Source organism: Tepidibacter formicigenes DSM 15518 (genome assembly GCF_900142235.1).
Lineage (GTDB): Bacteria > Bacillota > Clostridia > Peptostreptococcales > Peptostreptococcaceae > Tepidibacter > Tepidibacter formicigenes.
Genome location: NZ_FRAE01000004.1, coordinates 57,672 through 104,598, shown reverse-complemented (window position 1 = coordinate 104,598; position 46,927 = coordinate 57,672). Strand labels below are relative to the sequence as shown.

44 protein-coding genes and 2 riboswitches (1 of these 46 running past the window's edge) are annotated in these 46,927 nt (G+C 28.2%); of the genes, 4 read left to right on the top strand and 40 right to left on the bottom strand.

The features are described from left to right. Positions 1-290: 290 nt before the first annotated feature. Together BUA77_RS13640 and BUA77_RS13635 are read left to right on the top strand one after the other, a co-directional pair. Positions 291-455, top strand: coding sequence for a hypothetical protein (locus BUA77_RS13640; RefSeq protein ID WP_159428924.1), 165 nt, complete (start codon positions 291-293; stop codon positions 453-455). 2 nt (positions 456-457) lie between these two features. Beyond that, entirely contained in the window at positions 458-622 is a 165-nt protein-coding gene (locus tag BUA77_RS13635) for a hypothetical protein (protein ID WP_159428923.1), read from the top strand. A 182-nt stretch (positions 623-804) separates the two neighbouring features. On the opposite strand, the gene BUA77_RS00550 is transcribed toward BUA77_RS13635, so the two are convergent. Then, entirely contained in the window at positions 805-1,107 is a 303-nt protein-coding gene (locus BUA77_RS00550; RefSeq protein ID WP_072886459.1) for a hypothetical protein, read from the bottom strand. Positions 1,108-1,324: 217 nt separating this feature from the next. Between BUA77_RS00550 and BUA77_RS00545 the strand changes: the two genes are divergently transcribed. After that, positions 1,325-2,485 (top strand): DEAD/DEAH box helicase, encoded by a 1,161-nt coding sequence (locus tag BUA77_RS00545; protein ID WP_084605356.1) that lies wholly within the window; start codon positions 1,325-1,327, stop codon positions 2,483-2,485. Positions 2,486-2,540: 55 nt separating this feature from the next. Here the strand turns inward: BUA77_RS00545 and BUA77_RS00540 are convergent, their stop codons facing one another. Together BUA77_RS00540 and BUA77_RS00535 are read right to left on the bottom strand one after the other, a co-directional pair. Further along, the gene (locus tag BUA77_RS00540) at positions 2,541-3,680 is read right to left on the bottom strand and encodes an aldo/keto reductase (RefSeq protein WP_072886458.1); all 1,140 of its coding nucleotides are present in this window, start codon (positions 3,678-3,680) and stop codon (positions 2,541-2,543) included. A gap of 38 nt (positions 3,681-3,718) precedes the next feature. Next, positions 3,719-4,177 carry a hypothetical protein gene (locus BUA77_RS00535; protein WP_072886457.1) on the bottom strand — a complete coding sequence of 153 codons (459 nt, stop codon included), beginning with the start codon at positions 4,175-4,177 and terminating at the stop codon, positions 3,719-3,721. Positions 4,178-4,381: 204 nt separating this feature from the next. On the opposite strand from BUA77_RS00535, the gene BUA77_RS00530 reads away from it, so the two are divergent. Next, a complete protein-coding gene (locus tag BUA77_RS00530; RefSeq protein ID WP_072886456.1) occupies positions 4,382-4,996 on the top strand; it encodes a MerR family transcriptional regulator in 615 nt (204 codons plus the stop codon). A 350-nt stretch (positions 4,997-5,346) separates the two neighbouring features. On the opposite strand, the gene BUA77_RS00525 is transcribed toward BUA77_RS00530, so the two are convergent. The 37 genes from BUA77_RS00525 to BUA77_RS00345 all read right to left on the bottom strand — a co-directional run. Beyond that, positions 5,347-6,060 carry a gamma-glutamyl-gamma-aminobutyrate hydrolase family protein gene (locus BUA77_RS00525; protein WP_072886455.1) on the bottom strand — a complete coding sequence of 238 codons (714 nt, stop codon included), beginning with the start codon at positions 6,058-6,060 and terminating at the stop codon, positions 5,347-5,349. A gap of 371 nt (positions 6,061-6,431) precedes the next feature. Continuing rightward, positions 6,432-6,644 (bottom strand): heavy-metal-associated domain-containing protein, encoded by a 213-nt coding sequence (locus BUA77_RS00520; protein ID WP_072886454.1) that lies wholly within the window; start codon positions 6,642-6,644, stop codon positions 6,432-6,434. A 42-nt stretch (positions 6,645-6,686) separates the two neighbouring features. Next, entirely contained in the window at positions 6,687-9,158 is a 2,472-nt protein-coding gene (locus tag BUA77_RS00515; protein WP_084605352.1) for a heavy metal translocating P-type ATPase, read from the bottom strand. An 8-nt stretch (positions 9,159-9,166) separates the two neighbouring features. After that, entirely contained in the window at positions 9,167-9,445 is a 279-nt protein-coding gene (locus BUA77_RS00510) for a metal-sensing transcriptional repressor (RefSeq protein WP_330389930.1), read from the bottom strand. 168 nt (positions 9,446-9,613) lie between these two features. After that, on the bottom strand, positions 9,614-10,222 hold the full coding sequence (locus BUA77_RS00505; protein WP_072886452.1) for an NUDIX hydrolase: 609 nt from the start codon (positions 10,220-10,222) through the stop codon (positions 9,614-9,616). A 151-nt stretch (positions 10,223-10,373) separates the two neighbouring features. Next, positions 10,374-11,768, bottom strand: a complete 1,395-nt coding sequence (locus BUA77_RS00500; RefSeq protein ID WP_072886451.1) for an MATE family efflux transporter — start codon at positions 11,766-11,768, stop codon at positions 10,374-10,376. 15 nt (positions 11,769-11,783) lie between these two features. Then, complete coding sequence (locus BUA77_RS00495) at positions 11,784-12,245, bottom strand: MarR family winged helix-turn-helix transcriptional regulator (RefSeq protein ID WP_072886450.1); 462 nt, start codon at positions 12,243-12,245, stop codon at positions 11,784-11,786. Between the two features lie 122 nt (positions 12,246-12,367). Next, a complete protein-coding gene (locus tag BUA77_RS00490) occupies positions 12,368-12,538 on the bottom strand; it encodes an aspartyl-phosphate phosphatase Spo0E family protein (protein ID WP_084605350.1) in 171 nt (56 codons plus the stop codon). A 161-nt stretch (positions 12,539-12,699) separates the two neighbouring features. After that, complete coding sequence (locus BUA77_RS00485) at positions 12,700-13,782, bottom strand: phosphodiester glycosidase family protein (RefSeq protein WP_072886449.1); 1,083 nt, start codon at positions 13,780-13,782, stop codon at positions 12,700-12,702. Between the two features lie 260 nt (positions 13,783-14,042). Then, a complete protein-coding gene (locus BUA77_RS00480; RefSeq protein ID WP_072886448.1) occupies positions 14,043-15,437 on the bottom strand; it encodes an alanine/glycine:cation symporter family protein in 1,395 nt (464 codons plus the stop codon). 106 nt (positions 15,438-15,543) lie between these two features. Then, positions 15,544-15,668: riboswitch (glycine riboswitch) on the bottom strand. A gap of 2 nt (positions 15,669-15,670) precedes the next feature. Further along, positions 15,671-15,744: riboswitch (glycine riboswitch) on the bottom strand. 489 nt (positions 15,745-16,233) lie between these two features. Then, positions 16,234-17,769, bottom strand: a complete 1,536-nt coding sequence (rny, locus tag BUA77_RS00475; protein WP_072886447.1) for a ribonuclease Y — start codon at positions 17,767-17,769, stop codon at positions 16,234-16,236. A gap of 265 nt (positions 17,770-18,034) precedes the next feature. Beyond that, positions 18,035-19,054, bottom strand: coding sequence for a recombinase RecA (gene recA, locus BUA77_RS00470; protein WP_072886446.1), 1,020 nt, complete (start codon positions 19,052-19,054; stop codon positions 18,035-18,037). A 166-nt stretch (positions 19,055-19,220) separates the two neighbouring features. After that, positions 19,221-19,739, bottom strand: a complete 519-nt coding sequence (gene pgsA, locus BUA77_RS00465; protein ID WP_072886445.1) for a CDP-diacylglycerol--glycerol-3-phosphate 3-phosphatidyltransferase — start codon at positions 19,737-19,739, stop codon at positions 19,221-19,223. Continuing rightward, on the bottom strand, positions 19,726-21,063 hold the full coding sequence (rimO, locus tag BUA77_RS00460; protein ID WP_072886444.1) for a 30S ribosomal protein S12 methylthiotransferase RimO: 1,338 nt from the start codon (positions 21,061-21,063) through the stop codon (positions 19,726-19,728). The genes pgsA and rimO overlap by 14 nt, the downstream gene beginning before the upstream one ends. Next, positions 21,060-22,118, bottom strand: coding sequence for a tRNA 2-selenouridine(34) synthase MnmH (gene mnmH, locus BUA77_RS00455; protein ID WP_072886443.1), 1,059 nt, complete (start codon positions 22,116-22,118; stop codon positions 21,060-21,062). Before mnmH ends, rimO begins: the two co-directional genes overlap by 4 nt. Position 22,119: 1 nt before the next feature. Further along, positions 22,120-24,423: a DNA translocase FtsK gene (locus tag BUA77_RS00450; RefSeq protein WP_072886442.1), complete on the bottom strand. Its 2,304-nt coding sequence runs from the start codon at positions 24,421-24,423 to the stop codon at positions 22,120-22,122. Between the two features lie 135 nt (positions 24,424-24,558). After that, complete coding sequence (locus BUA77_RS00445) at positions 24,559-25,296, bottom strand: ClpP family protease (RefSeq protein WP_072886441.1); 738 nt, start codon at positions 25,294-25,296, stop codon at positions 24,559-24,561. 94 nt (positions 25,297-25,390) lie between these two features. Further along, positions 25,391-26,608, bottom strand: a complete 1,218-nt coding sequence (gene dapG / locus BUA77_RS00440) for an aspartate kinase (protein ID WP_072886440.1) — start codon at positions 26,606-26,608, stop codon at positions 25,391-25,393. A 17-nt stretch (positions 26,609-26,625) separates the two neighbouring features. Beyond that, positions 26,626-26,871, bottom strand: coding sequence for a YlmC/YmxH family sporulation protein (locus tag BUA77_RS00435; protein WP_072886439.1), 246 nt, complete (start codon positions 26,869-26,871; stop codon positions 26,626-26,628). Between the two features lie 10 nt (positions 26,872-26,881). After that, positions 26,882-28,123, bottom strand: coding sequence for a M16 family metallopeptidase (locus tag BUA77_RS00430; RefSeq protein ID WP_072886438.1), 1,242 nt, complete (start codon positions 28,121-28,123; stop codon positions 26,882-26,884). 59 nt (positions 28,124-28,182) lie between these two features. After that, entirely contained in the window at positions 28,183-28,896 is a 714-nt protein-coding gene (locus BUA77_RS00425; RefSeq protein WP_072886437.1) for a polysaccharide deacetylase family protein, read from the bottom strand. A gap of 90 nt (positions 28,897-28,986) precedes the next feature. Then, positions 28,987-31,098: a polyribonucleotide nucleotidyltransferase gene (gene pnp / locus BUA77_RS00420; RefSeq protein WP_072886436.1), complete on the bottom strand. Its 2,112-nt coding sequence runs from the start codon at positions 31,096-31,098 to the stop codon at positions 28,987-28,989. A 144-nt stretch (positions 31,099-31,242) separates the two neighbouring features. Beyond that, positions 31,243-31,509 (bottom strand): 30S ribosomal protein S15, encoded by a 267-nt coding sequence (gene rpsO, locus BUA77_RS00415; RefSeq protein WP_072886435.1) that lies wholly within the window; start codon positions 31,507-31,509, stop codon positions 31,243-31,245. A 103-nt stretch (positions 31,510-31,612) separates the two neighbouring features. Then, a complete protein-coding gene (locus BUA77_RS00410) occupies positions 31,613-32,539 on the bottom strand; it encodes a bifunctional riboflavin kinase/FAD synthetase (protein ID WP_072886434.1) in 927 nt (308 codons plus the stop codon). Between the two features lie 17 nt (positions 32,540-32,556). Beyond that, a complete protein-coding gene (truB, locus tag BUA77_RS00405) occupies positions 32,557-33,459 on the bottom strand; it encodes a tRNA pseudouridine(55) synthase TruB (RefSeq protein WP_072886433.1) in 903 nt (300 codons plus the stop codon). Between the two features lie 12 nt (positions 33,460-33,471). After that, positions 33,472-34,422, bottom strand: coding sequence for a DHH family phosphoesterase (locus BUA77_RS00400; RefSeq protein ID WP_330389928.1), 951 nt, complete (start codon positions 34,420-34,422; stop codon positions 33,472-33,474). Beyond that, a complete protein-coding gene (rbfA, locus tag BUA77_RS00395) occupies positions 34,415-34,780 on the bottom strand; it encodes a 30S ribosome-binding factor RbfA (RefSeq protein ID WP_072886431.1) in 366 nt (121 codons plus the stop codon). Before rbfA ends, BUA77_RS00400 begins: the two co-directional genes overlap by 8 nt. Before the next feature lie 23 nt (positions 34,781-34,803). Continuing rightward, positions 34,804-36,771 (bottom strand): translation initiation factor IF-2, encoded by a 1,968-nt coding sequence (gene infB, locus BUA77_RS00390; RefSeq protein ID WP_072886430.1) that lies wholly within the window; start codon positions 36,769-36,771, stop codon positions 34,804-34,806. Beyond that, a complete protein-coding gene (locus BUA77_RS00385; RefSeq protein ID WP_072886429.1) occupies positions 36,749-37,078 on the bottom strand; it encodes a L7Ae/L30e/S12e/Gadd45 family ribosomal protein in 330 nt (109 codons plus the stop codon). Before BUA77_RS00385 ends, infB begins: the two co-directional genes overlap by 23 nt. Further along, entirely contained in the window at positions 37,068-37,340 is a 273-nt protein-coding gene (gene rnpM, locus BUA77_RS00380; RefSeq protein WP_072886428.1) for an RNase P modulator RnpM, read from the bottom strand. Before rnpM ends, BUA77_RS00385 begins: the two co-directional genes overlap by 11 nt. Positions 37,341-37,366: 26 nt before the next feature. Continuing rightward, the gene (gene nusA / locus BUA77_RS00375) at positions 37,367-38,401 is read right to left on the bottom strand and encodes a transcription termination factor NusA (protein ID WP_072886427.1); all 1,035 of its coding nucleotides are present in this window, start codon (positions 38,399-38,401) and stop codon (positions 37,367-37,369) included. A gap of 15 nt (positions 38,402-38,416) precedes the next feature. Further along, a complete protein-coding gene (locus tag BUA77_RS00370; RefSeq protein WP_072886426.1) occupies positions 38,417-38,875 on the bottom strand; it encodes a ribosome maturation factor RimP in 459 nt (152 codons plus the stop codon). 137 nt (positions 38,876-39,012) lie between these two features. After that, on the bottom strand, positions 39,013-43,302 hold the full coding sequence (locus BUA77_RS00365; protein WP_072886425.1) for a PolC-type DNA polymerase III: 4,290 nt from the start codon (positions 43,300-43,302) through the stop codon (positions 39,013-39,015). 56 nt (positions 43,303-43,358) lie between these two features. Next, on the bottom strand, positions 43,359-44,405 hold the full coding sequence (gene ispG / locus BUA77_RS00360) for a flavodoxin-dependent (E)-4-hydroxy-3-methylbut-2-enyl-diphosphate synthase (RefSeq protein ID WP_072886424.1): 1,047 nt from the start codon (positions 44,403-44,405) through the stop codon (positions 43,359-43,361). Positions 44,406-44,416: 11 nt separating this feature from the next. Beyond that, entirely contained in the window at positions 44,417-45,412 is a 996-nt protein-coding gene (rseP, locus tag BUA77_RS00355) for an RIP metalloprotease RseP (RefSeq protein WP_072886423.1), read from the bottom strand. A gap of 12 nt (positions 45,413-45,424) precedes the next feature. Further along, a complete protein-coding gene (locus BUA77_RS00350; RefSeq protein ID WP_072886422.1) occupies positions 45,425-46,576 on the bottom strand; it encodes a 1-deoxy-D-xylulose-5-phosphate reductoisomerase in 1,152 nt (383 codons plus the stop codon). Between the two features lie 54 nt (positions 46,577-46,630). After that, positions 46,631-46,927: the 3' portion of a phosphatidate cytidylyltransferase gene (locus BUA77_RS00345; protein WP_072886421.1), read on the bottom strand. It continues 480 nt past the right edge of the window; only the last 297 of its 777 coding nucleotides appear in the window; its start codon lies off the right edge, out of view; it ends in the stop codon at positions 46,631-46,633.

Genomic DNA, 46,927 nt, shown 5'->3' with positions numbered 1-46,927 from the left:
TTGACCCCGCAAAGGAGCATAGCTGATACCACATCATGGATAGACTGAACGAAGGAATTTAGGGACATTGATCCTGTGAGACATGGGAGGGTACGTCGCCATGAAATTAGTGGATTAATTCCAGTAATATTTTGGTAAAAACACTGATTTTCTGGGGTTATACATTTCTATATCCATAAAATTGAATATGTTGAAGTTATATCCAAAAAATATATCTATCAATTTATGAAATTGTAAGAAATAGAGAGTATTTAAGAGAAAATAAAAGTATATAGAGGGAGGATATATTTATGATTAAGAATAAAAAAACTCGCAAAATACTTGATTCTCAAGGAATAAAGAATTTTCATCAAATGGATTTAGAAATAGGTAATGAAGTAACTTTTCCAAATGACTTAAAGCGCCATACAATTGGCTCCACTAAACCATTTGAAAAAAAAGGTGAGAGTAAATAACTATGAAAGTAGGAAGTATAGATGGTAATGTTATTATAGATTCATATAATGCTATAGTTGGAGAAATAGACATTAATATTATACGAGATAGTTTTGGAAATATAGTAGTTGGAGTAGAAAGCTACTTTATTACTTTTATTATAAAGTTTTATAATAAATTAGGGTAAATGAACTACCCTAATTTATCTGCAATTTTTTTATAAGCACTCTAACATATTCAGCTTTATACTCTTTATTATTAATCCAATAATCTGGACTGCTTATAATATTTTCTTTAAATAACTTATCGTTTACTCAATTTTTTATCTAAATCCTGTATAATATAAATAGTTTCAAATTTTTAAACTATTTATATTAATAATACAATTATAAAGACTATAAAATTAATTATATATGTTAGCTTTATGATTTTATAATTCTTTACATCTTTATTAATTATATATCCACTTAATATATATGCTATTAATACACTCAAAGCCCTTAAGATTTCATCACTTAAATTCAAGTATCTTTTTAATATATTTACATCAAAATAATAAATAGAATATATACTTAGATATAAGGTTACTGAAAGCTTAGATATTATTTTTTGAAAATAATATTGCTTTTTACTATTTCTTCTACTGTTTTTAGTTCTGCTTTTTTTAGTCATTATTTCTACCTCATCTTATTTTTATAGCAATATACATAATACCATATTTGTCGAAAAAAGCAAAAAGCTGCTCCGTATTTTATTGCCTTATTCATTTCTAGTTTTACTCTAGTATCTTATTATAGTATTAAATCAAAAGAATACTTGAAAAGATTTAAGATATGTTATAAAGTTTTTAGGGTAAAATAAATTATAAAATAGAAAAGGAGAATTAACTGTGGGAATAACATTTAAAGATTATAATCTGAAAGAATTTATAATAAACAATCTTGCAAATGCAAATATTACAAAACCTTCAGAAGTTCAAGATAAAACTATCCCTTTGATTTTAGATGGAAAAGATGTGATAGGAAAGGCAAGAACTGGTACAGGAAAGACTCTAGCCTACTTACTTCCTATGATTGAAAAAATTGATCCTAAAAAAAGAGACTTACAAATGCTTGTATTAGCCCCTAGTAGAGAACTAGGACTTCAAATTCAGCGTGAAGCAGAAGGAATTTTGTTAAATACAGATATTCGAATTCAGGCAATTGTTGAAGGTATGGATTTAAATAAGCAATTAGATAAACTAAAGCAAAAGCCTCATTTAGTCATTGCTACTCCTGGAAGGTTATTGCATATTATTGGACTAAAAAAAATTAAAATGCATAAGATAAAAATAGTTGCTTTAGATGAGGTAGATCAAATTCTTGATCAGGGACTTGGAGAAAAAGTACAGGCTATTATAAAAACTACACTTAAAGAAAGACAATTGTTAAGTTTTTCTGCAACGATTTCAAAAGAAGCTGAGAAAATTTTAAACAAACTTATGAAGGCTCCTACTTTTGTAAATCTAGATAATACAAAGCCTATTCCATCAGGAATTGAACATCAATATATTATTAGTAAATCACCTAAAAAAACAGATACATTGGTAGAACTTTTAAAAACTATAAAGCCTAAAAAATCATTAGTATTTATCAATAAAAATGAGAATGTAGATAGATTTGTAAAAAGCTTACATAAATTAGGATTTTCTGTTGGAGGAATTCAAACAAGAAGTAAAAATCAAGATCGCCAGCATTTGCTTGCTTCTTTTAAGAAGGGGAAATTAAAAATTTTAGTAACAACAGATTTATTTACAAGAGGTATGGATTTTCAAGATGTTACCCATATTTTCAATATGGATCTACCTTTAAACAAAACTGATTATTTACATCGTGCAGGTCGTACTGGAAGAATGAATAAAAAAGGGGTTACAATTAATATTATAAGAGATAGAGAAAAGTTTATTATGTATAAAATGATGAAATATCTGAATATATCTGTAAAACCAATTACAATTATCAACAAAAAAATTGTTCCTGTTGAAAAGATTATTCAAAAAAAAAGAAGATAAGAATCAAAATAGCCAAAACTCTAAGGTTTTGGCTATTTTAATTTTTATCTTTAAATTATTTTTCAAATATCTTTACAACTTCTTTAAGCATTTTTCTTATTTCAATATTTTGAGGGCAAGCCTCTTCACATTTGCCGCACTCTATACAGTTTGATGCTCCTTTATTTTTACCTTTTACAAAGTTATTATAATGAAATTTTGCACTAGGTATATCATTGTACATTGATGCATTATTTAATTGCATGAAATTCTGTGGAATATCTACTTCAGCTGGACATGGCATGCAATATCTACAATTTGTACAGTTAACTACCATTCTCTTTTGATATATATTTTTTACTTCTTCTATTAAACTTATTTCCTTATCAGTTAACGAATTTGGATATGCACCTTTAGCACTTTCTATGTTTTCTTTAATATGTTCCATATCATTCATACCACTTAATACTGTAGTTATTTCTGTATGATTCCATAAAAATCTGAATCCCCACTGTGCTGGACTTCTTTTTATATTAGATTTATCCCATACAGCTTGAATATCCTCTGGAACTTTTTTTGCTAAGCTTCCCCCTCTTAAAGGCTCCATTATTACAATTCCAAGTCCTTTATCTGCTGCGTATTTTAAGCCTTCTTTACCTGCTTGATAGTTTTCATCCATGAAATTATATTGAATTTGACAAAAGCTCCAATCATAAGAATCTACAATTTCCTTAAATAATGGAAGTTCATCATGAAAAGAAAATCCTGCATACTTTATTCTTCCATCTTCTATTGCTGAATTTAAGAAATCAAAAATTTTATGTTTTTTTAAATTTTCCCAAAAGTTTTTGTTTAATGCATGTACTAAATAAAAATCTATATAATCTACCTGAAGCTTTTCAAGCTGTTCATTTAAATATTTATCCATATCTTCTCTACTATTTATAAGCCAAGATGGAAGTTTTGTTGCCAAATAAACTTTCTCTCTATAGCCATCCTTTAAAGCTTTTCCTGTAACTATTTCACTCATTCCTCCATGATATGGATATGCAGTATCAATATAATTAATACCATTATCAATTGAGTATCTTATTTGCTTAATCGCCTCTTCTTCATTAATTTGATTATCCTTTCCATCAATTACAGGAAATCTCATACAACCAAACCCTAATATAGATACTTCTTCATTAGTTTTACCAAATTTTCTGTATAACAATTTTATCTCTCCTTTATTATACATTTTAAATTAAGTAGCTACACACAAACTTCTGTTGAATGCAAAAGTTTGTCAAATATTTTTATAAAAAATTCTAAAAATAATTTTGTATTTTTATCACAAAGTTTCTTAATGTTTTGTTTTTGTGAAATTGTTCTTAACAACCCTAGCACCTGTTCTTTATTAGCCACCTCCATAAGGTTTTCTAATATTAATAACAATCCCTTAAATATATCTGGATCTTGAGAAATTCTATTATCTAATACGATAATTTTAAGAAAGTTCCAAAAATGCTTATTATTTTCTTTAGGGTAGTACTTAAGTATAACTTCTAAATCATCAGGATAATATGAGATTTTTTTACAAACCTTTATAAAAAATAATAAGTTTTTATCAAAATTTATTAAAGCCTGCTCTCTATTAAATTTATTTTCATAATCATTTTTTTCTGGAGTTATATTTCCAAAAAATTCTTTATATTCTTCTATAGAAATCAAATGTATTCCCCCTTTCAGTCTTTAGTTATATTCTATAATCTCATTTATAATATATTATAGAGACGATATACCAATTCCTTCATTAGAACATCTAAAAATTAAAAAAGGATTATATTTATTCTTATAGAATTTATATACATTATATTTAATTAAATATTTAACACCATTACAATAATGCTATATATTCAACTAAGGAGGCTTAAAATGGACATATATAATATAACACAAGTATCAGAAATTTTGGATATTAAAGAAACTACTCTTAAAAGATGGGAAAAGGATTTTGATTTTCTTAAAATACCTAGAGACCTTGTCGGTCACAGGTATTATGCAAATGAACATATAGAAATACTTAAAAATATAAAAGAGCTTAAAGATGAAGGTGCTAATACTAATATAATAAATAAAGTATTAAGTAAGACATTAAAAGTACAAGAAGAAAAAGATAAAAATATAGATGTTGAAAAAAATTATAGAATTACTGAAAAAAATTTAAATGATATAATATTAAAACAGGTAGAAACCCTTATAAATGAGCATACTAAAGAATTGAAAGAAGCTGCAAATGCCATGGCTGAAACTTTTAAAACTATTATTATCCAAAGAGAAGAACAGCTAAGGCAAGATTTTGAAATAGCACTAAAGCAACAACTAGACTATAAAATCAAAAAACTTGAAGATAAGTTTGAAAAACAGTTTGAAAATCAATTTATTAAAATTAAAGAACAAATACAATTCCAAAATCAAAATATAATTGATTATATAGCTGTAACAAAAGAAAAAGATAAAAAGAAAGGATTTTTTTCTAAATTATTATGATTTTATGCCATATTTTTCTTCATACTCTTTTGAAGCTTCATTCTAACAAACATTATATCTCTTTCATCAATTCTCTTCATATTAATCATCCTTCTTATAATTTATTCAATTTTTTATATCACAATCAATTGATTCATAAAATAACAATATTTTTATATATTTTAGTGTATATTCTATATAAAAATTGCCAATAATTTTGATAAGACAATTTAATATAGTTCATCCAAAATTTAATTCCTAAGGGAGTTCTTCTCCCTTCCCTTACAATTTCATATAATTATTAAAACTCCCATCAATTAGCACCGTTGATGGGAGTTTTAAATTCTAATCTCCTATAACATAATATAAGCTTAACTTTTACATTCTTTAACTAAAGCCTTAAATAACTTTAAAAAAGCTGGATACTTAATCGTCAAATCTTCTGGGTGCCATTGAACACCTACTGCAAAATCTTTGTTTATATGTTCTACTGCTTCAATAACTCCATCTACTGACCAAGCAGCTTCCTTTAAACTATTTCCAAGCTTTTTAATAGACTGATGATGAAAAGAATTTACTCTTATTTTTTCTTCATTAAATATATCAAAAATCTTACTTTCCTTGTCTATTTGTACCTCGTGGTAAAGGCTGTTCACTGGTGTATCCTTGGGATAATGTCCCAAAGAATTTTCTATTTGTGAATTTATATCTTGATATAATGTACCTTCTAGTGCAACATTCATTACTTGTAGCCCTCTACAAATTCCTAATACTGGCATGTTTAATTTAAGAGCTTTTAAAAAGAGCTTTATCTCAAATTTATCTCTCTCCTCGCATATCAATTGAATCTTATCATTAGGATTTTCTCCATATAATAAGGGCCATACATCTTCTCCACCAGTAAGTATCAAACCATCTACTAAATTTAAATAACTATTTACTGTATTTTCATCTTCAACTAATGGAATTAAAATAGGAATTCCTCCAGCTAAATAAACAGACTTTATATAATTATGACTCACTGAGTCATATAGTTTTCTAGGTTTATTTTCCCAAAATGTTGTTATCCCAATAATGGGTTTCATATTAATTCTCCTTTCTTTCGCCACTATATATATCATGGCATGGATCACATTTTAGCCATGGCTTTTCACATAATTATTTAGTAAATTTTCTAAATAAGTTAATTCATCTTCATCTCTTTTGCTCTACAATTTTATAAATTACTCTTAAAGGTGTATTACTTCCTAAAATCTTCCCAACATAATGCTACAAGCTTATAGTAAATTATATTGAATACATTTTTTAAATATAACCTGATAGTTACCTCTATCAATTAATTTAAATTAAAAAACAGCCACAATTTCGTGGCTGTACACTCTGAATTATTATAAAAAAATTTTTTGTTTTTAAGAACTATAATTGACTTTTTACCTAAAATGGGTAAATCCTAAAACTATTCTTCTATATTTTTAACATCATACCCAGCATCATAAATTATTTCTTTTATAGTATCATTAGATACTTCTTTATCAATAGTAATCTTTGCATACTTATTTTCTAAATTAACCTCAACTTCTTTAACTCCATCAATTTCTTTAAGTGCTTCTTTCACGTGTTTAACACAATTGCCACATGACATTCCTTCAATAAATATTTTCTTTTCCATAATTTATTTCTCCTTTCATTTTATTATACTTCAAACTATAAGTTATCTTATAGGCTTAAAATTTCTAAGTCTTAAAGCATTGGTAAGCACTGAAACAGAACTTAGACTCATAGCTCCTGCTGCAATCATCGGATTTAAAAGTGGTCCTTTAAATATATAAAGTATTCCCATGGCAACAGGTATTCCAACTATATTGTATGCAAATGCCCAGAATAAATTCTGCTTTATATTTTTAACAGTACTTTTACTTAATTGAATTGCTGTTGGTACATCTAGTAAGTCACTTTTCATAAGAACAACATCTGCTGATTCCATAGCAACATCAGTACCTGATCCTATAGCTATTCCTATATCTGCCTGAGCAAGTGCCGGAGCATCGTTTATTCCATCTCCAACCATAGCTACCCTCTTGCCTTTTTCCTGAAGTTTCTTAACTTCATTTGCTTTATCTTCTGGAAGAACCTCTGCAAGTACTACATCAATACCTACTTGTTTAGCTATTGCATTAGCTGTTCTTTTATTATCACCTGTTATCATTGCAACTTCAATTCCCATTTCATGTAATTTTTCAATAGCTTTTTTACTATTTTCTTTAACTGTATCAGCAACAGCTATTATTCCAGCTATACTATTATTTATAGATACAAACATTGGAGTTTTTCCTTCACCAGCTAACTTATTCGAAATATCTTCAAGATTTTTTAAATCCACATGTCTATCATTCATTAATTTTTTATTTCCAAGTAAAACTTCTTTTTCTTCTATTTTCACTTCTATTCCATGACCTGGAATAGCATTAAAATATTCAAGATTTGTAAGTGTCAAGCCTTTCTCCTCAGCTTTTCTTACAATTGCATCACCAAGAGGATGTTCTGACCCTTTTTCTGCAGAAGCTGCAATTTGTAAAATATAATTTTCTTTAATATTATTAGTAGTAATAATATCTGTTACTTTCGGCTTACCTTCTGTTATAGTACCTGTTTTATCAAAAACTATAGTCTCTATCTTATGAGAAGTCTCTAATGCTTCACCTGATTTTATTAAAACTCCATATTCAGCTCCTTTACCTGTACCAACCATTATTGCTGTTGGAGTTGCAAGCCCTAATGCACAAGGACACGCTATAACAAGTACTGATATAAATATTGTCAGTGAAAATGCAGCTGATTCACCTGAAACAAACCATAAAATTGAAGAAATCACTGCAAGCGATATAACTATTGGTACAAAATATCCTGAAATAACATCTGCAAGCTTTGCTATAGGTGCTTTAGATCCTTGAGCATCTTCAACAAGCTTAATTATTTGAGCCAAAGCTGTATCTTTCCCTACTTTAGTTGCTCTGTATTTTATAGTTCCATTTCTGTTTATACTTGCACCAACTACTTTACTTCCCTGAACCTTTTCAACTGGTATACTCTCTCCTGTTAACATTGATTCGTCAACAGAAGTTATACCTTCTATAACCTCTCCATCAACTGGAATCTTTTCTCCTGGTTTAACTATTAAAATATCTCCAACTTCAACTTCATCAATAGAAATTACTTCTTCTTTTCCATCTTTAACTATTATTGCAGTTTTAGGTTGAAGACCCATAAGTTTTTTAATAGCATCAGATGTTTTTCCTTTTGAAACAGCTTCTAAATATTTACCTAAAGTTATAAATGTAAGAATTCCACCTGCTGATTCAAAATATAACTGATGGACATAATGTAAATTTCCTTTAAAGATTTGATATACTGCAAATACTCCATATAAATATGCAGCTGTACTTCCTATTGCTATTAGTGAATCCATATTAGGACTCCCTTTAAATAATGATTTAAATCCTATACTAAAGAACTTATTTCCTGCAACCAGTACTGGTGTTATTAATATAAGCTGAGCTAGGGCAAAATTAAGTGGATTAATATCTGGATTCAAAAATCCAGGAAGAATTAGCCCTATCATAGGTCCCATGGATATAGTCATAGCTGGTAGAATAAATATTAAAGATATAATAAATCTTTTCCAAATAGTTTTTATTTCCCTTTCCTTTCTTTCTTTATCTTCATCTATCCTTACTTCCTCTTCTACCGTTTTAAATCCAGCTTTTTCTATTGCTCTTTTGATCTCTCCTAATCTAACTTTAGATGAATCAAAAGTAATAGTTAATTTTTCACTAGCAAGGTTTACACTTGATTCAGTTACTCCATCTAATTTTTTAGTAGCTCTTTCTACTGCTCTTGCACATGCAGCGCATGTCATCCCCTCTATTTTAAAAATTTTTGTCTTTCCTTCGTTTCTTATTCCATAACCTGCTTTTTCTACTGCCTCTATAATTTTACTAGTATCTACTGTAGATGGATTATACACAATATTTAATTTTTCTGTAGATGCATTTACACTTGCTTCATACACTCCATCTAATTTATTTACCGCCTTCTCAACAGTTTTAGCACATGCAGCTCATGTCATTCCATCTACAGTAAATGTTTTATTTGTTCTTTCTATCTTAAGATTTTTCTCATTCATATTTTCACCTACTTTCCAGTAATTTTTTCTAGTACCTTCATAACTTCTTCTATTTTTTCTTCTCCTTTATCATTTTTAAACGCTTCTTTAACACAGCTGTTTAAATGTTGTTTTAAAATAATCATGTTTGCTTTTTTAAGTAGTGATTGTGCAGCTATTATTTGGTTTGATATATCAACACAATATCTACCTTCTTCTATCATCTTAATAATACCTTCTATCTGTCCTTTTGATGTTTTTAATGCCTGTATTGCTTTTTTATGCTGATTATTCAATATAGTAACCACCTTTCATATCACCCCCTCCCCCTACAGGGGGGTAATATTATTTAATCATATTTAATAAACACCGTCAATATCATTTTGAATTTTATTTTTTGATTTACAAAAAGAACTTACCTCTAATTAGAGATAAGTTCTAAATTTCTTAGATAAAAATTCAAATATTTGTTATTTTTATACGAACATATTTTCTCCTAAATTTACAAAGTTTTGTAACATAATAAAAGCCTTTATATCTATCTTAGCATTACTTTGTAAAATTCTTTTAGCTTCATCTTGTGATACTAAAACAGGTTCAATATCTTCATCATCTTCTAAATATTCATCTGTAACATTACCTTCACAAGTACAATACACAAAAGCTACAGATTCATCTGTCATTCCAGGTGAAAGATATACCTGATTTTTACTATTTACTTCATTTATTTCTAAAAGATCAAGTCCTGTTTCTTCTTTTAACTCTCTTTTTAATGTAGTTTTCATATCTTCATTAGGATCCACAAGTCCTGCTGGTAACTCATATATATAATCGTTAATTGGCATTCTAAATTGCTTTATTAGAACTAGCTTCTTACTTTCTTTATGTAATGAGGCAATTACAACTGCATCAATTTTTTCCTTTTCATTATTAAAATATATGTCATTTAATGTTTTATAGTCTTTTCTTGAGACAATCATCCAATGCCTTTCTTCGTCATTCTTATTTTTATATGTAGCATCATAAAGACTTATGAATTTAGTTTCTACTAATGGTGTTAATTTTTCCATTTTGTTTTTTGTCATTTTAAGACTCCCTTTCTTAGAAAATATTTAAAAATATATCAATATAATTTGATAGCTTTTTTATCTATAGCTTATTATTTCTCATTCCTTATTTTCAAACTTTTATTGATAAAAACAACTTTATCTTATGTTGTTTTTATCAATAATTTTATTAAACTTTAGCTAATTCATCAACATTTATATTATCAATTTCTTCACTGTCAACTTTTTGTTTGCTCATTATTTTCCATTCTTTAATTAAGAATATTAATGTTAACAAAGATGATAACCCATCTGATATTGGATATGCTATCCATACTCCATTTAAACCGAAAAACTTAGGTAAAATTAGAAGCAGTGGAATTAGTATTAAAACTTGTCTTGAAAGACTTAGAAGCATGGAAATTTTAGCTTTACCAATTGCTTGAAAGAAATTTGATGTTACTATTTGAAATCCTATTATAGGAACCATACATAAAAATATTTTTAAGCCATGGCTTCCTATTTTTAATATGTTTTCATCTTTACTAAATATAGATACCATAAACTTTGGGAAAAATTCTATAGATATAAATCCTAATATACATAATGTGGAAGCAGCGCTTATAGCTAATATTAAAGACTTCTTAACTCTATCAATTTTTAAAGCCCCGTAATTATATCCTATTATAGGTTGTGCTCCTTGAGTTATTCCAAAAACAGGCATTAAGAATATCATGGCAATACTTATTAATATGCTCATTGCTCCTATTGCATAATCTCCACCATTAGCTTTTAAAGTATTGTTTGCTAAAACATTAACTACACTAGAAGCTAACTGTATTGCAAAGGGAGACATACCTATTGCAAATATAGACTTTACTATATTAAAATCTAGTTTTAAATTATTAATTCTAAGCTTAAGAGAGCTTTTTTTGCTTAGTATGAAATACCTTAATACCCATATTGTATTAAAGCTTTGACCTATAACAGTAGCTAAAGCTGCACCTTTTATTCCCATATTCAATCTCATTATAAATACATAATCTAATATTATGTTTGTTATTGCTCCAATTAAATTTGTAATCATAGCTGTTTTAGGACTTCCATCTGAACGAATTGCATTATTAAGACCAAATCCTAGTGCATTTAAAATAGCACCGGCAAGTATTATTGTAATATATTCTTTTGCATAAGTATAAGTAATATCACTAGCTCCAAAGGCTTTAAGAAGTGGATCTAAAAAAGTGAGTCCTACTATTGTTACAGAAATTGAAATTAAACTTAGTAAAACAAAAGTATTTCCAAGTATTTTTTCTGCTTCACTATGTTTTCCTTCACCAAGTCTAATAGATATAAGAGCTGCCCCACCTATACCTGCAAGCATACCAAATGCCATAATTATAGTCATAAAAGGAAGAGTAAGACCTACTCCTGATATAGCAATAGCTCCAACACCTTTACCTATAAATATTCTATCTACTATATTATATAGTACATTTATTAACATACCTATGATTGCAGGAAATGAAAATTGTATAAGTAACTTACCAACATCTTCAGTTCCCAATCTTTTTTGCTTTTCCATTAAAATACCTCCTATTTATATTTCATTATGCTTTGAACAACAGTTATTTTTGTATTCACTTATATTAATAATAGCTCTATTTAAAAATTCATTGAATAAATTCATTTCCTCTTGAGTAAATCCTCTAGAAATAATCTCATTAAAATCATAAAATGCTTTATCAATTATTCTTTTTATTTCTTCAGATTTAGTTGTTAAATAAACTTTATATGCTCTTTTATCTTTTTCATCAACTTTTCTTATTAAATATCCTTCAGCTTCCAGTTTTTTTATTGCTCTTGCAATAGTTCCTTTATCAAATTCAAGCTTTTTACTTAATTCTTCTTGACTTACACCATCTTTTTTATATAATGAACGTAATATCAAATGTTGTGCCGGACTCATTTCACAACTTCCAAGTTTATATTTCACATATGATTTACTTTTTCTACTCAAAACAGATATTTGTTTAACTATAGATTTATCTTTTTCATTCATTATATATCACCTCTATTTTAGTTGTACTTGCAACTTTTTTACAATAGATAGTATATCTCATTTTAGTTGCCTTTGCAACTATATATTCATAAAAAATCCACAGCTAACTGCCATGGATATATTTAATCCTGAATATTATTTTTAAGTTTTGTATATTCTACAATACAAATGTCTAACTCCTGGCTAACCTTTAATACTTCTTCAGTTACTAATATATTATCTTGATAATTTAATAGAGAATTTAACCTCTCTCTAAGTGTATTAATTTTACTTTCTAATGCTACAAATTCCATAACTCACCCCAGAATACCCTTTAATATGCCACTAATTCAATATTATACCATAATTACTAACTTTTTTATTATATAATGTGGAAATAGTACTTTTTGCCTATAAAATTTCCTGTATTATCTTATAGGTATATTTTTCCACACGACCTTTTCTTATGTACAACTTATTTTATTATTTCTTCAGTAAATATAATAGCATTATTTATATTTCTTCCTGGAGAAGTTATATATTTTCCTTCATAATAAAGGCCTGATGAAGCGCCACCATCCATACACATAGCACCTTTAAGATTTAATTCCTTACATATTTGAGCCATTTCCTTTAAATTAGCATTAGACACAGTTCCCATTACAAGTTTATTGTCAAATGTATATCCTATAAAGCTCCTTTGAGCTCTATTTGTATTTATTTTACTTTCCCAAAAACCTTCTAAGGCCCCATCAGCAGTTATATTTCCATTTATTATAAGGCTTGGTCCAGCTCCAAGTGCAAGCTTAACATCCTTCCAATTTATATTACTTTCTATATTTTGATCTATATTTTTTGATTCAAATTTAAAATCATAAGATACTTTATCTCCAACTTTAAATCTCGATACTAAATATGAAACATCTTGATTAAAAACTATTATAAAGCCATTTTGAGAAACCCATAAATTATCTTTATTTTCTGCTATATATTTAACTGTTCCATTTTCAACTATAACTGCTTTTCCTCCTATTGAAGAAATAGCATCTTTATATTCCTCTGTATATATTACTATTGCATCTTTTTCTTCCCTTGGATGATTAATGCCCCAAGCATAATAAGATTTTTTATCATTTATATATCCATCTATTTTTATATTTAAATTATCTATTATTATTTTGTTGTCACTTGTAAATCCTATTACAGATCCATAATTACCAATATGTACTACCTTTCCATTTTCTATTATTGTTCCATAAGGAAGATTAGTACCATCATAAGCACTAAAGTAAGTTCCGTTTATAGCACCTATAACCTTATTATTATCAGTTTTCTTTTTATTAGCCATATCCTTTAATGATTGTGCTGCTGCTATTTTGTCATAAGCTCTTCCTATATTGGGTCTTATATTTTGATTATTTACATCAATTACTACAATTTTAGCAGTTTTATTTACACTTTTAAAATTTTTCGTATAGCTTATGTGTGTAGATACTGCAAAAACTTGGCTAAAACCCATTAAAAAAATGATAACTATTGCTAAAAATATTTTTTTCACTACTTCTCACCCCTTTAATTTTTTATTATAATTACCTATATTCTGTGGTTGCTATACCAAACTTACATAATCAAATAATTCATATTTGTAGTCTTCATATATTTCGTCATTTTTTCACTGTCTCTTTACATATTATTAGAGAGTATATTTTTCCAAAATATTATAAATTTACAAAAAATAATAAGACCATACTATATTTTTCTAGTATGGTCATAAATTTCATTAGTGGAGACGAGGAGGACGAACCTCTGTCGAGACCATTACATCCCTACAGTTTGCTTATTTTTATCTTCTTTTTTAATATCTTCAAAATACTTCTTAGTTTCTGAAGCTATTACTCCACTTAAACCTATTATAGCTATAAGGTTCGGTATTGCCATGAGACCATTAACTATATCAGCTATTGTCCATATCAAATTAAGCTTTAAGAAAGGTCCTATAGCAACAAGAGCTATAAATATATATTTATATATATTTATTCCTTTAACTCCAAACAGATATTCTGTACATCTTTCTCCATAGTAATTCCATCCAAGTATTGTAGTAAATGCAAAGAATATAAGTCCTACTGTAACTATTAACTCTCCTACCATAGGTATTCCTGGAAGTCCTGCTCTAAAAGCAGCAGTTGTAGCTGCAGCCCCCTCTACATTAGGGTTGTTCCACATACCTGTAAGCACTAAAGTTATACCTGTCATTGAACATACTAGTATAGTGTCAAAGAAAGTACCTGTCATTTGAACAAGCCCTTGTCTTACACAAGACTTTGTCTTTGCAGCTGCAGCAGCTATAGGAGCAGAACCAAGTCCTGATTCATTAGAAAATACCCCTCTTGATACCCCACTTTTTAAAGCAAGTGCAACTGTTGATCCTGCAAATCCACCAGCAGCAGCTGTTGGAGTGAATGCACTTTTTAGTATTAAAGCCACTGTAGCTGGAAGCTGACTTGCATTCATTATAAGTATTACCACAGTACCAAGTATATATGATACAGCCATGAAAGGAACTATAAATTCTGAAACCTTAGATATACTCTTTATTCCCCCAAGAGTAACCATGGCTACACATATTGTAAGTATTACACCAGTTACTACGACTGGAACTTTAAATGCTATGTTTACTGCAGATGTTATAGAGTTAACCTGAGCAAATGTCCCTATGCCAAAGAATGCAACACCAATTCCAAATATTGCAAAACATTTTGCAAGAAACTTATTCTTAAGTCCTCTTTCTATATAATACATAGGTCCACCTGACATTTGTCCATTCTCATCTACAACTCTATATTTAACTGCAAGAAGTGCCTCAGCATATTTTGTAGCCATTCCAAAGAATGCTGCCATCCACATCCAGAAAAGAGCTCCAGGTCCTCCAAGTCTTATTGCTGTAGCAACTCCAACTATGTTACCTGTACCTATTGTAGCTGAAAGAGCTGTACAAACAGAAGCAAAAGCAGATATATCACCTTCAGCCTGCATATCTTTTGTTTCAGGGTCCTCAGAAAAAAGATATTTAAGAGCTAACGGAAGCTTAAATACCTGAAGAAATCCAAGTCTAAAGGATAAGTAAATACCTGTACCAACAAGAAGTATGAGAAGGGGTGGTCCCCATACAAAAGTATTAATAGACTGTGCAATTTGATTAATTTTTTCCATAACATTTACCTCCTGCTTTTATTATTTTTGGAATTAAAAAAGCAGGGAAAAATCTGATATACTAAGAAAATACAATAAATGATATCGTTTTCCTGTATCTCAAATTCCCCTGTCCTTTTACCTGAGAGTTTCACCCATGTTATATGCAGTATACAAAATTTTAAATAAAACTTTGTTTCAAAGCTTACAACAGAGCTTGCTCCTTCGGTGCTCGTAGAGTCTCTCCAGAGGTTTGTCCAGCAACGGTCTTATTACCTGAAAGTTTTACTTCTTCGGTGCTCTTTTAGAGCTCTCCCGATGCTTTCATCCAAAACTTCTTTTTGTTATATTTTACAAATTAATTATAGAACTTAATATACTAATTGTCAATAATATAACAATATTTTTTTCAGAAAAGCTTCTTTTTTCAGAAAAACATCAATATAATTAACATTTTATGAAACCCATTCAAATAAATCAATATACTCATTTTTCTACTGTGTATATTATTTTTTGTTAGTTATAAAAATTTTTTTCACCTTGGATTTTCTTATAATTGTTTGATTCTATAAATTTTGTCGATATATCTCGTATTTATTATTATTAAATTTTATAATTAAATCTTAGTTATTGATAAAATTTTATCATATGGTATTAAAATGTCCATTTTGTTATAAAAGCTTTTTTCATTTCAAGAATAGAATACTTATAAGTCAAGATTTGTTAAAGTTAAAAGCCGTTTAAAACCTATTCGGTTTTAAACGGCCAATAATTAATTTTGTGGTTCTCTTTACCAAAACCATTTGACAAAGAACCTTTATTTTGCGTATTCTATTGCTCTAGTTTCTCTTATTATATTTACTTTTATTTGTCCTGGATATTCTAATTCATCTTCTATTTTTTTAGTCATTTCCCTAGCAAGTAGATGCATTCCTTCATCACTTACATTTTCAGGTTTTACTATAATCCTAATTTCTCTACCAGCTTGAATAGCGTATGATTTATCTACACCATCATACGAGTTAGCTATTTCTTCTAACTTTTCTAATCTTTTAATATATGCTTCTAAAGTTTCTCTTCTTGCTCCTGGCCTTGCAGCAGATATAGCATCAGCTGCAGTAACTAATACAGCTTCAACAGTTTGAGGCTCATAGTCTCCATGATGAGTTGACATAGCATGAATTACATCTTTCGATTCCTTATATCTTCTTAATAAGTCCATACCAATCTCAACATGAGTACCTTCCATCTCATGATCAACAGCTTTTCCTATGTCATGAAGAAGGCCTGCTCTTTTAGCAAGTCTTACATCAGCACCAATTTCAGCAGCCATTATTCCTGCTAAATTAGATACTTCTATAGAATGTTTAAGAACATTTTGTCCATAACTTGTCCTATACTTAAGCCTTCCTAGTAATCTTATTAATTCAGGATGAAGTCCATGAACTCCTGTTTCAAAAGTAGCTTGTTCTCCTTGCTCCTTTATAGCATTTTCAACTTCTTTTTGACCTTTTTCTACCATTTCTTCAATTCTTGCAGGATGTATTCTTCCATCTGATATTAATTTTTCTAAAGCAATTCTTGCTACTTCTCTTCTTATAGGATCAAATCCAGATAATATTACAGCTTCTGGAGTATCGTCTATTATTAAGTCTATCCCCGTTAAAGTCTCAAGTGTTCTTATATTTCTACCTTCTCTTCCTATTATTCTACCTTTCATTTCATCATTAGGAAGATTTACTACTGTAACAGTAGTTTCAGCAACATGATCTGCAGAGCATTTTTGTATTGCATAACCTATTATTTCTCTTGCTTTTTTTTCTGCTTCTTCTTTTGCAGCAATTTCTATTTCTTTTATCATCATAGACATTTCATGTCTTATTTCTTTTTCTGTATTTGAAAGAATAATTTCTCTGGCTTGATTAGAAGTTATTCCAGAAATACTTTCTAATTTTTCAATTTGTTTTGCTTTTATTTCTTCTATTTCTAGTTCCTTTTCTGATATTGACTTTAGCTTATCATTTAAATTAGATTCTTTTATCTCTAATGAATGAAGTTTTTTGTCAATATTTTCTTCTTTGTGTACTAATCTTTTTTCATATCTTTGAAGTTCATTTCTTCTTTCTTTATTTTCTTTTTCTGCTTCACTTCTTAATTTATGAACCTCTTCTTTTGCTTCTATTAGTTTTTCTTTCTTTATCGTTTCAGCATCTTGTTCAGCCTTATCAATTATTTTTTTAGACATTTCTTCCGCAGATCCAATCTTACTCTCTGCTATATTTTTTCTTATCATATATCCTACTAAGACACCGACACCAGTTCCTACAACGACTAGTAGTATTATAATCTCCACCTCCCTTTTCTAAAGTTAACCTTTAATTATATTTATAATCCACTGCAAATTAATTTTTAAATTATTGTTTAAACATAACTTACACCATGGATTTAAAATAAATATACTGCAAAAACTAAACAAAGTCTTCCCTTGAAAACTTATATATAAGATAGATTTTGTTGAAATGAATAGAAAATTAAGTATAATTTTCTATTCATTATGAAAAAGCCTCTTGTTTTTTCATTTTATAATTTTTTCATTAAAGTGTCAAGTTTTACAAGTTTTATTCAGCTGTACTATCTGTTGTTTCTGTTTTTATTAAACCATAATGTTCTCTAACCTTAGCTTCTATTTCATTCACTAGCTCATCATTTTCTGATAAAAACTTTTTAGCATTTTCTCTTCCTTGTCCAAGTTTTGTGTCATTATAACTGTACCAAGCTCCTGATTTTTTTACTATATCAATCCCCACTGCCATATCTAAAAGATCTCCTATTTTAGATATTCCTTCTCCATACATTATATCAAATTCACATTGTTTAAATGGAGGAGCTACTTTATTTTTAACTACCTTTACTCTCGTTCTACTTCCAAGTATACTATCTCCTTGTTTTATTATGTCACATTTTCTAACATCAAGTCTTACTGAAGAATAGAATTTAAGCGCTCTACCACCAGTTGTTGTTTCAGGATTTCCAAACATAACTCCTACTTTTTCACGAAGCTGATTTATAAATATAGCAATTGTATTTGATTTTTTTATAGAACCTGTTAATTTTCTTAAAGCTTGAGACATAAGTCTAGCTTGAAGCCCTACATGAGAATCTCCCATTTCACCTTCTATCTCTGCTTTTGGAACTAATGCTGCAACAGAATCTATAACTATTATATCTACTGCACCACTTCTAATTAATGCCTCTGTTATTTCAAGAGCTTGTTCTCCTGTATCAGGTTGAGATACTATTAAATTGTCTACATCTACTCCTAAAGCTTTAGCATAAACAGGATCAAGTGCATGTTCTGCATCAATAAAAGCAGCTATTCCACCTTGCTTTTGAGCTTCTGCTACAGTATGAAGTGCAACAGTAGTTTTACCTGAAGATTCTGGTCCATATATTTCTACGATTCTTCCTTTTGGAAGACCTCCTATTCCTATAGCTATATCAAGTCCTATTGAACCAGTTGATATAGCCTCTATATTCATTTTAGAAGCTTCTCCTAATCTCATTATAGATCCTTTTCCAAAGTCTTTTTGTATTTGAGATAAAGCCATATCGAGTGCTTTTTTCTTATTTTCATCCATTTTTTATAACCACCTTTCTTTTGAAGAACAAACGTTCTAAAAAGATTATATATTATATTTTCTTTATAGTCAATTATCTATTATATTATTCAGCATGATTTATATTTTTATAATTACATATTAAAAGCCCTAATACAAATGTATCAGAGCTTTTTGACTATGTTTTCTAATCCATATCTTTGAATAAATTTCTGTTTAAATATATATAATCATATCCTGAATAAATAGTAAGTAATACTGCAATCCACATAATTATACTTGAATATGGTATATTTAAAAGAATCATGATTATAGCAAATATTTGAGATATAGTTTTAGCTTTTCCCCACTTGCTAGCTGCTATTACTATTCCACTTGATGCTGCTATTGCTCTTAATATACTTACAGCAAACTCTCTAGATATTATTACTATAACCATCCAAGAAGGTATTAAATTAAGCTCTACCATTGTTATTAAGGCAGAAGCTACTAAAAGCTTATCTGCTAAAGGATCCATAAATTTACCAAAATTACTTACTAAATTATACTTTCTAGCAATGTATCCATCTAAGAAGTCTGTTGCAGATGCTAAAGAAAATACAGCAGCAGAAATAAGTAGTGAATTTTTTATGTCAGATAGTATTATTATTACGAATACAGGAACCAATACAATTCTAAGCATTGTTAACTTATTAGCAAGATTCATCTAATATCACTCCCATTAAATCATATTCTAGGGCATTATTTATTTTTACATCAACAAAGCTTCCAATCTCTAGTTCTTTATCTGTATTTACATAAACAAGACCATCTATTTCATAAGCATCTTGATATGTTCTTCCTATGTAAACATTATCTTCTAATTTTTCCTCTACTAAAACTTCATATACATTACCTATTTTAAATCTATTTTTTTTAAGAGATATTTTTTGCTGAATTAGCATTAATTCTTCTCTTCTTTCTTCTTTTATATTATCTGATATTTGATATTCTAATTTTGCAGCCGCAGTCCCTTCTTCTTTTGAATATGCAAATACTCCTAATCTATCAAATTTTACTTCTTTTACAAATTCTTTTAATTCATCAAACTCCTCTTCTGTTTCACTTGGAAATCCTACTATTATAGAAGTTCTAAGTACAGCATCAGGTATGTTTTTTCTTATTAAATCTATTTTTTGTTTTATATCATCTTTTGTTGTTCTTCTATTCATTAACTTTAATATTCTATCACTACAGTGCTGTATTGGTATATCAAAATAACTGCATATTTTTTTATTTTCACTTATTACTCTTATAATTTCTTCACTTAATGCTTCTGGATAAGAATACATTACCCTAATCCATTTTAATTCTTCTATTTCAGAAAGTTCTCTTAATAGATAAGAAAGTTTTTCTTCTCCATATAAATCAATTCCATATCTTGTTGTATCTTGAGCTATTACAACTAATTCCTTCACTCCTTGATTTGCAAGACTTTTAGCTTCTTTTAATAAATCTTCTATTTTTCTACTTCTATATTTTCCTCTTAATTTAGGTATTATACAATATGTACAGTGATTATTACATCCTTCAGCAATTTTTAAGTATGCCATATAGCTTGGCGTACTTAAGTATCTTGGAAGTGTTTCATCATACACAAAATCAAGTTCATCAAGTTCAACTATATTTTTTTCTTCAGTTAATCTTTTTATTATATCTGCTATTTTAGAATAGCTTCCTGTTCCAACAATAGCGTCAATTTCAGGAATCTCATCTTTAAGCTCATTACTGTATCTTTGAGCTAGACATCCAGTCATTATAAGAATTTTAAAATTTCCTTTTTCTTTATATTGTGCAAACTCTAATATAGCATTTATAGATTCTTCCTTTGCAGATTCTATAAATCCACATGTATTTACTATTATTACATCTGCTTGTTCAAAGTTGCTTGTAAGTCTATGTCCGTTATTTTTTAGTATTCCAAGCATTACCTCCGCATCAACTAAATTTTTGGAACATCCAAGTGATTCTAACGCTATTTTTAAACTCATTTATTTAACTCCCTTCTTTCTAGTCTTTCGTAAATTGTAATTAATTTTGCCATGGCTTTTTCAAATTTATCACAGCTTATAATATGATTATAAGCAAATTTATCAATAGAATATTTGTACAAAGGATCATAATAGTTAACAATAAGTTCTTTTGCTATTATAGCATACTCTTTTGAATTTAATTTTTCAATTAAATAATCAATTTTTTCATTTCCTAATCTTTTTCTTAACTTTTCTAAAGCATCTAAAATTACAGTATCTTCCTTATAATTTAAACTTATATATTGTTCAACTAACCTTTTAACTCTAGAATTTATGCTACTTTCAAGTAAAATATGATATCCTTTTTCTATCATTGTATTATATATGGAGTTTGGAATAAGAACTGATCCTATTCTTTTGCTTTCACTTTCTATAAATATATATTTAGATTTTGAATTGTTTATGTAATTAAATATTAAAGATTCAAATAATTTTTGACTAGGAGGATTGTCTTTAAAACAAATATGACCAAATACAGAACCACAATTTTTGGCTATATTTTCCAAATCTAAACCTTTTACTCCTTTTTTATTTAGGTATTTTAAAGCATCTGTCTTTCCAACTCCAGTTAATCCATGAAGAACAATAAATTTATAATTTTCATCTATATTCTCTAAAAAATCTATAACATAATTTCTATAGCTTTTATATCCTCCTCTAAGCTGATACATATTTATCCCTAAATTACAAAAGAAATTTACAACTGATCCGCTTCTCATTCCTCCTCTTGAACAGTACACAACTATGTTTTTATAGCTTTTAGACAAACTATTAAATTCTAAATACAAATCTTTTATTTTTTTAGATGTAAACTCTAATCCCTTTTCTACAGCAGATTCTTTTCCATCTTTTTTATATATAGTTCCAACTACTTTTCTTTCCTTATCATCTAAAATAGGAATATTTATAGATTTAATAATCCTATCCTCTTTATACTCTAAAGGAGATCTTACATCAACAAATACTGCATTTTCAAGTTTTAAAGCCTCTTCTAAATTTATACCCCTATTCAAACTACTCACCTACCGTACTTTCATATTCTTCCTTTGTTATTAAAACTTTTCTAGGTTTACTCCCCTCACTAGGTCCTATTAATCCTCTTTCTTCCATTTGATCAATAAGTCTTGCTGCTCTATTATAACCTATTCTAAATTTTCTTTGAAGCATTGAAGCAGAAGCTTGACCTGCATTTACAACTAATCCTATAGCTTCACTTAATAAATCATCTTCATCTGATGAATCAAAGGTAACTCCTTTATTTATATTTTCTATTATATCTTCAGTATAGTTTACCTCTTCTACTTGACTTTTAACAAAATTAACAACACTTTCTACTTCTTTATCGGAAATAAAAGCACCTTGAAGTCTCACAGGCTTTGGAGAGCCAACAGGATAAAATAGCATATCCCCTTTACCAAGGAGCTTTTCTGCTCCCCCCATATCAAGAATAGTTCTAGAATCAGCTTGAGATGATACTGAAAAAGCAATTCTTGAAGGAATATTGGCTTTAATAACACCTGTTATAACATCAACAGAAGGCCTTTGAGTTGCAACTATAAGATGCATTCCAGCCGCTCTTGCCATTTGAGCTAATCTACATATAGCATCTTCTACTTCATTAGGACTTACCATCATTAAATCCGCAAGCTCATCTATTATAATTACAACTTTAGGAAGTTTTTCCTCTACTTTTTCATTATAACCAGTTATATCTCTTACAGAGTTTTCTGCAAATAGTTTATATCTTCTATTCATTTCAGTTACTGCCCAATTTAAAGCATAAGCAGCTTTTTTGGGATCAGTAACTACTGGTATTAAAAGATGAGGAATTCCATTATAATTTGTAAGTTCAACAACCTTAGGATCTATCATTAAAAATTTAACTTCATCAGGTTTTGCTTTATATAATATACTATTTATTAAAGTATTTACACAAACACTTTTACCAGAACCTGTAGCACCTGCTATAAGTAAGTGAGGCATTTTAGCTATATCTGTAATTATAGGCCTACCTGATATATCTTTACCAAGTCCAAATGAAAGCTTAGAATTATTACTCGAAAATTCATCTGATTCTATAACTTCTCTTAAAGTAACAAGTTGAACTTCGTCATTTGGAACTTCTATCCCAATAGCAGATTTACCAGGAATCGGAGCTTCAATTCTTATGCTCTTTGCTGCTAAACTTAAAGCTATATCATCTACAAGACCTACTATTTTACTAACTTTAACCCCTGCCTTTGGTTGAATTTCATACCTTGTTATAGTAGGACCTTTAGTAACTTGATTTATTTGAGCTTCTACACCAAAATCTTTCAATGTTTTCTCTAGAAGCTTTGCATTTTTAAGTATTTGTTTTTTATCTTTTGGGTCTACTATATTATTTGCCTTAAACAATAAATCCGTACTAGGTTTTTTATAATCTAAAAACTTTTCACTTTCAGAATTTGTGATTATTTTTATTTCTTGATTATCTTTATTTAATTCCTTTTTAGATTCTATTTCTTTTTCATCATTTTTATCATTAAATTTTGTTTCTTTTTTGTCAGTAGAATAATTATTTTCAATAATTTCAGTATTATCTTGAAGATTTTTGTTAAAATCCACTATCTTTATTGATTGTTCTACCTCAGTTTCAGCTGCAATTTCATTATTTATATTTACAATCTTTTTATTTTTTCTTTTTTTAGTTGGTTTTTCTTCAATTGTTACAAAATTTACAACAAAACTTTTGAATACTACAAAATTATCTACTAACAAGCTTTTTATTTTATTTATAGTCTCTTCTATAGATATATTAAAACTGAATAAAACGATAATTATTAAGCAAAAAATACTTACAATATAAGACCCTTTTACTCCAAATAATTTTATAAAATAATAAGCTATTATAGTACTAAACATACCACTTCCACTGCCTTCAATTGATATAGAGAAAATAACCTTTAAATTTTCTGGTAGGAAAGGACTATCTATAGGTATAAAATCTTTTTTCATAAGTCCATAAATTAACATTGCAATAAATATAAAAGGATAATAAAGCTTATAACTTTTAATTTTTTTTAACTCATCATTATTAATTAAATGTATAATTCCTAAAAATATTATTATGTATGGAATAATTATAGATAGTTTTGAAAAAAAACCTAAAAACATAACCTTAATAAAATATCCTATTTTACCCATTGAATCAGTTTTTAAACTATAAGAAAGAAATAATCCTAAAAATATTAAACTTAAAGAATTAAATTCTTGTTTAAACTTACTATCTAGTTTAATTTGATTTTTCTTTTCTTTTTTATTTCTTCTTTTGCTCAAAAAAACCACCTCTTTAAATAATAAAAATATTACCAAAACTATCTTTGATTATTTACATAAACATAGTATATTATTACATTAATAAAAGTGTTAATGTCAAAGACATTAACACTTTTATTTTTTAATTATAACATATTATTTATTTTTCTGGGAATTTTCCTCTAATTTTTCTTCTTCTTTCTCTTTGGATTTTTCTTTAGAAATTAATTGTTTAAGATGGTTTAAAGCCTCTTTTAATCCTCCTACTTCATTTATTATACCATAATCTACAGCTTCTTTTCCAATAAGAACACTTCCTACATCATTGACAAGTTCATCTCTTGAATTCATAAGCTCATATAATGTTTCCCTATCAATTTTAGAAGTTCTAGTTATAAAATTAATTATTCTTTCCTGCATTTTTCTAAAATATTCGAAAGTCTCACTTACTCCAATTACAAGTCCACTCATTCTTATTGGATGAATTGTCATAGTTGCAGTAGGAGCAATAAATGAATAATCTCCTGATGTTGCCAAAGGAACACCAATGCTATGACTTCCTCCTAAAACTAATGTAACAGTATGTTTTGATAAGCTATTTATAAGTTCAGATATTGCAAGTCCTGCTTCTACATCTCCTCCTACTGTATTTAATATTATTAATACTCCTTTTATATTTGGATTCTCTTCTATTGCATATAATTGGGGAATTATATGTTCATATTTAGTTGCTTTTTTCTGAGGTGCTGATACCATATGTCCTTCTATTTCTCCTATTATAGTTATACATTGAATTTCTTTATTTTCAAAAGGCAAATTTGGAGTTCCTAACTGCTTAATGTCTTCAACCATATTTTTATTTTTTGTTTTATCTTCAATTTTCTTTTTATCCATGACTTCCTCCTATTTTAATTTTTTAATTCATAAATTTATTTTGCCCAATCATATATAATTTAAGACAAAAAAATAAGCTACAATTTTAAGTAGCTTATTCTTCAAATAAATTAAATTCTTCATGAAGAGCATTAACAGCATATTTTAAATCTTTTTCATTAATTAAGCAAGATATAGTCATATGTGAATCTGATGTTTGAAGTATTTTTATATCTTTTTTTGATAAAGCTCTCACTATTTTTACCATGACTCCAGGTATTCCTGTTATTCTAGAGCCTATTAAAGTAACTTTTGAACAGTTTTCTATTAAATTATATTCTAACTTATAAGAATCAAGTATATTTTTAAGTATTTTAAGTTTATTTGAATCTATTGTAAATGCCTTTTCTTTTACAAAAAAGTTAATCATATCTATACTTATACCATTTTTTTTCATTTCATTTAAAATATCAGTAAATATATCTTCTTTACAATTTTTAATCATAACTTGAATTATATCATTTTTGTGTGCTATAGCTGTCATTAATTTTTTCTCATTAACCCTATAAGAATCTATGTCAGTAAGAGTATAGGAGCATATATTTGTTCCTTCTTTTGGATTTAATGTGTTTTTTATCTTTAAAACAATATTACTATTTTTTGCTATTTCTACTGCTCTAGGATGAATTACCTTTGCTCCTTTTTCAGCCATTTGAAATACTTCATCATAATTTATATTTTTAATTATCTTAGCATTAGGCTCTATTTTAGGATCAGCTGTCATTATTCCATCTACATCTGTATATATTTCTACTGTTTTTGCCTTTATCCCTTTTCCTATTATAACAGCAGATGTATCACTTCCTCCTCTTCCTAAGGTTGTAACTTCTCCTTTTTTTGTTATACCTTGAAATCCAGTGACAATCACAACCTTGCCACTGGAAAGCTCATCATGTATTCTAATAGGACTTATATCTATAACTGTAGAATCACCATACTTTCCATCAGTTATTATACCCGCTTGAGCTCCTGTAAGTAATACAGAGTCTATACCTATATTTTTTAAAGTATTAACAAGAAGTGTTCCTGATATTATTTCTCCACAAGACATTATAAGATCAAGTTCCCTTAATGATGGCTCTTCATTTATTTCCTTACATAATTGTATTAATGTATCTGTTGCATATGGTGCCCCTTTTCTACCCATTGCTGAAACCACAACAACTAAATCATATCCCTTTTCTTTATATTCTTTTATTATTTCAGATACTTTAATCATTTTTTCATAGGATTCTACTGATGTCCCTCCAAATTTCTGAACTAATATATTCATATTTATGCCCTCCACAGTTAGATATTTCCTTCATATTCAATTATTATCATATCATTACCTATTTTTTTTACATTTTTCCAAGGAACCTCTAATACTTTGTTGTCTCTTTTAAAAGAAAAAAAACTCCTATCTTTAGGAATAACAAGAGAAATTATTTTACCCGTAGATTCATCTACAATTAAATCAGATTCTGCTATAATCCCCAATCTTTCCCCTGTAGTTAAATTAACAATTTCTTTTCCAGCAATAGAAGATAATTTCATGTTAATCCCCCTATATCTTTATATTTTCAACATCCTTTCCAACTATACAAACAGCACTAGTGTTTATATTAAAAGTTTTATCTATAACATTTTTAACATCATTAATGGTTATACTATTTATATTATTTATTATATCTTTTGGAGTATTTAATTTTTTAAGTAAAAGCTGCGATTTTCCTATAGCCATCATCCTACTACCAATACCTTCAAGTCCCAATATATAATTTCCTTTTAATTGTTCTTTAGATTTTTCTATTTCATCAGCTGTCAAATAATTATCTTTTAAAAGTTTAATTTCATCAAGAATTGAACTATAAACATTATTTAAATTCTTTTCACTTGTACTTGCAAATATATTTAAAACCCCTGATTTTTTATGAAGAGTAGGATAAGAGTATATAGAGTATACACTACCTTTTTCTTCTCTAATATTTTGAAAAAGCCTTGAGCTCATGCTTCCCCCAAATATATTATTAACTACTGATAGTGCATATACTTCATTACTTTCAAGTTCTATACTTTTTAGTCCCATACACAAATTTATTTGCTCTATATCTTTATTTTTTTTAACAACTCCACTATTAAATTCACATTTATTTATATCTATGCTATTAAAATTATTATTATTCCATCCCTTAAGTTTTTCATTTAAAAGGCTAACTATATCTTCAAATTTAAAATTACCACAAATAGATATTACACAATTTTTAGGTACATAATAATTATCAAAAAACTCTATCACAGATTCTCTATTTATATTATCTAAAGAATTTCTTGTTCCTAATATATTCATTCCTAACCCTTCATTTTTATAAATCAACTCAAATAGTAAATCATGAGCTAAATCTTCAGGTGAGTCATCATACATTTTAATTTCTTCAAGTACTACTGATTTTTCTTTAATTATATCCTCCTCTAAAAATAAAGGATTTAAAATCATATCACATATTACATCAATTCCTGTATAAATATGTTCATCTAACATCTTAACATAAAAACAAGTGGATTCTTTACTTGTAAATGCATTAATTTGTCCACCTAAATTATCTATATCTTGGGCTATTTTTTTTGCAGATCTGTTTTTAGTCCCTTTAAAAAGCATATGTTCTATAAAGTGAGACATTCCATTTATATTTTTATCTTCATATCTTGTACCTACATTTATCCATAATCCAAAACTTACTGAATTAACATATGGTATTTCTTCCCCTACTATAACTAATCCATTATCTAAAATATGTTTTTTATACAACTTTTTTCCTCCCTATTAGTTTAAACTTTACACATCTAATTATAATTTACATTATGATTTTATTCAACTTTAAAAATATTACTAAGTTTTCCTACTTCATAGCCATTTTCTCTTACTATATTTATTATAGCTTTTAAAGACTCAACACTTCCTTTAGTTGGATGTATTAAAATAATACTTCCATCTTCTATTTTCTTTGATTTAACTCTCTTTATTATTTCATTAGGATTCTCTTTATATTTCCAATCTATTGTATCTATACTCCATTTTATAGGTATATAATTAAGATCTTGAGCTGCTTTTACAGTATCTTTGTTATAATATCCTGATGGAGGTTCAAAAAATACTGTTTTTTCTTTAATAATAGTTTCTATTATTTTCTTTGATTTTTTTATTTCTCTGTAATTTAAGTTATAATTTAACTTACTGTAATCAATATGCTTATATCCATGATTTCCTATTTCATGTCCTTCTTTTTTAATTTTCAAAAGAATTTCAGGATACTTTTCTGCCCATCTTCCGGTTACCATAAAAGTTATTTTTATATTTTCTTCATTTAATATTTTAAGCATTTCATCTATACATTCATTTCCCCAATCCACATTACATGTTATAGCTACATAATTTGAATTTTCTTTGTTTCCTTTATAAAATGGTTCATTAATGCTATTAAAAGATTTTACAGAAAAATCTCTTAAATTAAATCCAACCCCTATTAACAATAGTATAAATGCTAATGCCAAAACTTTTTTTTTGTTAAATATTACTATCATAAATTCATCTCCTTTATATATCTTTCCACTATATATGTATTAAAAGGGTTATGAATTTATGCAAAAAAAATAAGCACTTCTTTGTGCTTATTATTTTTGGTCTGATTCTTTTTCTTTTGATTCCTTTTTTTCAATTAATGCTTTTCTTGAAAGATTTATTCTTCCCTGTTTATCTATTTCCGTTACTTTAACTTCAACTTCATCTCCTATTTTTAAAACATCTTCAACTTTTTCTACTCTTTCATGAGCTATATTAGAAATATGGATTAATCCTTCTTTACCTGGAAGTATTTCAACAAAAGCTCCAAAATTCATTATTCTAGTAACTTTTCCTTTATATACTTCTCCTGCTTCTGGCTCTTTAACTATAGCAATTATCATATCTTTTGCTTTATTTCCCATTTCTCCATCAGGAGATGCTATAAATATTTCTCCATCTTTTTCTATATCTATTTTAACGCCAGTTTCTTCTATTATTTTTGTTATTGTTTTTCCTCCTGGTCCTATTACATCTCTAACTTTATCTGGATGTATATTTAATTTTATTATTCTTGGAGCATAAGGAGACATTTCTTCTCTAGGTTTATCTATTGTCTTTTTCATTTCATTTAATATATGGATTCTTCCTACTCTTGCTTGAGACAGAGCATTTTTTAATATATCTCTATCTATTCCAGCTATTTTAATATCCATTTGTATTGCTGTTATTCCTTTTTGGGTACCTGCTACTTTAAAATCCATATCTCCTAAAAAGTCTTCCATGCCTTGTATATCCGAAAGTATTGCAACTTTATCTTTTTCTTTTATAAGTCCCATGGCAATACCAGCTACCATATCTTTTATAGGAACTCCTGCATCAAGAAGTGATAAAGTACTTCCACAAACACTAGCTTGAGATGTTGATCCATTAGAGCTTAAAACTTCTGATACAAGTCTTATTGTATATGGAAATTCTTCTTTACTTGGAATTACTGGTTCAAGTGCTCTTTCAGCAAGTGCCCCATGTCCTATTTCTCTTCTTCCTGGTCCCCTTAAAGGTCTTGTTTCTCCTACGCTATATGCAGGAAAGTTATAGTGATGCATATATCTTTTATCTTCTTCATCTTCAAGTCCATCTAGAACTTGAACATCACCTAGAGCACCGAGTGTTGCCACTGTTAAAACTTGAGTCTGTCCTCTTGTGAAAAGTCCTGAGCCATGAGTTCTTGGAAGAATACCTATTTCAGACCAAATAGGTCTTATTTCGTCAGGCTTTCTATTATCTGGTCTTATGCCTTCATTTGTAATCATATTTCTTACTTCTTCTTTTACTATAGTATGTAAAACCTCTTCTATATCTTTAATATTTTCTGGATATTTTTCTTCGAAGTATAAAACAGTTTCCATCTTAACCTTTTCCATATTTTCAGATCTTTCAAGCTTTTCAACTGTTTTTATAGCTTGTCTCATCTTTTCAGATGCAAATACTCTAACCTCTTTTTCTATTTCTTCATCTGGCTTATATAAAATTACATTTTGTTTTTCTTTACCTACTTCTTTTACAATACCTTCTATAAACTCAACTATTTTTTTAATTTCTTCGTGTGCAAACATAATAGCATCTAGCATTAATTCTTCAGAAACTTCATTTGCTCCTGCTTCAACCATCATAATAGCATCTTTAGTGCCTGATACAACTACGTGCATATCACTTTTTTCTTTTTCTTCAACTGTAGGATTTACAATAAATTTACCATCTATTAATCCTATACAAACAGATCCTGTAGGTCCATTAAATGGTATATCAGATATTGAAAGAGCTACAGATGAACCTATCATGGCAACAATATCTGTAGTACATTGTGGATCTACAGACATAACAGTTGCTACAACTTGTACATCATTTCTATATCCTTTTGGAAACAAGGGTCTTATAGGTCTATCTATTAATCTTGAAGTTAAAACAGCTTTTTCTGATGGTTTTCCCTCTCTTTTTATAAATCCTCCAGGTATTTTACCAACAGAATAAAGCCTTTCTTCATAATCAACACTTAATGGAAAGAAATCTATTCCTTCTCTTGGCTCAGATGATGCACAAGCATTTACAAGAACAACACTATCACCATATTTTATCATACAACTTCCATTTGACATTTCACAAACTTTTCCAATTTCTACAGAAAGTTTTCTTCCAGCTAGGTCCATTTCAAAATTTTTATACATAATTTACCTCCTCTCATAGGTAAAAGATACTACAAATTTTAATTTTAGTAAACAATTTTATTGAAAATATGTCTGTAAATATTATTCCCTAATAAAAATCAATTTATTAGTATTATAAAAAGAGCAGGTAAGCCCTGCCCTTCATTATTTTCTTAATCCTAATTTTCCAATTAAAGTCTTATATCTGTCTAAATCTTTTTCTTTTAGGTACTTAAGTAAACGTCTTCTTGTACCAACCATTTTTAAAAGACCTCTTCTTGAATGATGATCTTTTTTATGAATCTTTAAGTGCTCATTTAACTCATTTATTCTAGCAGTAAGTAAAGCTACTTGAACTTCTGGAGAACCAGTATCTCCTTCATGAGTTTTGTAAGTATCGATTATTTGTTGTTTTTTGTTAGTATCTAACATATTTAACACCTCCATATTTTTTATCCCCTATTGCTAAGCATTGGTCGGTGAATCAAATGCCGAGCAATGGTTGACAACAAAATCTATTATAGCACAATTTTACCTATAAGTAAATATATTTTTTTCTTTTTATCTTTTCTACATCATTTTTCATTTGGTTTCTTAATTCTTCTATTGTTTTAAATTGAATTTCATCTCTAATTCTTTCAATAAAATAAAGAGACACTTCTTTTTTATATAAATCCCCATTATAATCTATTATATAAGTTTCAATAGAAAAGTTTTTATTTTGTATTGTAGGAGTATACCCTATATTTGTTGCTCCATCATAAAAGTCATTTTCTATTTTAACTTTTGTACGGTAGACTCCAATTTTAGGGATTAAAATATCTTCATCTACTTTTAGATTAATAGTTGGAAACCCTAATTTTCTCCCTACTTTTTTACCATGTACAACTACTCCATTAATGTTATATTCTCTTCCTAAAAACTTTCTTACCCTCTTAATATTTCCTTCTTCTAATAACTTTCTAATATAAGTACTACTTACTCTAATGTTTTCAATTTTAATAGGCTCAATAACCCTTACATTAAAATCATATATTTGAGCAACTTTTTTTAAAAAATCAGCATTTCCACCTCTGTTTTTGCCAAATTTGAAGTCATGACCTATGATTAGTTCTTTTACTTTTAGTCTTTTTATAAGTATCTCTTCTATATATTCATCTGGAGTTAATTTTATAATAGATTCATTAAATGGTATTGGTAAAACTATATCAATCCCCATATTTTTTATAAAATTATACTTTTCTTGAATTGTCATTAAATTTTTTATACTATCATTAACAAAAAAATTTATAGGATGATTAGAAAAAGTAAAAAGAATACTTTTTAAATTTTTCTCCTTTGCTATTGATATAGTTTTGTTTATTATATTTTGATGTCCTATATGAACTCCATCAAAATTTCCAATAGTTACAACCGTATTATTTTTCAAATTTATTTTTTTTAAATCCTTAACTATTTTCATCCTAAACATCTCCATATTTATAAAAACAATTTATAGCTTTTTAAAGATATTCTTTCATCTATAAATATTATTTTTCCAATACCACAAAATTTATCTTTCATATAAACTTTAACTAATTCTTCATTTTCATAGTTATTCAATGTTATTAAACCTTTTTTATATACTACATTACCATTTGAAAAAGCTTTATAAGCACTTTCTTTTATATTTATGCTCTTATAGTTTTCTAGTGGATAATCTATATTAAATAAATATTTTTCTAGATTACCATTATTTGATGCTTCTTCAAATTCTTCTAGTGTAACAGAATTTTTTATATCAAAACTTCCAGATGAAGTCCTAAGTAAAAAGGACATATGTCCTCCAACTCCTAGTTCATCACCTATATCTTTACAAAGGCTTCTTATATAAGTTCCTTTTGAGCAGGTTACCTCAAATAATATCTTATTTTCACTTATATTTTTTATTTCTATAGATTTTATGAATACATTTCTAGGTTTTATATTAACATCAGTTTGTCCAGCTCGAGCAAGTTCATAAAGCTTCTTCCCCTTTATTTTAATGGCTGAATAGATAGGAGGAGTTTGATTTATTTCTCCCTTAAATTTTTCAAATGCTTCATATACTTCTTTTTCATTGATATGAATAACATCTTTTTTATCTATTATGCGCCCAAAAGAATCATAAGTATCCGTTTGTATTCCTAATGTTAGCTCTCCTATATAAGTTTTTTCTTTATTCAATATCATTTCAGATATTTTTGTAGCTTTTCCTATACATATAGGAAGTACTCCTGCAGCATTAGGATCTAGCGTTCCAGTATGTCCTACTTTTTTTATTTTAGTAATTTTTCTTATTTTAGATACTACATCATGAGATGTCATTCCTGTTGGTTTTAATATATTTAGTATTCCATTCATATTATCACTCTCTTAAACATGCTCTAATACTTCTTTTATTACCATTTCTTTTACATTTTCTAAAGAATTTTTTATTGTACATCCAGAAGCCTTTATATGGCCTCCTCCTCCAAATTTTCTAGCTATCTCACTTACATCAACATATGATTTAGATCTTAAGCTTACTTTCACTAAATTAGATTCCTTTTGCTTGAACAAAATTCCAACTTCAACGCCTTTTATATCTCTTGCATAATTTACAAATCCATCAGCGTCATTAAAACTTATAGCATTCTTTTTAAACATCTCACAGGTCAAATCAATAGTTGCTATTTTTTCTTCAATAACTTCTAATGTGTTTAATGTATCTCCCAATATCTTTACATAATTTAAAGGATTGTTTTGATATAAATTTTTTATTATATTTTCTTTATCTATTTCAAGTTTTAATAAATTAGAAGCCATTATGAAGCTACTTGAATTAGTATTTGAATACATAAAATTTCCTGTATCTGTTATAAGTCCAGTATAAAGGCAATTTCCTATTTTTTTATCAATAATTTTTTTATCTATATTATTTAATAAATCATATATAATTTCACAAGTTGAAGAAGCTTCAAAGTCAACATAATTTAAATCACCATAATTGTCATTGCTTTTATGATGATCTATATTTATAAGCATTTTACAATTTTTCTTTATTTCTTCACTACAGCAAAGTCTATCCTTATCTCCACAATCAAGAGATATTAAAATATAATCATCTATATCTATTTCTTCTGATTTATATATTTTTATATCCTCATATAGAAAGCTTAAATTTTTAGGAAGTGTATCATCTAATACAAAAATTACTTTTTTATTAAGTTTTTTAAGCCCATAATAAAGTCCTATTGATGATCCTAAGTTATCTCCATCTGGACTATAATGGGAAGTGATAATAAAATTATCACTTCCCATTATAGCTTTAATTATATTATTCATTCTCATCATCTTCTTTTTTGATATTAAGATTTTTAATTAAATTTGACATATAAAGTCCTTTTTCTATAGACTCATCTAATTTAAATATAATTTCTGGAGTATATCTTAATTTTATATTTTTACCAACTTCTCTTCTAATAAATCCACTAGCACTTTTAAGTCCCTTTAAAGTACTTTCTTTATCACCAGAAAGTACGCTTACATATATATACGCATATTTTAAGTCAGAAGTAACATCTACATCAGTAACACTAACTAAAGTAGAAACTCTAGGGTCTTTAATCCCTTCTAATAATAATCTACTTACTACTTTTTTTATTTCTTCTCCTATTCTTTTTGTTCTCGGATATGTTGACATAGTATCTACAACCCTTCTATATATTATCTTTTCTTTTCTTTTACTATATAAGCTTCTATAATATCTCCTTCTTTAAGATCGTTATATTTTTCAAGTCCTATACCACATTCATAACCTGAAGCTACCTCTTTTGCATCATCTTTAAATCTCTTTAATGAAGAAAGCTCTCCTTCATGTACTACTATACCATCTCTAACTAATCTTACTTTTGCGTTTCTAGCAATTTTACCGTTAAGGACATAACATCCTGCTATAGTTCCCACTCCAGAAACTTTAAATGTAGCTCTAACTTCTGCTTTACCTAAATCTTCTTCAATAAACTCAGGATCAAGCATCCCCTTCATAGCAGCTTGTATATCTTCTATAGCCTTATATATTATTCTATATGTTCTAACATCAACTTTTTCAGTTTGAGCAACTGATGTTGCTCCAGCAACTGGTCTTACATTAAATCCTATTATAATTGCATTCGAAGCACTTGCAAGCATTACATCAGACTCAGTTATAGCTCCTACTCCACCATGTATTACCTTTACAGCAACTTCTTCATTACTTAATTTTTCTAAAGATTGTTTAACAGCTTGAACTGAACCTTGAACATCAGCTTTTACTATTATATTAAGTTCCTTTATTTCACCTTGTTCCATTTGTTTAAATAAATCATCAAGTGAAACCTTTTGAGTTGCTTTTAATTGTTCCTCTCTTAGTTTTTCTTTTCTTTTTTCTGATATACTTCTAGCAATTTTATCACTTCCAACTACTACAAATTGATCTCCTGCTTCTGGAACCTCAGAAAGTCCTAAAATTTCAACTGGAATAGAAGGACCAGCTTCTTTTACTCTTTTACCTTTATCATTTATCATAGCTCTTATTTTTCCATAAACATTTCCAACAACAATTGAATCCCCTACTCTTAGAGTTCCATTTTGAACAAGCACAGTAGCAACTGGACCTCTTCCTTTATCAAGCTGAGCTTCTACAACTGTTCCTACTGCCTTTCTATTAGGATTTGCTTTAAGTTCTTCCATTTCTGCAACAAGTAATATCATTTCAAGTATAGTGTCTATATTTTCATTCTTAAGAGCTGAAACTGGAACAGATATTACATCTCCACCCCAATCTTCAACTAAAAGTCCCTGATCTGCAAGTTCTTGTTTTACTCTATCTGGATTTGCTCCTTGCTTATCCATTTTATTTATAGCTACTATTATTGGAACTCCTGCTGCTTTTGCGTGGTTAATTGCTTCTATTGTTTGAGGCATTATTCCATCATCTGCTGCTACTACAAGTATAGCAATATCCGTAACTTGAGCACCTCTCGCTCTCATAGCAGTAAAAGCTTCATGTCCTGGGGTATCTAAGAACACTATTTTTTTGCCATCAACAGTAACTTCTGAAGCTCCTATATGCTGAGTTATTCCTCCTGCTTCTTTAGCTGTAACATTACTATGTCTTATAGCATCAAGTAAAGATGTTTTTCCGTGATCAACGTGTCCCATAACTGTTACTATTGGAGGTCTAGGCTCTAAATCTTCTGGCTTATCTTCTTCTATTTCCATATATTCTTCTATTATGTCTTTTTCTTCTTCTTGTATAGCTTTAAATCCATAATCTAAAGCTACAAGTTCTGCAATATCATAATCTATTTCCTGATTTATTGTTGCCATTACTCCTAATTTTATTAGTTTAGTAATAACTTCAGAAGGGGTTTTATCTAATAATTGAGCTAAATTTTGAACTGATATTTTACTTCCTATTTCAATTTTAGGAATATTATCATCTTCTTCCTCAACTGCTATTTCATCTTGATTATTAGAATTACTATTTCCTTTTTCATCTTTTAAAAGTTCAATGATAAGTTCCGCCTCTTCTTCATCTAGTGTACTCATATGATTTGCTACTTTAATATCTAATTCTTCTAATTTTTCCATAAGGTCTTTACTTGACATTCCAATTTCTTGCGCTAATTTATAAACTCTTGTCTTTGACAAAAGCTTCACCCCCTATTAATTCTTTTATTTTATTTGCAAAATTTTTATCTTTTATTCCTATAACAGCTCTACTACTTTTTCCTATGCTTTTTCCTAATTCTTCTTTAGTTGCAAATAAAGCATATTCTACATTTCTAAATCTAGATTTATCTATAAAAAGTTTTTTTGTATTATCAGATGCATCCTGTGCAATAACTACAAGTTTGATTTTATTTTTCTTTAATTCCTTTAAAGTAGTATCGTCTCCTGATACTAAATTTCCACTTTTTAAAGCAAGTCCTAATAAAGAGAGTATCTTATTTTTCATATTTTTTTATTTCCTCTCCTAACTTTTCATAGATTTCTTGTGGAATTTCTAATTTAAAAGCTCTATTTAAAGCTCTGCTTTTTACAGCCTTCTCTAAACATTCTACATTATTACAAATATAAGCACCTCTACCATTAGCTTTTCCTGTAGGGTCTACAAATATTTCTCCTTCTTTATTTTTAACTATTCTTATTAAATCTCTTTTAGAGTCTCTGTCTTGACAAGCTATACATTTACGTTGAGGTATTTTCTTTTGTTTCAAGAATATCTCCTCCTTTATAATTAATCTTATTTAGCTTGGCTTTCACTTTTTATATCAATTTTCCAATTTGTAAGCTTTGCTGCAAGTCTAGCATTTTGTCCTTCTTTACCTATAGCTAAGGATAATTGATAATCTGGTACTACAACTTTTGCACTTTTTTCGTTTTCGTCTACTTCTACAGATATTACTTTTGATGGACTTAATGAACTTGAAATAAATTCACCTGGATCCTGACTATACTTAATTATATCTATTTTCTCTTCTTTAAGTTCGTCAACTATATTTTTTACTCTAATTCCTTTAGGACCAACACAAGCTCCTATAGGATCTACATTTTCATCTACTGAATGTACTGCCATTTTTGTTCTAGATCCCGCTTCTCTAGCTATTGATTTTATTTGAACAACTCCATCATATATTTCAGGAACTTCAAGTTCAAATAATCTTTTAACAAGACCTGGATGACTTCTAGATAATAATATTTGTGGTCCTTTTGTTGTCTTTTTAACTTCTAGTATATATGATTTTATTCTTTGTCCTATTTCATACGTTTCACCTGGAATTTGCTCAGTTTGATTTAATACTCCTTCTACCCTTCCTAGGGATACATAAACTATTCCTTTACTTACTCTTGCTACTATTCCTGTTACTATTTCACTTTCTCTATTTACAAACTCTTCGTATATTACTTCTCTTTCTGCTTCTCTAATTCTTTGAACTACAACTTGCTTAGCAGTTTGAGCTGCTATTCTTCCAAAGTTTTTAGGAGTCACTTCAAATTCTACTATATCTTCAATTTCATAGTTTGGATTAAATTCTCTTGCTTCTTCTAGAGATATTTCAAGAAAGTCATTTTCTACTTCATCTACTACTTTTTTCTGAGTATATACTTTTACATCTCCATTTTCTCTATCAATTTCAGTTCTAACATTTTGAGAAGATCCAAAGTTTCTCTTGTACGCTGAAACTAGCGCCGCTTCAATTGTGTCTATTAGTATTTCCTTAGATACTCCTTTTTCTTTTTCTAGCTGATCTAAAGCTTCTATAAATTCTACATTCATTATTTTTCCTCCTTATTAAATTTTTACAGATAACCTAATTATAGATACATCTTTTTTGTTAAATTCAAATACTTCTTTATCAGATTTTATTTTAATTATTCCATCAAATAATCCTAAAAGCTCTCCTTCAAACTGCTTTTTACCATCTAAAGATTTATATAGTTTTAATTCAACATCTCTTCCTTTATATCTTTCAAAATCTTTATCTTTTTTTAGTGGCCTATCAAGGCCTGGAGATGATACTTCTAAAAAGTAATTCTCCTTTATTGGATCTAACTCATCTAATTTTTTGCTTAATTCTTCACTTACCAATTTACAGTCATTTAGAGATATTCCTCCATCTTTATCTATATATACTCTTAAGTATTTATGTCCTGCTTCTTGAACGTATTCTATGTCAATTAATTCAAAATTTTCTTTTTCAACTATTGGAAGTACTAAGTCTTCTACTGTTTTTTCTATGTTTTTTCTCATTTACTAATCCTCCTTTATTCAATTTTAAATATATATGAACTATAAAAGAAAGAGTGGGAATGCCCCCACTCTATATTTTCACAAAACATATATTTTTCTATACTAGTATACCATATAATGTTTTTTTGTGCAACTTATCACAGTAATGACAATTGATTTGTATCAGGCATACCTTCAAGACAGCCATGGCTTTTTAAAGTCTCTATAACAGTCTTAGAAATTTTAGTTCTTTTCCTTAAATCTTCTATAGATAAAAATTCTTCTTTTTCTCTTTCAACCGCTATATTTACTGCAGCATTAGCTCCTACCCCTTGAAGAGCGATTAGTGGAGGTAACAACTTTCCATCTAGTATCTTAAATTTTTTTGCATCAGACTTATATAAATCAACTCTTAAAATCTCAATATTTCTTGCAAACATCTCTACAACAACTTCAAGTACTGTCAGCATATTTTTTTCTTTTGCAGTGGCACCATTACCTAATTTTTCTATTTCTTTTATTTTTTCCATTACTGCATCTTTCCCTTTTACAATCAATTCTGCATCAAAATCTTCAGCTTTCGTTGTAAAATATGTTGCATAAAATGCACAAGGATAATAAACTTTAAAATAAGCAATTCTAAATGACATCATAACATATGCAACAGCATGAGCCTTAGGAAACATATATTTTATCTTCTTACAAGAATCTATATACCACTGAGGCACATTATTCTTTCTCATTTCAGCTTCATCCTCAGGCTTTAAACCTTTGCCTTTTCTAACCTTTTCCATGATTTGAAATGCTAATTTTGGCTTTAACCCCTTAAATATTAAATAGTTCATAATATCATCTCTTGTTGATATAACATCTTTAAGTGTAACTACTCCATCTCTTACTAGGTCTTGAGCATTATTAAGCCAAACATCTGTACCATGTGAAAGTCCCGATATTCTAACAAGTTCTCCAAAAGTTGTAGGCTTTGTATCCAAAAGCATTTGCCTTACGAACTTAGTTCCAAATTCAGGTATACCAAGACTCCCTATAGGACAATTAATATCTTCAGGAGTTACTCCTAAAGCCTCAGTAGATGTGAATATAGACATTGTTTTTTTATCATCAAGAGGTATTTTAGTGGCATTAATTTCTGTTATATCTTCAAGCATTCTTATTATAGTGGGAACATCGTGTCCAAGTATATCAAGCTTAAGTATTCTACCACTTATAGAATGGTAGTCAAAATGAGTAGTTATAACTCCTGATGAAGGATCGTTAGCTGGATATTGAATAGGTGAAAAATCATAAATTTCCTTATAATGAGGAACTACCATAACTCCTCCTGGATGCTGACCTGATGTCCTTTTTATTCCTGTACATCCACTAGCCAACCTATTAATCTCTGCTGATGTTGTAGTAATTTCATTTTCTTCTATATATTTTTTTGCAAATCCATAAGCAGTTTTATCTGCTATAGTACCTATAGTTCCAGCTCTATATACATATCCTTCTCCAAATAAAACTTCTGTATATTTATGAGCATTTGGTTGGTATTCTCCTGCAAAATTAAGGTCTATATCTGGCTCTTTATCGCCTTCAAAACCTAAGAATACCTCAAAAGGTATATCATGTCCATCTTTTATAAAAGGAATCTTACAATTAGGGCAATTTTTATCAGGTAAATCTGCACCTGATGTATAACTTCCTGTTTCAAAGAATTCAGAATAAAGACATTTCTCACATCTATAATGAGCAGGTAAAGGATTAACTTCTGTTATATCACTCATTGTAGCTACAAAAGAAGAACCAACAGAACCTCTAGAGCCTACTAGATATCCATCTTCTAATGATTTTGTAACAAGTTTTTGTGAAATTATATAAAGTACTGCATATCCATTACTTATTATAGAGTTTAACTCTCTTTCTAGTCTATCTTTAACTATATCAGGAAGAATTTCTCCATACATTCCATGAGCTTTTTCGTAACACATATTCCTTAGAGCTTCCTCAGAACCTTCTATTACAGGTGTGCATGTTTCATCTGGAATTGGCTTTATTATATCTACACTATCAGCTATTTTATTAGTATTTGTTATAACAACTTTTCTAGCTATATCATCCCCTAAATAACTAAATTCATTCAGCATTTCATCTGTAGTTCTAAAATATAGAGGAACTTCTTCATCTGCATTTTTAAACCCCTGAGAATGTTTTAATATTTTCCTATAAATTTCATCATGAGGGTCTAAAAAATGCACATCTCCTGTAGCAACTACAAGTTTATTGTATTTTTCTCCAAGTTCTATTAATTTTCTATTAATATCTTTCAATTCTTCATAATCTTTAACTATTTCTTTTTCTATCATAAATTTATTATTGTCAAGAGGCATAATTTCTAAATAATCATAAAATTCTATAATCTCTTTTATCTCATCTTCTTCTTTATTTTTTAGTATACTTTGATAAACTTCTCCATTTTCACAAGCAGATCCAATTATAAGTCCTTCTCTATATTTAGATAATACACTCTTTGGTATTCTTGGATTTTTGTAGAAGTAATTGATATGAGACTGAGAAATTATTTTATATAGATTTTTAAGCCCAGTATAATTTTTTACAAGTATAGTTATATGATTTGTTCTTATTTTTTTATAATCTGTTTCCTTAAATATTTCATTAACTTGATTTAAAGTGCTTACTCCTTTTTCTTTTAACATATCTAAAAATTTAATGAATATTTCAGAAGTAGCTTCTGCATCATCTACTGCTCTATGATGATTTTCAAGAGATACATTTAATTCTTTTGCAACTATATTTAATTTATATCTTTTTAAATTTGGAAGCAATTCTTTAGCAAGAGCTATCGTATCTATAAATCTATTATTAAATTCAAGAGATAATCTATTACAATTTTCTTTTATAAATCCTATATCAAAATCCGCGTTATGAGCAACTAATACACTGCCTTTTATAAATTCTAGAAATTCTGGCATTATTTTTTCTATAGTAGGTTCATTTTTTACCATATCATTAGTTATTCCCGTAAGTTCTTGTACTTTATATGGAATTGATTTCTCGGGATTAACTAAAACGCTAAATCTATCAACTATCTCAAAGTTTTTTATCTTTACTGCTCCAATTTCTGTAATTCTGTCATTTTTAGCAGAAAACCCTGTAGTCTCTATATCAAATACTACAAAGTTTTGCTCAAGAGGCAATTTATTTGGATTTTTTATTATAGGATTAGTATCATTTACTAAATATCCTTCTACACCATAAATCACTTTTATTCCATATTTTTTTGCAGCATCCATGGCTTCTGGAAATCCTTGAACTACTCCATGGTCAGTAATTGCAATAGCTTTATGTCCCCATTTTGCAGCTCTTTCAATCAGCTTTGAAGCAGATGTAACAGCATCCATAGCAGACATTTGAGTATGAAGATGAAGTTCTACCCTTTTCTCTCTACTATTATCTATTCTTTCTTTCTTTTTAGATCTTTGTATATCAGATATATTAATAATAAGTTCCTGTGAATAATTATCAAACAATGCATTTCCTCTTATTCTTAAGTATGAACCTTTCTTTATATTATCTATGATATTATCTTTATTATTTTCTCTTAAAAATAATTTACATTTTATAGAGCTTGTATAGTCTGTGATAGAAATTGTAAGAAGAGTTCTTCCACCTTTTAATTCTCTAACCTCTATATCAAATACTTCGCCTTTTATAGAAACTCTTCCTGTTTCAGGAGTAATATTCTTAATTATTTCTATAGGATCTATATTCTCTTTTCCATATATTAAATTAGTTTCTTGTTTTTCACTTTCATTCTTATCATCTTTTTCTACTTTTTCTTCTTCAATTTCTTTAATACTTATAATTTTATTCAATATATCATTAGTTTCTTCATCTTTTTTTGACATATACTCCTGTAAATCTAAAGTTTCCTTAGGCTGTAAAATAAAATTCACATTTAAGTCTAACCCTAATTCTTCATTAATAATGTTTTTTATAGAATATGAAGCATTTTTAATTGTTAGTCTTTTATATAAAATTTCATCATTTATGCTTATTTTGAATGAATTATCTTCATATTTCCATTTTATTTCATTGCATATACAATTAATTGAAGGCACCAATGATTTAATTACAAACAATATGTTATTCCAGTAAGAATCTAAAATATTAATAATATTATTTATATCTAAATCTTTATATCTTACTTTTATTCTTATGCTATTAAAATAATCCAACTTATTTTTTATTTCAATTTCTAATTTTTTCAAAGTATTAATTTTTAGTATTTTATTTGATTCTAAAAATATATAAACTATTTTATCTTCTCTAAAATATAATATTTTTTTTATACATACATTATTGAATGTAGAATCTAATTTTACTTTATCTAATCCTATTTTAGTTAAATATTCCTTTATACCTTCCATAACTTCCTCCTAGAAAGTTTTTAATACATTAACATAAAAATTCTAGACTAAAAAGTCTAGAATTTTTTAATTTCATTAATTAATTCATCTACTAAATATTCACTTTTTATTTTTCTTACAATCTTACCTTTTTTAAATAGAAGTCCTTCACCGTTTCCTCCAGCAATTCCTATATCTGCTTCTCTAGCTTCTCCTGGTCCATTTACAGCACATCCCATTATAGCAACAGTCATATTCTTATCTATGTCTTTTATTTTCTCTTCTACTTTAGATGCTATATTTATTAAATCTATATTACATCTTCCACATGTAGGACAAGATATCATCTTTACTCCTCCTTCAATCAATCCTAAAGATTTCAATATTTCCTTTCCTACAAAAATTTCCTCTTTAGGATCTCCTGTTAGTGAAACTCTAATAGTATCACCTATTCCTCTTAAAAGTAAATATCCTATCCCTATAGAAGATTTTATTGTACCTTTTCTTACGCTTCCAGATTCAGTTATGCCTATATGAAGTGGATAATTTACCTTTTGAGACATAAGTTCATATGCAGAAACTGTAGTATATATATCACTAGATTTTAAAGAAATTACTATATTATCAAAATCAAGTTCTTCAAGAATTTTAACATGTCTCATTGCACTTTCTACTAAAGCCTGTGCTGTAGGTTTTTTATATTTTTCAAGGAGATCTTTTTCTAGAGATCCTCCATTGACCCCTATTCTTATTTTAATGTTTCTTTCTTTTGCTTTTTCAACTATTTTCTTTACTCTTCCCAAATCACCTATATTACCAGGATTAATTCTAAGCCCATCAACACCTTGCTTTATAGATTCAAGAGCTAACTTGTAATCAAAGTGTATATCAGCTATTATTGGAATATTTATTTTTCTTTTTATATCCAAAAGCTTACTTGCCGCTTCCATATCAGGAACTGCAACTCTAATTATATCACAACCTACTTCTTCAAGTCCTTTTATTTGATTTACGGTAGAATTTACATCTCTTGTATCTGTATTAGTCATAGATTGAATAGTTATAGGGTTATTTCCTCCAATTTTAACACTTCCACATACTACTTCTTTTGTTAATTTTCTCAAAAAATCACCTTCTACTTTATTATTCTAGTAATATCTTTATAAGTAACAAATATCATAAGAAGCATTAAAGCTACAAGTCCTATAAAATGAATTGTTCCTTCTTTTTCTGGATCTATTTTTTTACCTCTTATTAGTTCTATTAATAAAAATACAATTCTTCCTCCATCGAGTGCTGGTACAGGAAGTAAGTTAAACAGACCTAAATTAATACTAATTACAGCAGCAAAATTTATTACATACACAAATCCAGCTTTTGCAGCCTGGCCAACTACGTTTATTATCCCTACAGGTCCAGCAACCTGTTCAGAAGATACGTTTCCTGTTATAGCTTTTCCCAGGAAATTAATCATTTGATCTAAAAGAAAAATAGTCTGATTTACTGCATATTTTAAAGATAAAACTATACTTTTTTCGTATTTAGGTTGTATTCCTACCATCATTCTTCCATTTTTTTCTTTAGGAGCAATCTCATATTTAATTATTTTTCCATCTCTAACAATCTCCATATTTATATTTTTACTTTTAGATGCATTTATAGTTTTTCTTACATCATCCCAGCTTTTAATCTCAATATTGTCAATTTTAACAATCTTATCCCCAGGTTTAATCCCTACTTCTTGAGCGGGAAGATTATTTATTGTATTTTTTATAGTTGTACTTGGAACTCCCTGGTACATAGACATTAACGTAAATAATAATATAGCAAGTACAAAATTCATTAAAGGTCCTGCAAATATTATACTTATTTTTTGAAATACATTTTTATTGTTAAAACTTCTAGGGTCATCTGATACTTCATCTTCTCCTTCCATTTTTACATATCCTCCCAACGGGAGAGCTCTTATTGTATATTCTGTTTCTTCTCCTTTAAACCCATATATTTTAGGTCCCATACCTATAGCAAATTCATGTACTTTTACCCCTGATTTTTTAGCAACTATAAAATGACCAAATTCATGAAACAAAACAAGAATTCCAAACACTATAAGTGATATAATTATAGTCATCTTTTCACCTTCCTATTTTATGGTTTCCTTAATAAATTGTCTACTCCAATTGTCTATATATAATATTTCTTCTAAAGTAGGATTTTTTACTGAAGAATGTTTTTCAAGAGCTTTTTCTATATATAATGGTATATCATAAAATTTAATATTATCATTCAAAAACTCACTTACTAAAACTTCATTTGCAGCATTTAAAACAGTAGGATATGTTCCTCCATTTTTTAATGATTCATAAGCAAGTTCTAAGCATGGAAAAGTATCCATATCAGGTTTTTCAAAAGTTAAAGAACTTATTTTTGCAAGATCAAGTCTCTCAAAATCACTGTGGATTCTATCTGGATAAGATAGTGCATATTGTATAGGAAGCTTCATATCTGGATTTCCAAGTTGAGCAACTACAGAACTATCTTTGAATTGAACCATTGAATGTATAATACTTTGAGGATGAACAAGTACCTCTATATCTTCTACATCAACATCAAATAACCATTTTGCTTCTATTACCTCTAATCCTTTGTTCATAAGAGTAGCTGAATCTATACTTATTTTCCTTCCCATGCTCCAATTTGGGTGCTTTAATGCTTCGTTTTTTGTAACAGTTAAAAGTTCTTCTTTTTTTCTATTTCTAAAAGGTCCTCCAGAAGCTGTTAATATTAATTTTTCAATACTTTTATTATTTTCTCCATTTAAGCACTGAAATATAGCTGAATGTTCACTATCAACAGGTATTATGTTAACTCCCTTTTCTTTAGCTTTTTTCATAACTAAATTTCCAGCGGTGACAAGTGTTTCTTTGTTTGCAAGAGCAATAGTTTTTCTTTCTTTTATAGCTTCTAGTGTAGGAATAAGGCCAATCATTCCTATCAAAGCTGTAATTAATATATCTGCTTCTTCTAAAGATGCTATAAGCTTTAATCCTTCCATTCCCCAACATATTTCTGTGCTTATATTATTTGGTAAAATTTCTTTTAACTCCTTAGCTTTATTTTCATCATATACAGCAATAACTTTCGGTTTAAATTCTTTTATTTGCTCTAATAACTTATATATATTTGTATTTGCTGCTAAAGCTACAATGTTAAATTTATCTTTATTATTTCTAGCAACTTCTAAAGCTTGAGTTCCTATTGAGCCTGTCGATCCTAAAATAGCTATATTTTTCATATTATTCATCCCTTCTTATGTAAAGTAGTATAATAGCTTCAGACCATTCTGAAGCTATTTAATGAAAAATAATATATAATAATATACAAAAGGAGCTGTAAAAATAATACTATCAAATCTATCTAATATACCTCCATGTCCAGGTATTAATTTTCCATAGTCCTTTATTCCTAAAACCCTTTTTATAGAAGATGCAAATAGGTCACCAATCTGAGCAACTATACTACCAACCAAACCTATTATAATCATATGGAACAAATTAAAATTAAATAAGTATCCAAATACAGCACATGAGATTGAACTTCCTATAATTCCTCCTATACTGCCTTCTATAGTTTTTTTAGGGCTAAC

Excerpts from the sequence above, each read along its gene's own strand:
- BUA77_RS00520 (WP_072886454.1), bottom strand. The coding sequence starts at position 6,644 with ATGGAAAAGAAAATATTTATTGAAGGAATGTCATGTGGCAATTGTGTT.
- BUA77_RS00385 (WP_072886429.1), bottom strand. The coding sequence starts at position 37,078 with ATGAAAAATAAGATACTCTCTTTATTAGGACTTGCTTTAAAAAGTGGA.
- BUA77_RS13640 (WP_159428924.1), top strand. The coding sequence starts at position 291 with ATGATTAAGAATAAAAAAACTCGCAAAATACTTGATTCTCAAGGAATA.
- rseP (WP_072886423.1), bottom strand. The coding sequence starts at position 45,412 with ATGACTATAATTATATCACTTATAGTGTTTGGAATTCTTGTTTTGTTT.
- BUA77_RS00370 (WP_072886426.1), bottom strand. The coding sequence starts at position 38,875 with ATGAGAAAAAACATAGAAAAAACAGTAGAAGACTTAGTACTTCCAATA.
- pnp (WP_072886436.1), bottom strand. The coding sequence starts at position 31,098 with ATGTATAAAAATTTTGAAATGGACCTAGCTGGAAGAAAACTTTCTGTA.
- BUA77_RS00350 (WP_072886422.1), bottom strand. The coding sequence starts at position 46,576 with ATGAAAAATATAGCTATTTTAGGATCGACAGGCTCAATAGGAACTCAA.
- BUA77_RS00505 (WP_072886452.1), bottom strand. The coding sequence starts at position 10,222 with ATGACAAAAAACAAAATGGAAAAATTAACACCATTAGTAGAAACTAAA.
- BUA77_RS00530 (WP_072886456.1), top strand. The coding sequence starts at position 4,382 with ATGGACATATATAATATAACACAAGTATCAGAAATTTTGGATATTAAA.
- BUA77_RS00400 (WP_330389928.1), bottom strand. The coding sequence starts at position 34,422 with ATGAATAATATAATTAAAGCTATAATGGGAAGTGATAATTTTATTATC.
- dapG (WP_072886440.1), bottom strand. The coding sequence starts at position 26,608 with ATGAATATATTAGTTCAGAAATTTGGAGGGACATCAGTAGAATCCTAT.
- BUA77_RS00525 (WP_072886455.1), bottom strand. The coding sequence starts at position 6,060 with ATGAAACCCATTATTGGGATAACAACATTTTGGGAAAATAAACCTAGA.
- recA (WP_072886446.1), bottom strand. The coding sequence starts at position 19,054 with ATGGATGAAAATAAGAAAAAAGCACTCGATATGGCTTTATCTCAAATA.
- BUA77_RS00490 (WP_084605350.1), bottom strand. The coding sequence starts at position 12,538 with ATGGAATTTGTAGCATTAGAAAGTAAAATTAATACACTTAGAGAGAGG.
- pgsA (WP_072886445.1), bottom strand. The coding sequence starts at position 19,739 with ATGAATCTTGCTAATAAGTTAACAATGCTTAGAATTGTATTGGTTCCT.
- truB (WP_072886433.1), bottom strand. The coding sequence starts at position 33,459 with ATGAATGGAATACTAAATATATTAAAACCAACAGGAATGACATCTCAT.
- rimO (WP_072886444.1), bottom strand. The coding sequence starts at position 21,063 with ATGAGTTTAAAAATAGCGTTAGAATCACTTGGATGTTCCAAAAATTTA.
- BUA77_RS00480 (WP_072886448.1), bottom strand. The coding sequence starts at position 15,437 with ATGGAAAAAATTAATCAAATTGCACAGTCTATTAATACTTTTGTATGG.
- BUA77_RS00410 (WP_072886434.1), bottom strand. The coding sequence starts at position 32,539 with ATGAAAATAGTTAAGGATTTAAAAAAAATAAATTTGAAAAATAATACG.
- BUA77_RS00425 (WP_072886437.1), bottom strand. The coding sequence starts at position 28,896 with ATGATAGTAATATTTAACAAAAAAAAAGTTTTGGCATTAGCATTTATA.
- BUA77_RS00435 (WP_072886439.1), bottom strand. The coding sequence starts at position 26,871 with ATGAAATTATCTTCTATTGCTGGAAAAGAAATTGTTAATTTAACTACA.
- BUA77_RS00365 (WP_072886425.1), bottom strand. The coding sequence starts at position 43,302 with ATGGAAGGTATAAAGGAATATTTAACTAAAATAGGATTAGATAAAGTA.
- BUA77_RS00550 (WP_072886459.1), bottom strand. The coding sequence starts at position 1,107 with ATGACTAAAAAAAGCAGAACTAAAAACAGTAGAAGAAATAGTAAAAAG.
- rpsO (WP_072886435.1), bottom strand. The coding sequence starts at position 31,509 with ATGTTAGATACTAACAAAAAACAACAAATAATCGATACTTACAAAACT.
- BUA77_RS13635 (WP_159428923.1), top strand. The coding sequence starts at position 458 with ATGAAAGTAGGAAGTATAGATGGTAATGTTATTATAGATTCATATAAT.
- nusA (WP_072886427.1), bottom strand. The coding sequence starts at position 38,401 with ATGAATGTAGAATTTATAGAAGCTTTAGATCAGCTAGAAAAAGAAAAA.
- BUA77_RS00495 (WP_072886450.1), bottom strand. The coding sequence starts at position 12,245 with ATGAATGAAAAAGATAAATCTATAGTTAAACAAATATCTGTTTTGAGT.
- rbfA (WP_072886431.1), bottom strand. The coding sequence starts at position 34,780 with ATGTCAACATATCCGAGAACAAAAAGAATAGGAGAAGAAATAAAAAAA.
- BUA77_RS00445 (WP_072886441.1), bottom strand. The coding sequence starts at position 25,296 with ATGGATAAAAAGAAAATTGAAGATAAAACAAAAAATAAAAATATGGTT.
- BUA77_RS00500 (WP_072886451.1), bottom strand. The coding sequence starts at position 11,768 with ATGGAAAAGCAAAAAAGATTGGGAACTGAAGATGTTGGTAAGTTACTT.